49 protein-coding genes and 1 pseudogene (1 of these 50 running past the window's edge) are annotated in these 57,671 nt (G+C 62.3%); 31 read left to right on the top strand and 19 right to left on the bottom strand.

Going from position 1 to position 57,671, the window contains the following annotated elements:
- From PQQ95_RS34875 to PQQ95_RS34850, 6 genes are all read left to right on the top strand, one after another.
- Positions 1-381, top strand: partial view of a sugar ABC transporter ATP-binding protein gene (locus PQQ95_RS34875; RefSeq protein WP_408446489.1) — the 3' end only. The gene continues 1,098 nt to the left of window position 1, outside the view; 381 of the gene's 1,479 nt are visible here — the last part of the coding sequence; the start codon falls outside the window, past its left edge; it ends in the stop codon at positions 379-381.
- Between the two features lie 2 nt (positions 382-383).
- Positions 384-1,376 (top strand): ABC transporter permease, encoded by a 993-nt coding sequence (locus PQQ95_RS34870; RefSeq protein ID WP_408446487.1) that lies wholly within the window; start codon positions 384-386, stop codon positions 1,374-1,376.
- A 51-nt stretch (positions 1,377-1,427) separates the two neighbouring features.
- Complete coding sequence (locus PQQ95_RS34865) at positions 1,428-2,342, top strand: substrate-binding domain-containing protein (RefSeq protein ID WP_408446484.1); 915 nt, start codon at positions 1,428-1,430, stop codon at positions 2,340-2,342.
- A gap of 80 nt (positions 2,343-2,422) precedes the next feature.
- Entirely contained in the window at positions 2,423-2,935 is a 513-nt protein-coding gene (locus PQQ95_RS34860) for a VOC family protein (RefSeq protein WP_408446481.1), read from the top strand.
- A gap of 114 nt (positions 2,936-3,049) precedes the next feature.
- Entirely contained in the window at positions 3,050-4,063 is a 1,014-nt protein-coding gene (locus PQQ95_RS34855; protein WP_408446479.1) for a zinc-binding dehydrogenase, read from the top strand.
- Between the two features lie 166 nt (positions 4,064-4,229).
- Entirely contained in the window at positions 4,230-4,736 is a 507-nt protein-coding gene (locus PQQ95_RS34850; RefSeq protein ID WP_408446506.1) for a heme-degrading domain-containing protein, read from the top strand.
- Positions 4,737-4,852: 116 nt separating this feature from the next.
- Here the strand turns inward: PQQ95_RS34850 and hmpA are convergent, their stop codons facing one another.
- Complete coding sequence (hmpA, locus tag PQQ95_RS34845; RefSeq protein WP_408446477.1) at positions 4,853-6,034, bottom strand: NO-inducible flavohemoprotein; 1,182 nt, start codon at positions 6,032-6,034, stop codon at positions 4,853-4,855.
- Between the two features lie 111 nt (positions 6,035-6,145).
- Between hmpA and norR the strand changes: the two genes are divergently transcribed.
- Positions 6,146-7,741: a nitric oxide reductase transcriptional regulator NorR gene (gene norR, locus PQQ95_RS34840; RefSeq protein ID WP_408446475.1), complete on the top strand. Its 1,596-nt coding sequence runs from the start codon at positions 6,146-6,148 to the stop codon at positions 7,739-7,741.
- A gap of 122 nt (positions 7,742-7,863) precedes the next feature.
- Here the strand turns inward: norR and PQQ95_RS34835 are convergent, their stop codons facing one another.
- Both PQQ95_RS34835 and PQQ95_RS34830 read right to left on the bottom strand, forming a co-directional pair.
- The gene (locus PQQ95_RS34835; protein ID WP_408446472.1) at positions 7,864-8,886 is read right to left on the bottom strand and encodes a 2-dehydropantoate 2-reductase; all 1,023 of its coding nucleotides are present in this window, start codon (positions 8,884-8,886) and stop codon (positions 7,864-7,866) included.
- 135 nt (positions 8,887-9,021) lie between these two features.
- Positions 9,022-9,789: a class II aldolase/adducin family protein gene (locus PQQ95_RS34830; RefSeq protein WP_408446470.1), complete on the bottom strand. Its 768-nt coding sequence runs from the start codon at positions 9,787-9,789 to the stop codon at positions 9,022-9,024.
- Positions 9,790-9,980: 191 nt separating this feature from the next.
- On the opposite strand from PQQ95_RS34830, the gene PQQ95_RS34825 reads away from it, so the two are divergent.
- Entirely contained in the window at positions 9,981-10,685 is a 705-nt protein-coding gene (locus PQQ95_RS34825; RefSeq protein ID WP_408446467.1) for a Crp/Fnr family transcriptional regulator, read from the top strand.
- A 78-nt stretch (positions 10,686-10,763) separates the two neighbouring features.
- On the opposite strand, the gene PQQ95_RS34820 is transcribed toward PQQ95_RS34825, so the two are convergent.
- On the bottom strand, positions 10,764-11,543 hold the full coding sequence (locus tag PQQ95_RS34820) for an AraC family transcriptional regulator (RefSeq protein ID WP_408446503.1): 780 nt from the start codon (positions 11,541-11,543) through the stop codon (positions 10,764-10,766).
- 188 nt (positions 11,544-11,731) lie between these two features.
- On the opposite strand from PQQ95_RS34820, the gene PQQ95_RS34815 reads away from it, so the two are divergent.
- The 10 genes from PQQ95_RS34815 (at position 11,732) to PQQ95_RS34770 (ending at position 27,342) form a co-directional block, all read left to right on the top strand.
- The gene (locus PQQ95_RS34815; protein ID WP_408446466.1) at positions 11,732-14,032 is read left to right on the top strand and encodes a TonB-dependent siderophore receptor; all 2,301 of its coding nucleotides are present in this window, start codon (positions 11,732-11,734) and stop codon (positions 14,030-14,032) included.
- Positions 14,033-14,069: 37 nt separating this feature from the next.
- Entirely contained in the window at positions 14,070-15,029 is a 960-nt protein-coding gene (locus PQQ95_RS34810) for an iron-siderophore ABC transporter substrate-binding protein (RefSeq protein WP_408446464.1), read from the top strand.
- Positions 15,026-17,065 carry a Fe(3+)-hydroxamate ABC transporter permease FhuB gene (gene fhuB / locus PQQ95_RS34805; RefSeq protein WP_408446461.1) on the top strand — a complete coding sequence of 680 codons (2,040 nt, stop codon included), beginning with the start codon at positions 15,026-15,028 and terminating at the stop codon, positions 17,063-17,065. The genes PQQ95_RS34810 and fhuB overlap by 4 nt, the downstream gene beginning before the upstream one ends.
- A 329-nt stretch (positions 17,066-17,394) precedes the next feature.
- The gene (locus tag PQQ95_RS34800; RefSeq protein ID WP_408446460.1) at positions 17,395-20,136 is read left to right on the top strand and encodes a winged helix-turn-helix domain-containing protein; all 2,742 of its coding nucleotides are present in this window, start codon (positions 17,395-17,397) and stop codon (positions 20,134-20,136) included.
- A 153-nt stretch (positions 20,137-20,289) separates the two neighbouring features.
- Positions 20,290-21,429, top strand: coding sequence for an acyl-CoA dehydrogenase family protein (locus PQQ95_RS34795; protein ID WP_408446458.1), 1,140 nt, complete (start codon positions 20,290-20,292; stop codon positions 21,427-21,429).
- A gap of 26 nt (positions 21,430-21,455) precedes the next feature.
- The gene (locus tag PQQ95_RS34790) at positions 21,456-22,643 is read left to right on the top strand and encodes a lipid-transfer protein (protein ID WP_408446455.1); all 1,188 of its coding nucleotides are present in this window, start codon (positions 21,456-21,458) and stop codon (positions 22,641-22,643) included.
- 158 nt (positions 22,644-22,801) lie between these two features.
- Positions 22,802-23,959, top strand: a complete 1,158-nt coding sequence (locus PQQ95_RS34785) for an acyl-CoA dehydrogenase family protein (protein WP_408446453.1) — start codon at positions 22,802-22,804, stop codon at positions 23,957-23,959.
- 27 nt (positions 23,960-23,986) lie between these two features.
- The gene (locus tag PQQ95_RS34780) at positions 23,987-24,988 is read left to right on the top strand and encodes an acyl-CoA dehydrogenase family protein (protein ID WP_408446450.1); all 1,002 of its coding nucleotides are present in this window, start codon (positions 23,987-23,989) and stop codon (positions 24,986-24,988) included.
- Positions 24,989-25,075: 87 nt separating this feature from the next.
- Positions 25,076-25,870, top strand: coding sequence for a crotonase/enoyl-CoA hydratase family protein (locus PQQ95_RS34775; RefSeq protein WP_408446447.1), 795 nt, complete (start codon positions 25,076-25,078; stop codon positions 25,868-25,870).
- A 311-nt stretch (positions 25,871-26,181) separates the two neighbouring features.
- Positions 26,182-27,342 (top strand): CaiB/BaiF CoA transferase family protein, encoded by a 1,161-nt coding sequence (locus PQQ95_RS34770; protein ID WP_408446444.1) that lies wholly within the window; start codon positions 26,182-26,184, stop codon positions 27,340-27,342.
- 149 nt (positions 27,343-27,491) lie between these two features.
- Here the strand turns inward: PQQ95_RS34770 and PQQ95_RS34765 are convergent, their stop codons facing one another.
- From PQQ95_RS34765 to PQQ95_RS34730, 8 genes are all read right to left on the bottom strand, one after another.
- Positions 27,492-28,316 (bottom strand): SDR family NAD(P)-dependent oxidoreductase, encoded by an 825-nt coding sequence (locus tag PQQ95_RS34765; protein ID WP_408446441.1) that lies wholly within the window; start codon positions 28,314-28,316, stop codon positions 27,492-27,494.
- Between the two features lie 23 nt (positions 28,317-28,339).
- Positions 28,340-28,753, bottom strand: coding sequence for a MaoC family dehydratase (locus tag PQQ95_RS34760; protein WP_408446438.1), 414 nt, complete (start codon positions 28,751-28,753; stop codon positions 28,340-28,342).
- Between the two features lie 12 nt (positions 28,754-28,765).
- Positions 28,766-29,206 carry a MaoC family dehydratase N-terminal domain-containing protein gene (locus PQQ95_RS34755; RefSeq protein WP_408446435.1) on the bottom strand — a complete coding sequence of 147 codons (441 nt, stop codon included), beginning with the start codon at positions 29,204-29,206 and terminating at the stop codon, positions 28,766-28,768.
- Between the two features lie 27 nt (positions 29,207-29,233).
- Complete coding sequence (locus tag PQQ95_RS34750) at positions 29,234-30,418, bottom strand: lipid-transfer protein (RefSeq protein ID WP_408446433.1); 1,185 nt, start codon at positions 30,416-30,418, stop codon at positions 29,234-29,236.
- Positions 30,419-30,448: 30 nt separating this feature from the next.
- Complete coding sequence (locus tag PQQ95_RS34745; RefSeq protein ID WP_408446430.1) at positions 30,449-31,588, bottom strand: acyl-CoA dehydrogenase family protein; 1,140 nt, start codon at positions 31,586-31,588, stop codon at positions 30,449-30,451.
- Positions 31,589-31,633: 45 nt separating this feature from the next.
- A complete protein-coding gene (locus tag PQQ95_RS34740; RefSeq protein WP_408446427.1) occupies positions 31,634-33,514 on the bottom strand; it encodes a feruloyl-CoA synthase in 1,881 nt (626 codons plus the stop codon).
- 207 nt (positions 33,515-33,721) lie between these two features.
- Positions 33,722-36,556, bottom strand: coding sequence for a winged helix-turn-helix domain-containing protein (locus tag PQQ95_RS34735; RefSeq protein WP_408446424.1), 2,835 nt, complete (start codon positions 36,554-36,556; stop codon positions 33,722-33,724).
- A gap of 134 nt (positions 36,557-36,690) precedes the next feature.
- Entirely contained in the window at positions 36,691-37,305 is a 615-nt protein-coding gene (locus PQQ95_RS34730; RefSeq protein WP_408446421.1) for a DUF2889 domain-containing protein, read from the bottom strand.
- A gap of 327 nt (positions 37,306-37,632) precedes the next feature.
- Here PQQ95_RS34730 and PQQ95_RS34725 point away from each other — a divergent pair, with 327 nt between their 5' ends.
- Positions 37,633-38,796, top strand: a complete 1,164-nt coding sequence (locus tag PQQ95_RS34725; RefSeq protein WP_408446418.1) for a porin — start codon at positions 37,633-37,635, stop codon at positions 38,794-38,796.
- A 76-nt stretch (positions 38,797-38,872) separates the two neighbouring features.
- Here PQQ95_RS34725 and PQQ95_RS34720 read toward each other — a convergent pair whose 3' ends face one another.
- From PQQ95_RS34720 to PQQ95_RS34705, 4 genes are all read right to left on the bottom strand, one after another.
- The gene (locus PQQ95_RS34720) at positions 38,873-40,294 is read right to left on the bottom strand and encodes an aldehyde dehydrogenase family protein (protein ID WP_408446416.1); all 1,422 of its coding nucleotides are present in this window, start codon (positions 40,292-40,294) and stop codon (positions 38,873-38,875) included.
- Between the two features lie 34 nt (positions 40,295-40,328).
- Complete coding sequence (locus PQQ95_RS34715) at positions 40,329-41,246, bottom strand: TauD/TfdA dioxygenase family protein (RefSeq protein WP_408446413.1); 918 nt, start codon at positions 41,244-41,246, stop codon at positions 40,329-40,331.
- A gap of 153 nt (positions 41,247-41,399) precedes the next feature.
- The gene (locus PQQ95_RS34710; protein ID WP_408446412.1) at positions 41,400-43,088 is read right to left on the bottom strand and encodes a GMC family oxidoreductase; all 1,689 of its coding nucleotides are present in this window, start codon (positions 43,086-43,088) and stop codon (positions 41,400-41,402) included.
- Between the two features lie 79 nt (positions 43,089-43,167).
- A complete protein-coding gene (locus PQQ95_RS34705; protein WP_408446410.1) occupies positions 43,168-44,457 on the bottom strand; it encodes an MFS transporter in 1,290 nt (429 codons plus the stop codon).
- Positions 44,458-45,208: 751 nt separating this feature from the next.
- Here PQQ95_RS34705 and PQQ95_RS34700 point away from each other — a divergent pair.
- Positions 45,209-45,808 carry a 2'-5' RNA ligase family protein gene (locus tag PQQ95_RS34700; protein WP_408446407.1) on the top strand — a complete coding sequence of 200 codons (600 nt, stop codon included), beginning with the start codon at positions 45,209-45,211 and terminating at the stop codon, positions 45,806-45,808.
- A gap of 53 nt (positions 45,809-45,861) precedes the next feature.
- On the opposite strand, the gene PQQ95_RS34695 is transcribed toward PQQ95_RS34700, so the two are convergent.
- Positions 45,862-46,104, bottom strand: coding sequence for a hypothetical protein (locus PQQ95_RS34695; RefSeq protein WP_408446404.1), 243 nt, complete (start codon positions 46,102-46,104; stop codon positions 45,862-45,864).
- 241 nt (positions 46,105-46,345) lie between these two features.
- Here PQQ95_RS34695 and PQQ95_RS34690 point away from each other — a divergent pair, with 241 nt between their 5' ends.
- The 10 genes and pseudogenes from PQQ95_RS34690 (at position 46,346) to PQQ95_RS34645 (ending at position 55,667) form a co-directional block, all read left to right on the top strand.
- Complete coding sequence (locus PQQ95_RS34690) at positions 46,346-46,747, top strand: DnaJ family domain-containing protein (RefSeq protein WP_408446402.1); 402 nt, start codon at positions 46,346-46,348, stop codon at positions 46,745-46,747.
- Between the two features lie 158 nt (positions 46,748-46,905).
- Positions 46,906-47,442, top strand: a pseudogene (gene tadA, locus PQQ95_RS34685) (tRNA adenosine(34) deaminase TadA); the annotation flags it as partial.
- Positions 47,443-47,634: 192 nt separating this feature from the next.
- Positions 47,635-48,561 carry a muramoyltetrapeptide carboxypeptidase gene (gene ldcA, locus PQQ95_RS34680; protein ID WP_408446399.1) on the top strand — a complete coding sequence of 309 codons (927 nt, stop codon included), beginning with the start codon at positions 47,635-47,637 and terminating at the stop codon, positions 48,559-48,561.
- A gap of 314 nt (positions 48,562-48,875) precedes the next feature.
- On the top strand, positions 48,876-49,628 hold the full coding sequence (locus tag PQQ95_RS34675) for a GntR family transcriptional regulator (RefSeq protein WP_408446397.1): 753 nt from the start codon (positions 48,876-48,878) through the stop codon (positions 49,626-49,628).
- 335 nt (positions 49,629-49,963) lie between these two features.
- Entirely contained in the window at positions 49,964-51,445 is a 1,482-nt protein-coding gene (locus PQQ95_RS34670; protein WP_408446394.1) for an NCS1 family nucleobase:cation symporter-1, read from the top strand.
- Positions 51,446-51,469: 24 nt separating this feature from the next.
- Positions 51,470-52,336, top strand: coding sequence for an aspartate/glutamate racemase family protein (locus PQQ95_RS34665; protein WP_408446391.1), 867 nt, complete (start codon positions 51,470-51,472; stop codon positions 52,334-52,336).
- Between the two features lie 266 nt (positions 52,337-52,602).
- On the top strand, positions 52,603-53,553 hold the full coding sequence (puuE, locus tag PQQ95_RS34660) for an allantoinase PuuE (RefSeq protein ID WP_408446388.1): 951 nt from the start codon (positions 52,603-52,605) through the stop codon (positions 53,551-53,553).
- Complete coding sequence (gene uraD / locus PQQ95_RS34655) at positions 53,550-54,071, top strand: 2-oxo-4-hydroxy-4-carboxy-5-ureidoimidazoline decarboxylase (protein ID WP_408446385.1); 522 nt, start codon at positions 53,550-53,552, stop codon at positions 54,069-54,071. The genes puuE and uraD overlap by 4 nt, the downstream gene beginning before the upstream one ends.
- 73 nt (positions 54,072-54,144) lie before the next feature.
- A complete protein-coding gene (gene alc / locus PQQ95_RS34650; protein ID WP_093639817.1) occupies positions 54,145-55,158 on the top strand; it encodes an allantoicase in 1,014 nt (337 codons plus the stop codon).
- A complete protein-coding gene (locus PQQ95_RS34645) occupies positions 55,155-55,667 on the top strand; it encodes an ureidoglycolate lyase (protein WP_408446383.1) in 513 nt (170 codons plus the stop codon). Before alc ends, PQQ95_RS34645 begins: the two co-directional genes overlap by 4 nt.
- Positions 55,668-55,792: 125 nt before the next feature.
- Here the strand turns inward: PQQ95_RS34645 and PQQ95_RS34640 are convergent, their stop codons facing one another.
- Together PQQ95_RS34640 and PQQ95_RS34635 are read right to left on the bottom strand one after the other, a co-directional pair.
- Entirely contained in the window at positions 55,793-57,142 is a 1,350-nt protein-coding gene (locus PQQ95_RS34640) for a type II toxin-antitoxin system HipA family toxin (protein ID WP_408446380.1), read from the bottom strand.
- A complete protein-coding gene (locus PQQ95_RS34635; RefSeq protein WP_408446377.1) occupies positions 57,139-57,405 on the bottom strand; it encodes a helix-turn-helix domain-containing protein in 267 nt (88 codons plus the stop codon). Before PQQ95_RS34635 ends, PQQ95_RS34640 begins: the two co-directional genes overlap by 4 nt.
- An 84-nt stretch (positions 57,406-57,489) precedes the next feature.
- Between PQQ95_RS34635 and PQQ95_RS34630 the strand changes: the two genes are divergently transcribed.
- On the top strand, positions 57,490-57,671 hold a 182-nt coding region (locus PQQ95_RS34630), incomplete at its 3' end, for a hypothetical protein (protein ID WP_408446374.1).

Below are 57,671 nucleotides of genomic sequence, written 5' to 3'. Positions count from 1 at the left end.
AACCGTAAGGAACGGGCTCGGGTTGCAAAAGTCTGCAGGCAACTGGCGGTGTCGGCCTCAAGCGTGGAAGTGCCGGTCGTGACGCTTTCCGGCGGCAATCAGCAGAAGGTTGTCTTCGGCAAGTGGATGGCGCATTCCTTTTCGCTGCTGATTCTGGACGAGCCGACCCGCGGTGTCGACGTAGGCGCGAAGACGGAGTTCTACAGACTCATCGACGAAATTGCACGTTCAGGTAAAGCGGTACTCCTGATCTCTTCGGAATTGCCGGAATTGATCGGCATGGCCGACCGCATCGTCGGTGTGCGCGACGGCATGGTCACAGGTGAGGCCATCGCGCTCGGTGCAACCGAAGAGTCCGTTCTACAAATGATTGCGAGGTAATTATGGCCATTGCCGAATCACTATCGAATGTCAGTTCCAGCGAACGCTTCTCGAACAATGCATATCGGCGTATCGAACTTGTTCAGCGCTACGGCATTCTGGCGATTTTTCTGTTGCTTTGCGTGACGGCCGGTTTGTCGTCACCGTTCTTCCTGACACCTGAAAATCTGCTCAATGTAGTCAGACAGGTTTCGGTGGTTGGACTGACTGCTCTTGGTATGACGTTTGTCATTTTGACCGCCGGCATCGATCTATCGGTCGGCTCGATACTCGCGTTGACAACCCTCGCCGTTGCTGGACTGAAGCCTTATGGGCCGGTTGCATCGCTTGCCGGCGGACTCGCTGTGGCGCTTGCATGTGGCTGGCTGAACGGCTTTATCACCACGAAAGGACGCATCCAGCCGTTCATTGTCACGCTCGGCATGATGACGGCGCTAGTGGGTGTCGGCCTGGCCTATTCCGATGGGCAACCTGTGATCGGCGTGCCTGTCTCGCTTGGCTGGATTGGTCGCGGCAGGCTCGGCGGTGTCCCGGTGCAGGCCATTCTGTTCATCCTGATGGCGCTGGCCTCTATCGTGATTCTGAAGAAGACGCGCTATGGGCGTCATATCTACGCGGTCGGCGGCAATGTCGAGGCAGCCCGCCTCTCGGGCGTTGCAGTAGATCGGGTTCGGATGATTGCGTACTGCTTGTCCGGTCTTTTCGCCGGGCTCGGCGGCATCGTCATGGCGGCGCAATTGAACATCGGCGAAGCGAATCTCGGGAAAGGCCTTGAACTCGATGCTATCGCAGCTGTTGTGGTGGGAGGGACCAGTCTTGCCGGTGGCGCCGGTGGCATTGGCGGGACGATTATCGGCGTGCTGCTGATCGGCGTACTAAACAATCTGCTTAACCTTCTCAACATTCCCGCTTATACGCAATTGATCGTGAAGGGCGCCATCATCGTGATAGCAGTTCTGATCCATGCTCAGCTGAGTCGTTCCAGGGGCCGATAGGTAACCCAATACAAAGGAGATGAAATGAAACAATCAAAAATCACGCTGGCGTTGACGGCGGCGGCATTGTTGTTCGGTGGCATGGGTGCTGCGTGGGCCGCGTCGGAAACAATCGGACTCTCGCAGGAGAGTTTGGATCATCCATGGCTCGCGACTCAGCGCAAGCAGATCGAAGCGGCTTGCAACGGCGCCGGCGTCAGGCTCCTTGCCACCGATGGACAAGGAAATGTTGCGACGCAGATTGCCGGCATCGAGGACATGCAGTCGAAGGGCATCAAATTGTTGCTGGTTCAGGCAGGCAAAGCGGAAGGGTTGCGTCAGGAACTGGAGAGTCTGAAAGAGCGCGGCATTCCGTACATGTTCGTCGGCAAGCCGATTGAAAATGCCGGCGCGATCACTATGGTCTCCGGAGACAACCGCGCGTTAGGCGCCGCCGCGGGGCAATACATTGTCGACAGCCTGACGCAGAAGAACGGCAAGCCCAAAGGGAATCTCGTGGTGCTTGAGGGCATCCCGGGAGATGAGACGTCGCTGAACCGCGTCGGCGGCGTTCTGTCTGTGGTCAAGAAATATCCGGACATCAAGATCGTGGCATCGCAGCCCGGCGATTACCGCCGGCCCAAAGCCTATTCGGTCATGCAAAACATCCTTCAGGCGCACCCGCCAGGAACGATCGATACAGTGTTCGCGGCGAATGGGGAGATGGCGCTAGGCGCAATCCAGGCGATCAAGGAAAGCGGGCGTTCCAGGGAGATCAGTGTAACGGGACTCGACGGGCAGAAGGAGGAATTCGACGCAATCAGAGCAGGCGATGAAGCGGCCACGTGGCTATACCCGCCTGCCGGCACCGAAGGTATGACTGTTGCGCTAAAAATCCTGAAGGGTGAAAAGGTTCCGCCCAAGATCATCCTGCCGACGGTGCGGGTCACGAAAGACAACGTGGACTCAGTCAAGCCGGCGTTCTAGCCCGAATCAACTTCGCGACGTCTTTCATAGCAAAGCGGATTGATGATCTTCACACGGGTATCAACAAACGGAAACAAACGATGAAATTTTACGGCATGGAGCACGTGGGTTTCACGGTTCCCAACCTTGACGAAGCAGTGCGTTTCTTTGAAAAGGTGTTTGGTGCGGTCACCGTTATGGAGACGGGACCGGTTGTCGCGGACAACGCGTTCATGGTGCGGCGCCTGGGTGTGCCCGAACATTGCCGCATCGGAAATATCAAGGTGCTGCGCTGTGGAAATGGTGCAAATCTCGAACTATTCGAATACTCGGGCGAGGCGCAGCAAGGGGCGCTCAAGCGCAACAGTGAGGTGGGCGGTTTTCATCTTGCCTTTCAGGTCGACGACGCCGTTGCCGCAGCCGATAACCTGAGAGCGATGGGGGTGGACGTTCTGGAGGGACCCACCTACGTCGAGGCCGGACCGATGAAAGGCCTTACCTGGGTATATTTGCGCGCTCCCTGGGGACAGTTCCTCGAACTGGTGAGCCGAAGCGGTCCACTCGGGTATGAAGAGGCTGATGGGCCGACCCTTTGGGCGCCGCAATCCGCATAGAACAGGCTGGGGTCCCGCTTCTGATATCCCATTCGACGTGCGCTACCGGACGTCTTCGGGAACCGTCCGCGAGACCTGCATGGCGGCGCAGATTGCGCTGCTGGGAGACATCGTATGCAAGAAATGGAAATCTGCTTTCCAGAGAAGAATCAATTCATCCTGCAGCCCTGTGAACGGGTGGAGGCGTTACTTCCCAATCAGGTGCGTGGGCGCACGATTGCAACGCTCATTAGTCCCGGAACGGAATTGGCATGGGCGACCGGGGATGACTTTCCCATCAAGCCAGGCTATTCCGCCGTGTTTGAGGTCCAGGAACGTGGCGCGGACGTAACCAACGTATCTATCGGCGATCGCTTGTTCTGCATGGGCGGTCATCGGAGCTATCAGCAGGTCGACATTGACCACACAGTCGCGATACCCAGTGGGGTGAAACCCGAGATTGCGCTGCTGGCACGACTCATAGGTGTGTCGATGACTACGTTGATGACGACCAAAGCACGACCCGGAGACGCAGTAGTGATTTGTGGCGCCGGTCCGGTCGGCTATCTGGCCGCGCACATTTTCCGGCTGGGCGGTTACGAAGTCAGTGTCGTTGAGCCCGACGCTAAACGACGTGCTCAGGCACAGGACTCGGGTTTGCAATCGGTATTCGCGGCGTTTCCATTTGAGCGATCAGAGCTGGCAGGTCAAGTCGCACTGGTGGTCGATTGCTCGGGACATGAACAAGCGGTTCTGGACGGTTGTCGCATCGTGCGCCAGAACGGCGAGGTGGTGCTGGTTGGTGTTCCGTGGCGGCGCCAGACGGAGCTGTCCGCTCACGACCTGCTTAACGCAATATTCAATGGTTTTGTTGAGTTGCGCAGCGGCTGGGAATGGACTTTCCCGTTAGTCTCCCGGAATTTCAAATGGGAGGCGCTTCTGGAAGGCTACAACAACAGCTCGCACAGCATCATGGGTGGTTTCCGCAAAGCAATGAAATGGTTAGCGGAGGATCGCATTCCGTTGGAGGGGATGGTGCGGGTCGAAAGTCCTGATAGTCCGGGGAAAATATATCGGGCCTTGCTGGAGCGGATCGTCAATGAACCGTTCGTGGTTTTCGATTGGCGCCAGCTTCACGCTGGTCACTGAGTTGCGAGATCTCGCCGATCGTTTTCACTGATCCGAAACCGATTGCAGCTGTATGGTCGTCGTCTTCACGGCATGCCATGCATGCGGACTTATCCTGCCCCGATAATGTCGACCCGATTGCACATCAACTTCCATGGGACGGCGGATTCGCTCCGCCTGCTTCGATATGAACATTGGCAGAGACCTTCAGCAGATCGCACAACAGGAAAAACTGCTTGTCGCCCCTCGTTTTGATTTCGACTTTGGCTGGCAGATTGGGACGCATCTGCACGAACTCGCAAAGGCTCGCGGGCTGGCGATTGCGATCGACGTGCGTACTTTCGGGCAGTTGATCTTCTACAGTGCCCTTGCCGGGACGACGCCCGACAATGCGGACTGGGTGCGACGCAAAAGTAATACCGTTGCGCAGTTTCGCTGCAGCTCTTACGCGGTTGGTTTGCGTCTGGCGGAATCCGCATCGACGCTCACCGACAAATTTGGTTTGTCGAACGCTGACTACGCCACACACGGTGGCGGCTTTCCGCTGACCGTGCACGGCGCCGGTGTGGTTGGTTCGATCACCGTCTCTGGTTTGCCTCAGCGCGAGGATCATGGATTGATCGTCGAGGCTTTGTGCGCGCTGCTTGGCTACGACAACGCAACACTTGGGCTGGTGCGTGAGGAAGGTGAATAAGATTCTCGCGCGGCGGGATGTCTGCCTTTTATGCTGTTACGCGCTGAGGGAGTAGCCCGTCGCTACGGGCTGCTTGCCAACCCGGTGCGTTGCGCCAATCCCGTGAGGCACCGCGCTCATTCAAGCGCAGAAGCGGGCCCGAAGAATTCATAGCGGCTCTGGGACTCCGGCACGCCGACTGCCTTGAGGTGCTTCTTCACCGCCTTCATGAATCCGATTGGACCCAGGAAATAGACGTCTACATCCCGTGTCTCAGGCAACCATTTGTCGAGCAGCGCTTCGTCGAGATAGCCAATGCCCTGTACTTCCGCATCTTCCGCACGCTTTTTCTCGTAGCAGTAAAAGCGCTTCAGTTTGGGATGACGCGCAGCGAGTTCATCGATCATATTGCGAAACGCATGCACGGCGCCGTCACGGGCAGCGTGGATGAAATGGACGGGCCGATCTGTTTCGAGCGCTGCCTGCAGCATGGCCAGCGTCGGCGTGATACCGACCCCGCCGCTGATGAGGACGAGCGGTTTGGCGCTGTGTTCGAGCTTGAAATCGCCTGCCGGGGCGAAGAGGTCGATCGTATCGCCTTCCTTGAGGTTGTCATGCAGATGGTTCGACACCTTGCCGTTCGGCTCGCGTTTTACGCTGATACGGTATTCGCGGCCGTTGGGTGCAGCCGACAACGAATAGTTGCGCCGTACTTCATGGCCATCGACGTACAGCCGTATGCCGATGTATTGGCCTGGATGGAACGCGAGCAGTTCGCCGTCATCGTCAGGGCGCAGATAGAACGAGGTAATCTCGTCGCTTTCACGGACTTTGCGCGCCACCCGGAACAGCCGCGTGCCTCGCCATCCGCCGGGCGCTGCTTCCCGTTCGGCATAGATCTGTTCTTCAAGTCCGATCAGCAGGTCAGCGAGTTGTTGGTACGCGGCGGCCCATGCTTCGATCACGGCATCGGTTGCGATCTCGGCGCCGAGCACCTCGCGAATGGACCGGAGCAGGCACTGTCCAACAATCGGATAATGCTCGGGCAGAATGTTCAGCGCCACGTGCTTGTTGATGATCTGGCCCACGAGGCCCCCCAATTGTTCGAGCTCGTCGATATGCCGCGCGTACATCAGCACGCCGTTCGCCAGCGCGCGTTGCTGCGCGCCGCTTGCCTGATTCGCGAGATTGAACAGAGGTCTCACCTCCGGGTGCTCCTCGATCAGCATCTTGTAGAAGTGCCTCGTAAGCGTTTCACCCCCGCTTTCGAGAAGCGGGACGGTTGCCTTGACGATGGCGCGGTGTTCGGCAGAAAGCATGGTGCGGATTCCTTGTTGGATGAGGTTGAGCAGGAGTTGGCTGCCAACCCTCTGTATCCATGTTTCGTGCCAGGTGTAATATGCCGCTAAATCAATTGCTTAATAAATTTGATGGTCAATTCGACTCTAGTCATATCGACTGCCGGCGAGGTCGGAATGACTGCGCGAGCCGTGCTCGACGCGCTCACACCACTGGTTCAGGACCTCTCGCGCGACCTGCCTGAAGAGGAGCGCTACCGGCGCTTGCTGAGCAGCCTGCGCGCGCTTTTTCCCGGCGACGCGGCGGCATTGCTGCGTCTGGACGGCGACACGCTCGTGCCGCTCGCGGTCGATGGTCTGAGTAGCGACACGCTCGGTCGCCGCTTTCGCGTGGCCGATCACCCGCGTTTTGCACAACTTCTGTCGCGGCCCGAGCCGACGCGCTTCGCCGCCGATTCCGACCTGCCGGATCCGTATGACGGTCTGGTGCAGGACGTGAAGGGGCATCTGGAGGTTCATGACTGCCTCGGCTGTCCGCTCTTTGTCCGAGGCCGGCCTTGGGGCCTGCTCACGCTCGACGCATTGGATCCTGCGCGTTTCGATGGTCTGGATATGGCTTCGCTGCAAGCCTTCCTGAGTCTTGCCGCCGCGACTGTGAGCGTGACGGAGCGGATCACTATGCTTGCTCGCACGAGCGAGGAAGAACGGCGCCGCGCGGACGCTTACCGTCAGGCGAGCGGACAGAGCCGCCGCGAAATGATGGGCAGCAGCGCGCCCCATAAACATCTGATCGAAGAAATCGAAGTCGTGGCCAGTAGCGATCTGACGGTGCTGGTCACGGGTGAAACAGGGGTCGGCAAGGAACTCGTGGCCAATGCGATTCATTCGCTGTCGGCGCGGTCCGGCAAACCCTTGATTAGCCTCAACTGTGCGGCGCTGCCGGACACGCTCGTTGAAAGTGAGTTGTTCGGACACGTGCGGGGTGCGTTTTCGGGGGCGTCGGCGGATCGGCGCGGCAAATTCGAACTCGCGGACGGCGGCACGCTGTTCCTCGACGAAGTCGGCGAACTGCCGCTGGCGGTGCAAGCGAAATTGCTGCGCGTATTGCAGAACGGTCAGTTGCAGCGCATTGGCTCGGACCATGAACATCAGGTCGACGTGCGGCTGATTGCCGCCACCAATCGCGATCTTGCCGAGGAAGTGCGGGCCGGCCGGTTCCGTGCCGATCTCTATCATCGTCTCAGCGTGTACCCGTTGCGCGTGCCTCCCTTGCGCGAGCGGGGCCGCGACGTGTTGCTGCTCGCCGGATTCTTCCTCGAGGAAAACCGGTCGCGCCTAGGGCTTCTCAGCCTGCGTCTGGCCGCCGACGCGCAAGCGGCGCTGCTGCGTTACAAGTGGCCGGGCAATGTGCGCGAACTCGAGCACCTGATTGGACGCAGCGCGCTGAAGGCGTTGGCGGCCAATCGCGAACGGCGCCGGATTCTTACCTTGACGACGGCCGACCTGGCGTTGTCGAGCCATGACAGCGAGCAAGGCGACGCGGCAGCCGACGTCGCGGCGCCGCAAAGCGCAGATGAAGATTTTCGTACCGCGGTAACGGCGTTCGAGCGAGCGACCATTGTGGATGCGCTGGCTCGACACAACCAGAATTGGGCCGCCGCAGCCCGTGCGCTCGGGCTGGATCGCGCCAACCTCAATCGTCTGGCCAGACGTCTCGGCCTCAAGTGAATCGAGGCGTGCGACCTGCCGTGCCGTTCCCAGCATGTGCGCGAAGACTCTAGCTCAGCGCAACGGCCTTGGGGTTGGCTGCTTTCCCGGAATTGAACACCGGTTCCGGTCAGAAGCGCTTTCTACGTACGCCGTGCTGCAGCCCGCATCTCAGCGAGCAGTGCTTCGCCCGACCATGAAGGACGCACGTCGGCCTGCTCGGCTTGCCGCACGAGTTCGCATAGCCGTGCGTTGACCGGTGCGGTTTGCCCAAGGCGTTGCGCGAGGCGCACGACTTCGCCATTGATCCAGTCGATTTCCGTGGGGCGCCCCATCGCGAGGTCGTCGGACATCGACGAGCGCGCGAGCGGATCGATCGTCAGCATCGCGCGGCCCAGCCGGTCGAACAACGCATCGGGTACGCCGAGAACACGCGGTATCCAGGTGGCGGGAAGCGGCGTTACTTTGACTGGCCGTATGCCGGCCCGCTTCAGCAGCGCGAGTGCTTCTTTCTGCGCCATGGCGAGGCAGAGCCGGTAGGCGCGCTGCGAGAGCTCTTCCTTCAAAGGCCGGTTCGCCAGCGCGTTGATGGCATTGTTGAGGTTGAGCAACAGCTTCGCCCACTGTACCGGCAACATATCGGCGTGCTGGATCAGCGGCAGTCCCGCTTTTCTGAACGCGTCGACGAATGGTTGCATGGCCGGCGCATGCCGGATTTCCAGCTCACCCGCCGAGCCTTGATGAAATCCGCCAGGGCCGCGTTCGACGACATTGAACGGCACCATCCCTTCCAGCACCGTATGCTGTGGCAGTGCGGCGCGCAACACGTCCGCATTGCCTACGCCGTTCTGAAAGCTCACGACGATCGTGCCGGGGCGAAGCACGTTCGCCAGTTCGGCCGCGGCCGTGGGTGTCGCAGCCGACTTGACGGTGACGAGCACGAGATCGGCCGTGGCGGCACGGGCCGCTTCCGTCGATACGTCGATTTGCTCCGGCGGCACGTGCCAGCGACGCTCGTCGTGCCGCGACAACGTGATGCCTTGATTGCGCAACTGGTCGGCCACACGCGCGCGCCCAATGAAACTGACGTCGCTACCACCGGCAAGAAGCCGTCCGCCGACATAGCAACCAATCGACCCGGCGCCGTAGATGAAGATTTTTGCCATACAGGTTCTCACGTGACCTACCAGATTACATCTGTGATGCGTTGAATTCGCAAACGCGGCTCGTATCGCTTACTGGACGCTTAGGCTGTTCGCTCGTCACATGCCATCGGCAGTGCATGGGACGAGCGGACCGCACTAGTCAGCATAGCCGGGGTTGCGGCGGTCGAGCCGACGCAGCAGTCCGGGCCACACCAGCGCCCCTGGCGTCATGCCTCGCGTCGCCATCCGGATCTGATCCTTGATGCCGTCGAGAATCGGCTGCGCGATGGGCGTGAGCTTTCCGCCACCGGCCTGGGCGCGCACCTGAATCATGCAGGCCACTTCGAAGAAGTACATGGCGACGAAGGCGTCCGCCGGCGCGGAGCCGACCGTCAGCAGGCCGTGATTGCGCAGCATCAGATAAGTGTTGCTTCCGAGGTCCTGAACGAGGCGAGGCTTCTCCGCTTCATTGAGCGCGATACCTTCGTAATCGTGATAGCCGAGTGACGCCAGCACACCGAGCGACTGCTGGGAGAGCGGCAGCAATCCCGCCTCCTGCGCCGACACGGCAACACCGTTGACCGAGTGAGTGTGCATGACGCAAAGGGCGTCTTCGCGCGCCGCATGCACGGCGCTATGGATCGTGAAGCCGGCCGGATTGACGTCATACGGTGACTCGGTAACCTTGCGGCCATCGAGGCCGATCTTGACCAGCGAGGACGCTGTGATCTCGTCGAACATCATGCCGTACGGGTTGATCAGAAAATGGTGTTCGGGACCGGGCACGCGCGCCGAGATGTGGGTAAACACCAGATCGTCCCACCCGAACAGCGCCGTGAGACGGTACGCGGCCGCAAGATTGACCCGCGCTTCCCATTCGGCAGGTGAAACGTCGTTCTTCAGACTGACAGCATATGAGGCCACGTCGACACTCCTTATTCGATGATTCAAGCAATGGAACAACCCGGGACAACGCCTTGCGAAATCGCTCATTCGGCCCTCGCGATGCAGCCGGTGTATCGCGGGCCCAAGTCATCGCGCCGTCCGACGCGAGTCCACATGATGGCCGCGAAGCCGCCTAAAATCTGTCAGGTACCCGACAGCTCGACGCGCCAATGGAATCCAGTCTGCACCGTTACCGTTCACAACTCGAGACGACGCCATGGTTCCGGGGCCTGCCCGTCGAGTTGCGGGACTATCTGGTCAGCCATGCCAGGCTGCTCACGCTGGAAAAGGGGCAATTGCTGTATCGGCGTGGCGAACCGTCCGATGGCCTGTACGCCGTGTTGGGCGGCGCACTCGCAATCGGCACAGTCGGGCTGGATGGGAAAGAGGCCTTGCTCGCGGTGCTCGGACCGACCGCGTGGGTAGGAGAAATCTCGATGTTCGATGGACTGCCACGGCCGCACGACGCCACGGCCGTCAGCAGGACACTGTTGCTGCACGTGCCCGAGACCACGCTGCAGGGCCTGCTCGATTCCACGCCCCGTTATTGGCGAGATTTTGCGTTGTTAATGGCGCAAAGACTGCGGGTGTCGTTCGAGAACGCCGAAGCGATGACCCTGTTGCCCGCCGCACAGCGCGTGGCGAACCGCTTGTTGATGATCGCCGGCGGTTATGGCGGTCTCAACGCCTCGCAGAGCCGGATAAGGGTCTCGCAGGACAGCCTGGCTTCAATGGTGTCGCTGTCGCGACAGACCACGAATCAGTTGCTCAGGAACCTCGAAAGTCAACGCATAGTGAGCCTGAAATCCGGGGAGATCGCCATTCTCGATTTCGATCGATTGCGCGCAGCCAGTCTTGGTGATCCGGATTCGTGACTGTCACGCTGTTTCGTCGCGTTCTGGATGAGCGCGTTGCTCATGACGAATGGCTTTGGGCAGACGTGCGCCGACGGGTTAAGGCTTCAGATAGCGTTGTGGTGTCTCGCCCATCGTTCGCCTGAACATGGTGATGAACGCACTCGAGTTGGTATAGCCGAGTTGGGCGGCAATCGTCGCAACAGCCGTGCCTTGCGCAAGCAGGGAGACCGCTTCGACGAGCCGCAACTGTTGCCGCCACTGACCGAAGGTCAAACCGGTCTCGTCACGGAACAGTCGCGCGAGCGTGCGCTCGCTGGCGCCGGCACGGTCGCCCCATGTGCCTAGCGAATCGCCATTCGCGGGTTCGCTCAGCAGCGATTCGCAAATCTGCCGCAACCGGCGATCCTGCGGCAACGGCAAGCCGCCTTCTGTCGCCTCTGGCGCATCCAGCATCTCCTTCAGCAGAAGAGGCGTGATCAGCGCCGCGCGACGGTCGGGGTCGACCTTTTTATCTTCGATCATGGCGGCTACCAGTTCGCGCAGCAACGGCGAAATCGCCAGCACCTTGCATCCGGCCGATGGCCACGGGGACGCTTCCGGCTCGAAGTAGACGCTGTGCATCGAGACTTCGCCCGTTGCCCACAATTCGTGGCCGACACGCGGCGCAATCCACAAGCCGCGATGGGGCCCCAGCGTCCACATGCCGTTTGGCGTCACCACCCGCAGCACGCCGCGCACGGTGTACACGAATTGCGCCTGCTCGTGCGAATGCCATGCTTGTCTATCGCCATCTCTGTATTCATAGCAACTGGCTATGATTTCGCGCGATTGCCGCTGGTACTGGGAACCAGGGGATAAGCGCCACGTTTGTTCCACGTTCACTGCCTCTCATCGACCGACAAAAATTGTCTGTTTCACGAAGTTTGTTGGCGATACCTCGCGCTACCTCGTCAGCTATCTTATTTTGCACTTCACGACAACACGCTGGCAATGAGAATAGTAATGATTCTTAATAGCGTTCTTGTGCTTGGGGAGGCTTTCTTTTAAATGAACTGGAACACAATATGAATCGGGGAACGGAATCCACGCGCCAAACGGGATTGGCTCGTCGCGAGCAGGCGAAGCGCTTCGCCTGCTTCCGGCTGGTGCCCATTGCGGCGAGCCTGATGCTCGCCCACGCCGGGCACGCCCAGTCGCTGCCCGCTGGCGCGGCCGACGCCACGGGCGCGGCAGGCGGAGCGGGCAAGTCTGAGCCGCGCGCGCTGTCCGCTGCCGCGTCGGATACGGCACAGCTGCCCACCGTCAGCGTGAGCGACAGTCGCGCTCGCGAAACCGGCACGGGACCGGTGGCCGGCTACGTGGCGCATCAGAGCACGGCGGGGACGAAGACGGACACGCCGCTCATCAAGACGCCGCAAGCGGTGTCGGTTGTCACGCGCGACCAGATGGACATCCAGAACGTACAAAGCGTGGCGCAGGCGTTGCGTTATACGTCCGGGATCAGCCCGGAGCAGCGGGGCACCAACACGGATTCGCTGGAGTATCTATATGCGCGCGGCTTTCTCGTCGATGAATTCTGGAATGGTCTGCGCACGCCGGGCCCGGCCGGCGGCTTCGGCTACAACGTCACCAGCTTCGATCCGTATATGTTCGAACGGATCGAACTGGTGCACGGACCGGCCTCGGTGCTCTACGGCCAGGGATCGCCCGGCGGGACGGTGAATCTCGTGAGCAAACTGCCGACCGCCGAACCCCTCCACGAAATCGGCATTCAGACCGGCAGCTACGGACGCCTGCAAGGTTTCTTCGACTTCAGCGGTCCGATCGATCAGGAAGGCAAGGTGCTCTACCGCTTGACGGCCGACGGCTTCAACACGGGCACGCAAACCGACTACGTGAACCAGCAGCGTTTCGCCATTGCACCGACCATCACGTGGCGTCCGACCAAGGACACCACGTTGACGGTGTTCGCCAACTATCAGGCCGATCCTGAGGCGGGCATTTACAACTTCGTGCCGGTGGTCGGCACGATCCAGACCGGCATGGCCCAATTGCCGCGCAGCTTCTATCCGGGCGAGCCGACCTTCGACAGTTTCCGCAAGACCCAGGAGTCGATCGGGTATCAACTGGACCACCGTCTCAACGATATCTGGTCGTTCAAACAGAGCTATCGTTTCCTGCACAACAGCCAGACGGTGCAGTACGTGGCCGACGACCTCGGCTACGTGAACAACGGCACGGCGCTGGCGCGGGAAGCGTATCTGAACCGCGGCATGGTGAACTCGCATACGCTCGACAACCAGGCGACGGCGCGCTTCGGGACAGGACCGGTTTCGCATCAGGTCACGGTGGGTCTCGATTACCAGAACACGCAGTTCAACCACTATTTCTTCGGTTCCGCGGACGACAGCACACCGTCGCTCAGCATCACGAATCCGCAATACGGGGTCGCGATTCCGTATCCGACGTTCATGTTTGCGACGTCGAACGCGCAGTCGATCAAGCAACTCGGCACGTATGCGCAGGATCAATTCGACATTGGCCGCTGGTCGTTCCTGCTGGGCGTGCGCGAAGACTGGACCAACGAAGACGTGACCTCGTACAAGACCGGTGCGACAACCAGCCAGTTCAACCGCGCGTTCACGTGGCGGGCGGGTGGCGTGTATCGCTTCGATAACGGCATTGCGCCGTATGCGAGTTATTCGAAATCGTTCCAGCCGCAAGTCGGCTCGGACTTCACCGGCAAGTCGTTCGATCCGACTACCGGCGAGCAATACGAAGTCGGCGTGAAATTCCAGCCGTCCGGTTACAACAGCTTTGTCACCGTGTCGGCGTTTCACCTGACGCAGCAAAACGTCCCGACCACGGATCCGGTCCATACCGGCTTCCAGGTCCAGACCGGCGAAGTGCGCTCGCAGGGTTTCGAGGTGGAAGGACACGCGAGCCTGACCAACAACCTGCAACTGATTGCGAGCTACACCTACACCAATCTGCTCAACACGAAGAGCAACACGGCCAATCTCAACAAGGTGCCAATCGGTATTCCGCGCAATACGGCATCGCTGTGGGCGGACTATACGCTCGGGGCGGGGCCGCTTGCCGGACTGCAACTCGGCGGCGGCGTGCGCTTCATCGGCGGTTCATATGGCGATACGGCGAATACGCTGCTGACTTCGTCGGCGACGTTGATCGATCTCGCGGCGCGTTACGATCTGGGCCGCTCGTTTGCTTATCTGCGCGGCTGGACCGCGTCGCTCAACGCAAGCAATCTGCTCGACCGCCATTACGTCGCGTCCTGCAACAACGGTTCATGCAACTGGGGCGAAGGGCGGCTCGTGCTGGCAGGGTTGAAATATCAGTGGTGATCGTCCTCATGCATTCCGCGCCTGCGGGACTTAATCGATGAACCGGCGCGCATGGCTGGCCGGATTGCTGGGCGCGGTGTCGACGGCGGCTGTCGCTGGAACGGGCGGCCGTCTTGCGGCATCGCCGCCGCAGCGCATCGTCGTACTCGACTGGGCGTTGACGGAGATGCTGTTATCGATCGGCGTGGTGCCGGTCGGCGCAGCGAATACCGCAGGCTTTCTACGCAGCTTTCCTGCCAGTACTCTGCCGCGCTCCGTGGTCGATCTTGGGCTGATGTTCCAGCCGAATATGGAGTTGCTGCTGTCGTTGAAGCCGGATCTCATCGTCGTCTCGCCGGCTCATGCGGCACTGTGCACGTCGCTCGAACGGATCGCGCCGACCGTCACGTTCGGCCGCTACCGGTCGAGCGCGACGCCGTACACCGACGCGCGCGCCGAAACGCTGCAGCTCGCCCGCATGCTCGACTGCGTACCGCGCGCCGACGCATTGCTGGCGCACGCCTCGAACGTGCTCGACGAGGCACGCGCGAGGCTGGCCGCTTTGCCTCGGGTACGCGACACACCGCTTTATATGGTGCGTTTTCTCGACGAAACGCATCTGCGTGTGTATGGCTTGCACAGTCTGTTCGGTGAACTGTTTGCGACTCTCGGACTGCGGAACGCATGGCAGGGCGCGACCCGTTCGGGTGCCTATGCAACGATTGCGTTCGACGCGCTGAGGCCCGCATTCGGTACGACGCTGCTCTATCAGAAACCGTTGCCCTTATCCGTGGTGAATATGATGAACACGAGTCCGCTGTGGGCGGCCCAGCCGTTCGTGAGGAGCGGCCGACTGATCGGTATGCCGGCCGTGCCGGCTGAGGGGAGCGTGGCGTCGGCGATCTATTTCGTGCGCGTGCTGGTCGACGCGCTCGAACAGGTGACGCCGCACCACAGTCTCACCGCCACACCGTCGCTCTCCGACGCGCGCGACGGTGCGCGGGAGGGCAGGGCATGATGCGCGTCGCGACGGTACATGTCACGCCCGCGCGGCGCGCGCCGTGGCTGCCGGTTTGCCTGCTGATGGCGCTGGCCGTGCTGCTCACGCTCCATCGCCTGGAAGACCGCTTGCCGCTCACGTTGTGGTGGCAAGCCTTAATCGCCCCTGACCCCGCGGACCTGCGGCAAGTGCAGATGCATTACAGCGAATTGCCGCGCATCGCCGTCACGTGGCTATGCGGCGCGGCACTCGGCATCAGCGGTGTGGCGGCTCAGCAGGTTCTGCGCAATCCGCTCGCCGAACCGATGACGCTCGGCATTTTTCCGGGCGCCTACCTCGCACTTGCGCTCGCCAGTGTCTACGCGCCGGGCCTGCTGGGTTCGGGGCGGGACACTGTGGCGCTCGCAGGTGGCGGCGCCGCGCTGGCGACCGTTTTCCTGCTTGCCGCGCGGCGCGGCATCTCACCGCTCGCGCTGATCCTGGGCGGGATGATCGTCAACCTTTGTTGTGGCGCATTGAGTCTCGCGCTGGCCATTTCGCATTACGATCTGTTGAGCGGACTCATGATCTGGGGCGGCGGCTCGTTCTCCCAGCAGGACTGGCATATCGCGCTGGCACTGCTGGTGCGGCTCGTGCCCTGCGCGGGTTTGTTGCTGCTATGCCTGCGTCCGATGACCGTGTTCGGCGCGGGCGACGCGGTTGCCGGCAGTCTCGGCGTATCGTTGCGCGCGACGCGCGGCGCGGCGCTCTTCCTGACGCTGCTCGTGACGGCTTTCGTCGTGAGCGCGGTCGGCGTGATCGGTTTCATCGGCCTCGCCGCACCGGCGCTTGCGCGGCTGGCCGGCGCACGCCGCCTGCGCGACCGGATGCTATGGGCGCCTTTGTGCGGCGCCGCTTTGCTGTGGCTGGCGGATCAGCTCACGCAGCAGGTGTCGAGTCTGTACGGGATGACGCTGCCGACCGGCGCCGTGACCACCTTGCTGGGGGCGCCGCTGCTGCTGGTGATGTTGCGGAGCGTGAAGGGACGTCCGGACCTCACGGCCGCACCGATGCTGCAATCGGGGACCCTCTCGCCACGCGCGACGCGTGCGGCGATCGGCGGCAGCCTGTTGCTTCTGCTGCTGGTGTCCGGGCTGTCGCTCAGCGTAGGACGCGACTTGAGCGGTTGGCACCTCGGCAACGTCGGCGAAATTGCCGGCTTGCTGTTTCTGCGCCTGCCGCACGTGGTGGCCGCAGCAGGAATCGGTGTGCTGCTCGCGCTCGCGGGCGGCATCATCCAGCGCATGACCGGCAATCCGATGGCGAGTCCCGATCTGCTCGGGATTACCGCCGGCGGCGCGTTCGGCCTGATCGGCGCGCTCTTTCTCACCGCGCAGCCGGGACTGCCCACCTACCTGATGTGGTGTGCGTGCGGGTCGATAGCGACACTGGGCGTGCTGATCCTGTTCGCGCGTGGCTCAGCCTACGCGCCCGACGCGCTGGTACTGGCCGGTGTGACGATCAGCGCAGTGTTTCAGTCGGTCTCGACGATTGCCATGGCGAGCGACGACCCTCGCGTCATCGTGCTGTATAACCTGCTCGCCGGTTCCACCTACAACGTCAGTGCGACGGCCGCCGGCATCGTCGCCACGGTCGCGCTCGCGGCGCTTGTCGCCGTGCCGTTCTGCCGGCGCTGGCTGGACATCCTGCCGCTTGGCGCAGCGGTGTCGGGTGGTCTCGGCGTCGACGTCGCCACGGCCCGCTTTGCGTTGCTGATGATGAGCGCGTTGTCGACCGCGGCTGCTACGCTCGTGATTGGCCCGCTCTCGTTTATCGGCCTGATGGCGCCGCACATGACGCGTTTGCTCGGTGTGCGACGCGCTATGCCGCTGCTGTTCGTGTCGGCTGGTTTTGGCGCCACGCTCATGGTCGCGTCTGATTGGCTCGGGCGTTGGGTTCTGTTTCCGCAGGAAATGCCGGCTGGTGTAATGGCGACTTTGCTGGGTGGTGGGTATCTGATCGTCGCGATGCTCTGGCGCGGCACGCGCAATCATTCTGCGTCACAGGATCGCTAACCGTGACCGTATGCAGGTCACGGTATCCCCACGGGGCACGCTTTCTTTTCGATACGACGACCGCGCCAATGAGTGGCGAGAGGCGCTCGCGACCGGCGCCATGGTCGGGAAGCATCTCGCTTGCCATGGTTTTCCGCTTCGGATTCGACGCAGGGATCGTGAGGCCAGAGGGTACTCGCGGAGGCTACCCACCCGCATCGGGTGGGTAGCCTCCAAATTGCACCGGAGCGCGGCGTTGCACTCTTATACTCGGATCCAATGCGGTTCGTGGTGACGGCACAGATCGCCTGACTCTGCTCACGTCCTTTGTTTTCTTCAGTTTTCCCAGCATGTCCGATTCCGGTGAACATTCAGTCGACGTGCGCGTCCCGCCCAGACCTGCGTTCGAGGCGGTGACGGGCACGAGGCTGATTCCACCTCGTGGCGCGCGGCAACTCATGCCGCGCGAAGCTTTGATGGCGCGCCTGCTCGAAGCGCGGCGACAGCGTTGCGTGGTGATCCAGGGGCCGGCGGGCAGCGCCAAAACCAGCACGATGCTGGCGCTGAGGCAGGCCATGCTGACGCTGGACTACGACGTGGCCTGGCTTTCGCTCGCTCCCGAGGACGACGACCTGACCGCGTTCTTTCATGGCCTGCTCGCAAGCCTGGCGACCGTGGACCCGGCGATCGCGCGCGAAGCGGAATTGCTGGTCGGCCGCGAGAGCGACGAGACCGCGGTCGAGCACTGGGTGATCACGCTCGTTCGCGGTATCGCGTGCCGCAAACGCGAGCTGGTCCTGATGATCGACGACGTTCATTACCTCCAGAACGCCAGGATTCTCGAAGCATTGCGCTGGCTGCTCGACTACGCACCGCCGCAGCTTCACGTCGTGCTGGCTTCGCGGCGGGCGTTGCCCGTCTCGCTGGCGCGTCTGCGCTCACAAGGCCTGGCGACAGAGATCGATCGACAGGACCTGCGCTTTTCGGCCGAAGAGTCAGAGCGGTTCCTGCGCGAGCAACTCGGTGATATCGCAAAACGGGACGTGCAGGTCGTGCATGAACTGACGGACGGCTGGGCGGCGGGCCTGCAATTGTTCGCGATCGACCTGAAGACCCGGAAAGGCGCGGCCTTCGCGCCTGCGACGGTGCGTGATGCCGAAACCTTCGCGTGCTACTTCGAACGCGAGGTGCTGGTGCGCGTTGCTCCCCAGGATCTGCTTCTGCTCACTCGCGCGGCGCTATGCGAACGATTTTGCGCACGCCTCTGTGCAAGCTTGATGCGGCATCCATGCACCGTTGGCGACGTCGCCTCCCGGCTTGGCCGCCTGGAAGAGGACAACCTGTTCATCACCCGGATTGGCGTGGGACAGGACGGCGAAACGTGGTATCGCCTGCATCCTCTATTGCGGGAAGTCCTGCAGCGCCGGGTCGCCGAACGCCCGGCTGCGGAATTGCGCGAACTGCATGCGGTGGCCTGGCAGTGGCTCAGCGCGCAAGGGTATGTCGACGAAGCCGTGCGACATGCCGTCCTGGCAGACAACGCGCAGGCTGCTGCGGACCTCGTGGAAGGGTGTGCGCACGATCTGCTTGCGCGAGGCGAACTGCGGCAGCTGGCGGGTCTGGTGCGCCGGTTGCCCCCGGTGCAGATTGCGGGGCGCTTCGATCTGCGCGTGATCACGGCCTATCTGCAAATGTATGCGGGCGAAACCGGCGCGCTGACGCAGAGCATTCAACAGATCGCTGCGCGTAGCGAGCGGCCGGATCCGCGTCAGCGCTACGCACTTGCGCTGCTTCGCGGCGGCCTGGCGCTACAGCGCGACGATACGGATTCGGTCGTGGCGCTTTTGCCGGAGCTGCAGCGCGTCCCGCCAGACGCGGACGATTTCACCCGCGTGGGTCGCGGCAACATCCTCTCGTGGATGTTCATCCATCGTGGCGAGTATGAACAGGCTCGCAAGGTTCTGGAGGAGGGGACGCCGCATGGCGGCGCGCCGCGCGGCCTCCTGCTCGGCCGTTGCATGAGCGGTATGACGCATGCCGCCGAAGGGCAGGTGCTACTCGCCGAACGGGTTTTCTGCGACGTGCTGGCGGTAGCAGAGAAACAGGGATCGGCCTATGTCGGCATTGCGTGTATGGCCACGGCGTTGCTCAGTGAGGCGCTTTACGAACTGAACGATGTCGATGCGTCACGCAGACTGCTGGACGAACGCATCGACGTCCTGGAGCGTGTGTCGATTCCCGACACGGTCTTGCGGGCGCTCGTGGCGCTCGCCAGCGCGCACTGGTGCGCGGGCCGTCGGCTCGAGGCACGTGACTGCCTCGAGCGACTCGAAGACCACGCGAAGCGTCATGGTGTGGATCGTCTACTCGCCAACGCACTCTGTTTGCGCTCACGCTGGCTGCTGGAAGAAGGCAGTCTCGATGAAGCCGAGGCGGCGTTGTTGCGCTGCGAAGCGCTGGCGGCGCGTGATGCCGGCGCGGTACGCAGCACGGCCTGGGAAATCAGGGTCTGCGCCGATCTCGCGCGCATTCGCATGTGTCTGCATCTGAATGACTTCGACGGCGCGATGAGCCGGCTGAAGCCACTCAGTGCGTTGTCCGAAGCAGGCGGGCGCTGGTGCCGCGCTGCCGCGCTGCGCTTGCAGATGGCGATTGCCGAACAGGGGCGCCACAACGACAGAGCGGCGCGCGAGCATCTGGTGGAGGCTTTGCGTATAGGCCACCGGCTGGGGCTGATGCGCAGCCTGCTGGACGAACTCGGCGAGTGCCGCCAAATCCTCGAAGGGTTGCCGCTGGAAGCGGGCTTCGATCCTGTGCTGGGCTTCTACGCACAGCGACTGATCGACGCCGCGCAGGCAGCGCCAAGCCACCCCAAAATGGCTGCGGTGCACGTGCCGATCCAGTCGCTCAGCGAACGCGAAAACGAAGTGCTGGGTCTGCTCGCGCTTGCGCTGCCCAACAAGAAAATTGCCCGCGTCATGGACGTTTCGCTCGATACGGTGAAGTGGCACCTGAAGAACATCTACAGAAAGCTGGACGTGACCGGCCGTGATGGCGCCGTCGCCAGAATGCGCGACGCAGGGGCGCGCTAGCCGCTTGCTCACTCGCGTCCTTCCACCTGCCCGTCCCACTCCATAGGGGTAGGCTTGCTCCCCGCTACTGCCACGCACAATGCGTTCATGGAAGCAGCCGGCCGATGAATCCGGTCTGCGCTGTCAACGCATTCAATCGATGAGGAGCGTGCGGTGGAAGTCAAGCGTAATGTGTATCGCGAGGATCACGAGATGCTGCGTGAAACTGCGCGGCGTTTCTTCGAGCGTGAGTGTCTGCCGCGTCAGGCTCAGTGGGACGAGGCCGGCTGCGTCGATCGCGAGACCTGGCTGAAGGCCGGACGGGAAGGTCTGCTGTGTGTGACCGTGCCGGAAGAATACGGCGGTGGAGGCGGCGATTTTGGCCATTCGGCGATCGTCGCGGAAGAGTTGCATCGCGCGGGCGTCTCGGGTTTCAGCTATTCCGTGCACTCCGATATCACCGCACCCTACATCGTGCGGCTGGGCACTGAAGAGCAGAAACGCAACTGGCTGCCGCCGATCTGCCGGGGCGAGAAGATCCTCGCAATCGCGATGACCGAGCCCGGCACCGGCTCCGATCTGAAGTCGATCCGCACGACCGCGGTACGCGACGGCGACGACTACGTCATTAACGGCAGCAAGACCTTCATCTCGAACGGGCTGAACTGCGACATGGTGGTGGTGGTCTGCAAAACGGATCCGTCGGCAGGCGCCAGAGGCGTCAGTCTCATCATGGTCGAAACCGGCCGCGAGGGTTTTCGCCGTGGCCGCAAGCTGGAGAAGGTGGGCCAGGCTGCTGCCGACACCGCGGAACTCTTCTTCGACAATGTGCGCGTACCGGCGAGCAACCTGATCGGCAACGAGAATGGCGGTTTTATCCACCTGATGGAAGAGCTGCCGCAGGAGCGCCTGATCATCGCGGTGTATTGCGCTGCGAAGCTGGAGCGGCAACTCGAACTGACGTTGCAATACGTGAAGGACCGCCGCGCGTTCAATCAAACCGTGTGGGACTTCCAGAACACCAAATTCAGACTGGCCGACGTCAAGGCTCAGGCAGTCGCAGTGCGCACGCTGGTCGACTACTACATCCGCGAGCATATGGAGCGCAAGCTCACGCTGCAGGAGGCGGCCATCGCCAAGCTGTTCGCGACCGAAGCGATGTGGAAGTGCATCGATGAAATGGTCCAGTTGCATGGCGGTTACGGCTACATGCTGGAGTATCCGATTGCCCGCGCTTTCGCCGACATGCGCGTGACGCGCATCTTTGGCGGGACCAGCGAAGTGCTGCGGGATCTGATCTCGCGCAAGCTGTAAGTCGCCATATCTTTTAAGGAAGCATCATGAGCGAAAAAGTGTTGGTGGCGGGTGTCGGAATGATCCAGTTCGCCAAACCGGGCGCGAGCCAGAGCTATACGGAGATGGGCGCCGAGGCGACCCGCCGCGCGCTGGCCGACGCGGGCATTGCCTACGATCTCGTGCAGCAGGCGTTCGCAGGCTATGTCTACGGGGACTCCACGTGCGGCCAAACCGCGCTGTACGAAGTCGGCATGACGGGCATTCCGATCGTCAACGTCAATAACAATTGCTCGACGGGGTCGACCGCGCTCTATCTCGCGCGTCAGGCGATCGCCACGGGCGATGCCGACTGTGTGCTGGCCCTCGGTTTCGAACAGATGCAGGCGGGCGCGTTGAAGTCGCACTGGGACGACCGGCCGGTGACGCGCGCGCGGTTCGTGCCGATCATGCACGGCCTCACCGCGGACCTCGCGCATCTGCCGCAGGCGCTGCGCACGTTCGGCGGAGCGGGCCGCGAACACATGCAGCGCTACGGCACGCGTATGGAAACCTTTGCTGCAGTGCGCGCCAAGGCGAGCCGTCACGCGGCGAACAACCCGCTGGCGCTGTTTCGCAAACAGGTGACGATCGAAGACGTGATGAACGACACCGTGCTGATGCCCGGCGTGATGACGCGTCTGATGGCCTGTCCGCCCACGTGCGGCGGCGCGGCGGCGATCCTCGTTTCGGAGAAGTTTGCAAAGAAGCACAACCTGCGCACGGATGTGCAGATCGTCGCGCAAGCGCTGACCACCGATCCGCCCGCGTCGTTCGATCCGCCGTCGATGCTCAATTACGTCGGCACGCACATGACGCGCTCTGCTGCGAACAAGGTCTACGAAAAAGCCGGCATCGGACCGGAGGACATCGACGTGTGCGAACTGCACGATTGTTTCGCGCACAACGAAGTCATCTGTTACGAGTCGCTCGGGTTTTGTCCGGAAGGCGGCGCGGAGAAGTTCGTCAGCGACGGCGACAACACGTATGGCGGGAAAGTGGTGATCAATCCGTCGGGCGGCCTGCTTTCCAAGGGGCATCCGTTGGGTGCGACCGGTCTTGCGCAGTGTTACGAGTTGACCCATCAGTTGCGCGGCACCGCCGATCAAAGACAGGTGCCGGGTGCGAAGCTCGCGCTTCAGCACAATCTGGGTCTTGGTGGCGCGTGTGTGGTCACGTTGTACGGCAAGCATTGAATCGCATGCACCGCACGGCACACACTGAATGACGGGCACAGCGTTCCGGCGAAAACTCACGCAGCAAACTGAACCGACGATTTTCCATGCAACAGCTTGGCAAGAACGCGGATTCATAGCCCGTAGCGGTGAGGCGACTAAAAAATCTGGAGTGAGACGTGAACCACCTGTTGGATGCTTTCCACCTGACGGCGCTGCCCGCCGCAGCAGAAGCCTTCCGCGCGGAAGTGAAGCACTTTCTTGACGAACACCTGCTGCCGGCACCGGCCGACGTTCGTGCCCGTTCGTGGATGGGCTTCGACGCGGACTTCAGCCGACGTCTCGCGGCGCGCGGCTGGATCGGACTGACCTTGCCGCCCAGTTACGGCGGCGCGGGCATGGACGCGTTCCGCCGCTTCGTGCTGGTCGAGGAACTGCTGGCCGCGGGTGCGCCGGTCGCAGCGCATTGGATCGCCGACCGTCAAAGCGGTCCACTGATCTTGCGCTACGGCACCGACGCGCAGAAGGACTTCTATCTGCCGCGCATCTGTGCCGCGAGCGCATTCTTCTGCATCGGCATGAGCGAGCCTGACTCGGGTTCCGACCTCGCGAGCGTGCGCACGCGTGCGGTTCGCTGCGAAGGTGGCTGGCGTCTGACCGGCCGCAAGATCTGGACGACCAACGCGCAGCACTGCCAGTACATGATCGCGCTGGTGCGCACGTCAGGCGTGCCGGAAGATCGGCAGAAGGGCCTGTCGCAATTGATCGTCGATCTCTCTCTGCCGGGCATGACCGTGCGTCCGATCGAGGACCTCACCGGCGATGCCCACTTCTCCGAAGTGACGTTCGACGACGTCTTGCTCGCCGACGATGCATTGATTGGCGACGAGGGTGCCGGATGGCAACAGGTGACGGCGGAACTCGCTTTTGAGCGCAGCGGTCCCGAAAGACTTTACTCAAGCGTCGTGCTGCTCGACTGCTGGAGCGCGCATCTGCGACGCCACGGCGCGAACGAGGCCGAACTCGCCTTGCTCGGCAGCTTCGCGACACAATTGGCTACTTTGCGCTGCCTGTCGATCGCGGTCACGGCGAGACTTGCGCACGGCGAAAGCCCGGTCGTCGAGGCGGCGCTCGTCAAGGACATCGGCACGGAATTCGAGCAGGCCATTCCCGCGCAACTGGAGGCCGCGATCAGCGCGGATCCCGCACAAACCATCGACCCCGAGCTCTATCGCACGGTGGCCTACCTCAGCCAGATTTCGCCGACCTTCTCGCTGCGCGGCGGTACGCGCGAGGTGCTGCGCGGCATGATCGCGCGTGGTCTTGGTTTGCGCTAACCCATCCGGATCAGGAAGGAAACCTGCATGTTTACCGAAGCCATCGAAGCTATCCTGCGCGACCACGCTACATCCGAAGCAGTCTGTGCGATCGGGAAAGGCGGTGCGTCCGCGTCTATCTGGGACGCCGTGGAGGAGGCCGGATTTCTGGCGTTGCTGACACCTGAAAGCGCGGGCGGCGCTGGGCTGTCGCTGTCGGCCATCGCGCCGGTTTTCACGGCCTTTGGACGCTATGCGGTACCCGTGCCATTCGCACAGAGTATCGCGGCGCGCGCGCTACTGCGCGACACGGAGGTCGCGGCGCCTGCCGGCATGACGGCGCTCGCTGGCGCGTGCCGTCGTCGCGAGGACGGCTCGCTGGAGGCGCCTCAGGTGCCGTTCGGCATGACCTGTGATCACGTGCTGGCCAATGTCGACGGTGATCTGCTGTTGCTTGATGCAGCGCGAGCCGAGCGCAAGGCAAGCGGTGTGCACGGCAGTGTTAGCGGCACGCTCGACTGGCGCCGTGACGCCGTTCCGTTACCGTTTGGCTCGAATGGGGAAGAGGTGTTGCTTTTCAGCGCGGCGATTCATGCGACTGCTATTGCCGGCGCGATGGATCGCGTGTTCGCAATGACCTTGCAGTACTGCAACGATCGCTCGCAATTCGGCAAGTCGATAGGCAAATTCCAGGCCGTGCAGCATCAGTTGAGCGTGATGGCCCAACAGGTGGCGTCGGCGAGTATGGCGTCCGAATTGGCGTTCTCCGGCGCAGGCGCCGCGCCCGAAAGACTCGCGACGGCGATCGCCAAAGCGCGCACGAGCATGGCGGTGCCGCTGGTGGCGTCGACGGCGCATGCGTTGCATGGCGCGATCGGCGTCACCGCCGAATATGATCTCCAACGCTATACGCGCAGGCTGCACGAATGGCGCATGGCGGATGGCTCGGAGGCGTTCTGGAATCGCATGGTGGGGAAGGCGATTCTTACGCAGACGCAAGCGACGATCGTGGACTTCGCGCGAACCGCGCCGTACGGCATCGCTGTCTGAGCGAGCGAACAGGCAACGGCTGGTCTGTCTGCGCCTCACGAACGCAGAGGGAAAACCTTCACAGCAGCATAGACGCTGAGATATCCAATGAACGAATTTCTGAACTACGAGCAGGACGAACACGTCGTCACGCTGACGATGAACGAACCGGAACGGCGCAATCCGCTCACCGGCAACACGGCCGTGCAGGAGTTTCTGAGGGCGATTGCACGCATCGAAGCCGACCGCTCCGTGCGGGCCGTGATCCTGACGGGCGCGGGTACGGCGTTCTCATCGGGCGGCAATATCCACGACATGGAGCGGCATGCGTCGGGCAGCGTGTCCGGTATGGAGATTCGCCAGGACTACCGGTGCGGCATTCAGCAACTGCCGCTGGCGCTGTTCAATCTGGAGGTGCCGGTGATCGCCGCGGTGAACGGCGCGGCGATCGGCGCGGGGCTCGATCTCGCCTGCATGTGCGACATCCGCATTGCGTCCGAGCTTGCAAAGTTCGCGGAGAGCTTCGTCAAGCTGGGCATCATTCCCGGCGACGGCGGCGCGTGGTTGTTGCCGCGCATCATTGGTTTGTCGCGCGCTGCGGAGTTGACCTTCACCGGCCAGATGATCGATGCGCAACAGGCGCTCGAATGGAATCTGGTTTCCCATGTCGTGCCGCACGATGCGCTGCTCGCAACCGCGCAGGGTCTCGCGCGCTCGATCGCTGCCAATCCACCGCACGCCGTGCGGCTCGCCAAGCGATTGCTGCGCGAAGGCATGCATTGCCGTCTGGATACGTTGCTCGAAATGTCGGCCGCGTATCAAGCGCTTTCGCATCAGACGGCCGATCATCGTGAAGCCGTCGCCGCGTTCATTGAGAAACGATCGCCGTCGTTCAAGGGATAGTGCGGGCGTGGATCGTGCACAGCACGATACCGCAGCCTGTGCGATAGCGTCGCAAGACGGGCGGCGAGGTTGAGGCAAACCTCGCGTTGCCCGGCTTTGCCCGGATGATTGCGACACCCGCGTTCTGACCGCCAACAACCACTTCGTCAATACCGCGCGGTCAATAGACCCATTCGCCACCCGGCCAGGGTGGTTCGCTCCTGCAACTGTTCTGGTTTACTTCCACTTGGGCAATCCCGGTTTAAAGGCCGGTGCCGACTCATAGCGGTGTGTTCGCACGCCGTCATGCAAAAAAAGACAGTGGAGGAACGATGGGTGTTTTGAGCGGTATTCGCGTGCTGGAATTCGAGGCCATCGGCCCGGGGCCGTTTGGCGCCATGTTGCTCGCCGACATGGGCGCAGATGTTTTGCGTATCGACCGGCCACTTCCACCCCAGGACCTGGGACCGAAGACCAATGGCCAACGCGCGGACGTCACGGGGCGTGGTCGACGCTCGGTCACGCTCGATCTGAAACAACCGCAGGCCGTCGAGGCGGCACTGGATCTGATATCGCGCGCCGATGTCGTGATCGAGGGTTTTCGCCCCGGCACGATGGAGCGTCTCGGCCTTGGACCGCAAGCCGCTTTGGCTCGCAATCCACGGCTCGTGTATGGGCGCATGACAGGTTGGGGCCAAACGGGGCCGCTCGCGGAGCGGGCCGGCCACGATCTCAACTACATCGCGCTGTCCGGCGTCCTGTCGGGCATCGGCCGCGCCGACGGGCCGCCCGTCCCGCCGTTGAACCTCGTGGGCGACTATGGCGGTGGCGGCATGCTGCTGGCGTTGGGTGTGGTGGCAGCACTGTTCAACGTCCAGCGCGGCGGTGAGGGGCAGGTCGTGGATGCCGCGATGATCGAAGGCGCCGCGCAGTTGGGTTCGGTGATCTGGGGGCTGCTCGCTTCGGGTAACTGGCGGGAAGAACGCGCCAGCAATCTGCTCGATGGCGGGACGCCCTGGTACGACAGCTATCGTACGAAAGATGGCGGGTACATGGCGGTCGGCGCCGTCGAATCGCGCTTTTACGCGGAGCTGCTGTCGAAGCTCGGTCTCACTGAGGCGGGCTTGCCGGCGCAACACGATCGCAGCGGCTGGCCGGTGTTGCGCGAGCGATTCGCCGCGGCGTTTCTCACGCGTACGCGCGACGAATGGTGCGCGGTGTTCGACGGCAGCGACGCGTGTGTCGCGCCGGTGCTGAGCTTCTCCGAAGCGCCCGCGCATCCCCAGCATCGCGCCCGCGGCAGCTTTGTCGAGGTGGGCGGTGTGGTCCAGCCTGCGCCTGCGCCGCGTTTTTCCGCGACGCCGTCGACGATTGCGAAACCGGCGCCGCAGCGCGGCGAACATGGCCTTGCCGCCTTGCGCGACTGGGGTTTCGACCCGGCCGCTGTCGAACGCATGCGTGAACACGGCTTGGGCTACCAGCCCGAAGCGTAAGTGTCGTCAGAAGAGAAACTTGGGTTTGGCAACCAGCTTGCATCGTGATGGAGCGAGCGGATAGCCGCTAAAAAAGAACCGGCATGTGTCGAATGTTTCGACGCATGCCGGTGGCAAAAAAGTCCGGCGGCCTGGCCGGACTCCTTGGATTACTGCAGATTGCCCGCAACCGCGATGGTCTGGCCGGTGATGTAGTTCGACTCGGGCGAGCAGAACAGGTAGACACCGCCTGCGGCTTCTTCCGGCGTGCCGCCGCGGCCGAGCGGATTGCGCTGCGCATGCGTCTTCAGCGCCTCGGGATTGACGCCCACCCGGATATCACGCCCTTCGATCTGGACGGTCGCGCCAGCGTGGGCGTCGGCCCTCGTCATGCGCGTGTGGATCAGACCGAACGCCACGCAATTTACGTTGACGTTGAAGCGTCCCCATTCGCGGGAGAGCGCGCGGGTCATGCCGATCACACCGGCCTTGGCCGACGAGTAGTTCATCTGTCCGGCATTACCGTTGAGCGCGGACGTCGACGAGATGTTGACGATCTTGCGATACACGTCACGGCCGGCTTCCTTGTCGGCGGCATGCAGCGCCTTGATGTGCGGGTAAGCCGCACGCAGGATGCGAAACGGCGCCGTCATATGGCAGTCGATGATCGCGTACCACTGCTCGTCGGTCATCTTCTGGACCACGTCGTCCCACGTATAGCCGGCATTGTTGACGAGGATGTCGATACCGTTATACGTGCTCATTGCCGTGTTGATGAATCGCTCGGCGAAATCCGGTGCGCTCACGTTGCCTGGGCACGCCACAGCTTCCACGCCCATCTTTTTCAATACTTCGACCGTTTCGTGCGCCGGGTCGGCGTCGAGGTCGTTGATCACGAGGCGTGCGCCTTCGCTTGCCAGTTTCTCGGCGATCGCGCGGCCGATGCCGCGACCCGAGCCGGTGACGAGCGCCACCTTGCCGTCAAGTTTTCCCATGTTTTCGTCTCCTTGGTTGATGGTTACAGGGCGATCACGGCGTCGCCGAGGACGCGCGATTCGCCGTACTGATTGGCCGTTTGAATCTCCACTTTCACGCGGCGTTCGCCGTCGGCCTCGAACTTGCCGACTACCCGGCCACTGCACGTGATGCGGTGGCCGAGATGCGTGATGCCGACGAAGCGCACGCTGAATTGCCGTAGTTGCCGCTGGTCCGCCCAGCAGGTCAGCAGGCGTCCCAGGTACGCCATCGACAGCATGCCGTGAGCGAATACGTCAGGCATGCCAGCGCGGCGCGCAAAATCGAGGTCGATATGGACCGCGTTGTGATCGCCCGAGGCGCCGGCAAAGAGCGCCAGCGTCGTGCGGTCGATGGGGGCGAGCGTCAGCGGCGGCAGCGTATCGCCAACCTTGACGGCATCGAACAATGTGCTCATTCGTGTTTCTCCTCAGCCGTTGCGGTGGACCAGTACGCTGCGCAGATCGGCCACATGCTCGCCATTCTGGTTGCTCACGCGCGTCTCGCGCACCACGAAATCGAGTGCGCCGCCTTTCTTGTCGTAGATGTCGGCGATGCGGCATTCGAACAGCAGCACGTCGCCGGCATAGGCCATCCGGTGATAGGTGAACGACTGCTCACCGTGCAGAATGCGCGCGACCTGGATGCCGATCTCGTCACGCCAGCGCTTGTCCGGCTGTTCCAGTTCCAGCGAAAACAGGAAGGTAGGGGGCAGCGGCAGGGTGGGGTGGCCCGCGTCGCGCGCGGCCGATTCGTCGACGTAAACCGGATTGGTTTCGCCGGTCGACTTGGCGAAGAAACGCAACCGGCCTGCTTCGGCCACGGTGCGAAACGCGGGAATAACCTTGCCGATGTGCTTTTTATCGATCATGTCGAACACTCCGTCAGAAGCAGCGCATCACGCGGCCTTGTACACGGTCGTGACGCAGGCGCCGCCGAGACCCAGGTTGTGCGCGAGCGCGACCTTCGCGTCTTCCACTTGACGCTGCCCGGCCGTACCTCGCAGTTGATGCGTCAGTTCATAGCACTGCGCGAGACCGGTCGCGCCGAGCGGGTGCCCCTTCGACAGCAGGCCGCCCGACGGGTTGACCACCCACTTGCCGCCATAGGTGTTGTCGCCGTCGTTGACGAGCTTTTCAGCCTCGCCTTCGCCGCACAAACCAAGGCCTTCGTAGGTCAGCAGTTCGTTCTGCGCGAAGCAGTCATGCAGTTCGATCACGTCGATGTCTTCGGGGCCGACGCCGGCCTGCTCATACGCGAGCTTTGCGCCGGCGCGCGTCATGTCGAATCCGACCACGCGGATCATGTCGCGCGTGTCGTACGTGCTCGGCTGGTCGGTAGTCAGGGATTGGCCGGCGATCAGCACGTCGGTGCGCAGGCCGCGTTTGCGGGCGAATTCCTCCGACACCACGATGGCCGCAGCCGCGCCGCAGGTCGGCGGACAGGCCATCAGACGCGTGAGCACACCTTCCCAGATCATTGGCGAGGCCAGCACTTCTTCCGGCGTCACGACGGTGCGGAACACGGCCAGCGGATTACGCGACGCGTGCTGGCTCGCCTTTGCGCGAATCTTCGCGAACGTTTCGAGCTTCGTGCCGTACTTTTCCATGTGGGCCCGGCCGGCGCCGCTGAACTGACGAATCGCGCCCGGCAGATCGGTGCGATCGACCAGTTCATTGACCAGACTGAGCGCACGTTCGAGCGCCGGCGCACGGTCGTTCCACTTCGACGACAGCGCGCCCGGCTGCATGAATTCGAAACCCACCGCGAGCGCGCAGTCGACCGCGCCGCTTTGCACAGCCTGCCGCGCCAGGAACAGCGCGGACGATCCCGTCGCACAGTTGTTGTTGACATTGATGACGGGAATGCCGGTCATGCCGACGTGGTAAAGCGCTTTCTGACCGCAGGTCGAATCTCCGTACACATAGCCGGCGTAGGCCTGCTGCACGTCCGCGTAATCGATTCCGGCATCGGCCAGCGCCTCGCGCACGGCGCCTGCGCCCATCACGTCGTAGGGATCGCTGGTGCCCGGCTTCCTGAACGGAATCATGCCGACGCCGGCGACGAAGACATTACGAGTCATATCATTGCTCCTTGGTATGGGAATTACGGATTACAGCTTGCGGGAGATGAGGTCGCGCATGACCTCGCTCGTGCCGCCATAAATACGGTTGACGCGCGCATCGGCGAACGCCCGGGCCACCGGGTACTCCAGCATGTAGCCGTAGCCGCCGTGCAGTTGCACCATGTCGTCGAGCGCCTTGCCGAGCGATTCAGTGGCAAACAGCTTGGCGATAGCGGCTTCTTCCAGCGTGAGACGCCGGCGCACGTGCTCGGCGAGGTAGTAATCGACCAGCACACGCACGGCGGTTGTCTGTGCCTTGATGTCGGCCAGCTTGAACTTTGTGTTCTGGAAGTCCCATACGGTCTGATTGAAAGCCCTGCGGTCCTTGACGTAGTTGATCGTGTGCTCGAGACAGGCTTCGAGCCTTGCGGCCGCGCCGACGGCGATCGAGAGCCGCTCCTGGGGCAGTTCGCCCATCAGATAAGCGAAGCCCTTACCCTCTTCACCCAGACGGTTGCTCACGGGCACGCGCACGTTGTCGAAGAACAGCTCGGCCGTGTCCTGCGAATGCATGCCGACTTTTTCGAGCTTGCGGCCCCGGCGGAATCCCTCGCGGGTTGCTTCGACGACGATCAGGCTGACGCCTTTGGAGCCCGCACTGGGATCGGTCTTGCAGACCAGGATGATCAGGTCGGCGTTCAAACCGTTGCTGATGAAGGTCTTGCTGCCATTGATGACATACTCGTCGCCGTCGCGCACGGCGGTGGTCCGGATCGCCTTCAAATCGCTGCCGGTGCCGGGTTCGGTCATGCCGATTGCGAGGATCGACTCGCCGGTACACGTCTTTGGCAGCCATTTCTGCTTCTGTTCTTCATTGCCAATGCGAGCGATGTACGGGGCGATGATGTCCGAGTGCACACCAAAACCGAGACCGCTCAAGCCGGCACGGTTGACTTCCTCGTTGAGGATCGCCGCGTGGCCGAAGTCGCCGCCGCCGCCGCCGTATTCTGTCGGCAACGTGAGGCACAGCAGACCTTCGCGGCCTGCCTTCAGCCATGTTTCGCGGTCGACCCGGCCGGCCTTGTCCCACTCGGCCTGCCTGGGCGTGCACTCCCGCTCCAGGAAGCGGCGCACTGTGGTGCGCAGCATTTCATGATCATCACGAAAAACGGTGCGGGTAATTTGCATGACTAAATTCCTGAGAATGAGTGCGGCGTGAGTTCGTGGATGGCGTTATCGCGCGCAGGCGATATGCGCCGCAGGTTCGGTCTGGTAAAGCTGCTCGATCAGATGCGCGCGGCGCGCGCGGGTTACGGCCTGGTTCACGTAACCTTTTTCGGCGATCTCATTGGCGTCGATCGAAGGCGGCTCGGCCATCAGCATAAGGCGCTCGATGGTCCGGCTGGCGCCACCGCCCGTGTGGCTGGCGAGACGTTCGCGCAGCGCGGCGACGACCAGCGGATGCCCGACCAGCGCAGCCGCGTCGAGTTCGGCGAGCTCAGGCGCAAGGCGCCGGCAGGCGGCCACATTCGGCCACGCGAGCGCAGCGAGAAATTCGTGGTCGTGGCCGCAGATCACGGCGTCGGAGACGAGAGGTGCGCATAGGTCGAGCAAGCCGAGCCGCACAGCGCCGGTTCGCACCCAGGTGCCGTTTGTCAGCTTGAAGTCCTCGACCACCCGCCCGGCGAAGAGCAGGCCCTGGCCCGGATCCTCCGGATTCGCGAGGCGCACGGCATCGCCCAGCCGGAAATAACCTTCGTCATCAAAAGCGGCGGCGGTGAGCGCGGCATTGCCGATGTAGCCGGCAAATACATTCGCGCCGCGCATGCGAATTTCGTAGCGGCCATCGCCGCCTTCGAGCGGTAACAGTTTCACTTCCGAGCCCGGCACGGGTCCGCCAATGTTGCCGAGATCAGCAGTGGGCCAACCGCAATAGGTACCCATGCCACTTGTCTCGGTGCAGGCAAGACCCGTCGAGAAGACGATGCGCTTGCCGATCGTCTCAACGGCGACGCGCTGGATACGATGCCACACGTCCGTCGGCAGGCTTGCTCCGCCGTAGCCGAAATACTGCACGTTGGCGAACAGGCTGCGGGCAAGCACGGGGTCGCGCTCGAGTTCGCCCGCCAGCACGGTCCATGCGGAGGGGACGCTGGTGAAGATCGTCGGCGAAATTTCGCGCAGGTTGCGCACGGTGCGCTCGACGAGGCCGGGCAGTGGGCGGCCGTCGTCGATGTAGTGAGTCGCGCCGAACTGTATAGAGCGCCCAATGTTCAGAACGCCACCGAGGCCGTGGTGCCATGGCAGCCAGTCGAGAAACACCGGCGGCGATTCCCGCAGCCAGCCGAGATTGTCGGCGTAATAGGCGGCAACCGCCTTGAAGTTGCGGTAGGCGAGCGGCACGCCTTTCGGCGTTCCGGTCGAGCCCGACGTGAAGAGGATACGGACGGTATCGTCCTTGCGAATGGCCGTGCGCGCTGCGGCAACGGCGGCGACTCGCGCCGGCGTCATGTCGCCGACAAGCAGATCGGCCCATGCGTGTTGTGAGGATTGGACGTTCCGTACGGCGATGACCGGTGTTGCCGCGAATTCGGCAATCGTGAGCGCGCGTGCGAATTGCGCTGCGTCCTGCACGAACACGGCCGCGGGCGGCACCAGTTCGAGCACGCCCTTCAGGCGGGCGAAGTTATTGCTGAGCGTGGAATAGGCAGGTGACACCGGTGCCGCAGGAATCCCCACGTACTCGGCCGCAAGAAGTAGCACAGCCTGTTCGATCGAATTGCCCGAAAGCAGGACCAGCGGTCGCTGCTGACCCAGGCCCATTTCGAGCAGGCAGGCCGCGACCGTTTGCAGCTGACGCCATAATTCGCGCCAGCTAATCGAGCGCCACGCACCGTTTTCATCGCGTTCGCAGAATGCCGGGCTGTCGCCGCGGCGCTCGGCCCACTCGGGTATGAAATCGGCGAAACCATTCTGTGCAATGTCGGGAGGCGGGCTGGCCGAACTCAGCATCAGCGTGCCGTCAGGGCGGCGTTCGACCAGCGGACGCCGTTCCGGAAACCGGACGGGACGGTAAGGGGCTGCTGTGTATTCACTAGCCGTGACCGTAGTCATTACGCTTGTCTCCTGAGCTTCAGCGCGCGCGATAGCGCGCACCGGCGTTTGTTTTATGAGGTGCGCCTGCCGTCAACGGTTGCGCGCGACCCCTTGAGCTATAGGATAGTGGCTTGTGGCCGGGAGCGAACCACCCGAGGTGGGTGGCGGCAAGGGGGCGCAGAACGGCGAAGTCGACGCCCGGTGAAGCGCGAAGACGTGGGCGCGTCAGCCGGCCTCTTCGCCGGAAACGGGCGGAGAGCCCAGTTCGAGGTCGCGCACGCGTGCTACCGCTTCGTCACGGCTGGTTACGCCGAGCTTGCCGTAGATGTTCTTCAGATGCCACTTGACGGTTTCTGGTGATATGCCGAGCGTGCGGGCGATTTTCTTGTTCGGCAACGCCTGCGCGAGCAGGCCGACTACCCGGGTCTCGCGCTCGCTTAGCGTCTCGATGCCGGGGGACGGCGTGCTTCGGCTGCCGGGTCTGACGGCGGGCGCCGCGCCGCTGGGCACGGTGGCCTTCTGCGCAGCCTGTAGCCGGCCCACATAGAAGGATAAAACCGGATCGTGCGCCTCGCCTTGTATCACTGCCGTAATGAGATCCAGCGCGCCGGGATCGGCGTCGAGCAGGCTGCGCACGAGACCCAGCCGGTGACCCCGGCGTAACGCGGCGAGCACGGCTTCGCGCGCGGCGTCGGCGCGGCCGCGCCGAGCATCGACCACGGCAGCCTGCATCTGGAAGTGTGCAATGTGCCGTTGCCAGCCACGTGCCTCGCAAAATGGAATCAGCGCCTGAAGACGAATCGCCGCGCCCTCGAAATCCCCATGGGCGATACACCAGTTGACGTGCGCGCTCCCGGTCATGACGTGGATTTCCGCGGTGGTCCCCGCCGGGGTGGCGACAACTCGTGCCGCGATCATGTCGAGCCGGGCGAGGCCGGCTTCCGCAGCATCGAACTGATCGCTTAGCAGATGGCGATGAACCTGCTCGGCCATGCTATGGGCGACGAGCCGCTGCAAGCCGTATTGCGTCGCGTATTCTTCGAGGCGCTCGAGATAGGCGAAGGCATCGAGGCGATGTCCCGCTACCCAATGGGCCGCCGACAGCACGGTCAGTACACGTAGTACGGAGTCCGGAATGGATACGCGTTCGAGCACGTCGACGCGGTCCTCCAGAAGCTTGCGGGCCGCATCCAGTTCGTTGAATTCGTACAGCACTTCGCCGAGCAGCGCGGCCGCAAAACATGCCGCTTCAGCGGCGGCGCTGCCGCGTTGATCGGCCTCGAACAGAACGTCGCGGCTGATGCGCTCGACCTGGACGAACCGGCCTTCCAGCGCGTAGCTGAATCCTGCCATGCAGCGGCCGTTCAGCGCGCCTGACGACGTGCCCATGAGCGGCGCGCCATCCACGAGGAGTTGCGGCGCCTCGCTTTGCACGCGCCGCGCCGCATCGTACTCGCCGCGGCGCATGTAAATCCACGACACCAGGTTATTGCGGCCGCCAACGGCGAGACTGTCGGCGTGGGCAGGGATCTGCTGCAATTGCGGCAACATCGACATTGCTTCATCGGTGTCGTCGCGCTGGACGGCGAGCGCCGCCCGCAACAGGATGAGGCGGTATCGCGAATGCGCATCGCTGGCGGGGATGTCGGTTTGCAGGCGCGCGATGGCTGCGGCGCAAGCATCGAACTCGCGCGCATAGAGCTGCAGATGCACCATCCACAGGCGCAGGCCGATGCGGCCTTGCACTTCTGCGAGCGGCAGCAGGCGTATCAGCCCGACCAGCTTGCGCAAATCGCCCTTGATCTGCATGGTTCGGCCGACGTGCAACACGAGATCGGCTGCCGCTGCCTGCTCGCCCGCGAGTAATGCGTGCCGCACGGCGTCATCGGGTTGCTCGTGGTCGCGAAACCAGATCCATGCGGCCAGATGCACCTCGCGTTGGTGCAGTTCGCTTCGCGCACGAAAGCGCTCAAGCAACGTTTCGCGAAAGAGCGGGTTGAGCCGGTACCACGTCTCGTTGCCTGAACTTTCGATCGGAGCGATGAACAGGTTGTCGTTTTCCAGTCTTGTCAGCAGCGCACGCACTTCGGCAGGCGACTGTTCGTCGCCGATCAGTGCGATGCACAGCGGCGTGCAGACCCGCGTGCAGCTCGCCATCCGCACCAGTAGTTCCACCTCGGAAGGCGCGAGGCGCGACAGTACTTCGCGTTCGAAATAGGCCGCGAACCCGCGGGCGTCCAGAAGTTGGGCGTTCGCGAGCGGGTCGGCCGATGCGAAATCCGTTGTGCTTTGCTTCTTGCGTTTCAGATGGATTGCGAAGAGTTGCAGTCCCGCTACCCAGCCGTCCGTCAGCTCGTGCATGTGACGCGCTTCGCGTTGGCCGATCTCGCCTAACTGCGCCTTCAGGAAGGCCTCGGATTCCGCAGCCGTGAAGCGCAGGTCGCGTATGTCGAGTTCCAGGACCAGGCCTTGGTCGCGCGGGCGCCCCAGCGAGAGCGGCACCGTGCCGCGCGAGACGAGCACGAGATGGAGATTTGCCGGCGCGTAGTCGAGTAGCCATTGCAATGCTTCGTGATTGCGCGCATTGGTCATGTGATGCAGGTCGTCCAGCACCAGCACGACGTCGTTCGAATGGGTGGCGATACCGCGCACGAGGGCGATGATCGTGCGTTCGACCGCTTCGTCGTCGATGCCGCGACCGCCTAGCAGGGCCGCTTCATGGCACATCGCCGGATCGACGTGGGCGAGGCTGGCGACGAGGTAGTCGAGGAAGTGCGTGAGTTCGTTGTCGTCCGGCGCGAGTGTCAGCCAGGCAATATCGAAGCCGAGTGAAAGCAATGCCTCGCGCCAGGCGATCAGCAGGCTCGTCTTGCCGCAACCGGCGGGACCCTGGAGCACGACGCAGCGGTTGCGCCGTGCGTCGAGCAACTGGGCGAGCAGACGTTCGCGCGCGACGATGCGGATGGTGCTGCGTGGCGGAATCAAGCGGGGATCAGCTCGGGATTCCGCGGCGCCGTCTTGTGAGCGGCGTGGATCCACGGGAGGGGAGTTCTGCGGCATCGTGACCTGCGCCTTGCGTGCTCCGGCGTCGCGCCTTGTCGGCGTGGGCCAAAGGGCGAAATGATAATCGGCACATTGTAGCGCAGCACAGGTAGCGCTTTCACGCTCGCATGGGGTGGTGTCTTCCCGGATTATCACTCGTGCGGCAGGCGGCTTGCATCGGCGGTACGCGCTTCTTCTGGCGGCATCCCTTGTTTGCGCCGCGATACGAATTGCACGACGTCGCCGCCCGCGCGCCACGCGTGGCAAGTGTCGATCATGGGATGAGGCTGAACGCCGCTTGCCTCGCCGGCAGACTCGCCCTCGGCGGGAAAGCCCTTGCGCAAACCCATCAACGTCTGAATAGCGGTCGTGGCGATGGGGCCGAGCAATTCGGTCAGATGCGTGCAGCCCTCCGGACCAGCAAGGCGTCGTTTGACCTCCTTCATGAAGCCCGCGCCGATGGTCACGCCTTCGAGGCTGGCATAGGCGTCGTTGATTTCCGTGCAGAAGCGGCTAGGCGCCGAGTCGGTATGGGCCTCGATACGATGAATCAGAAGCTTCGAATCGATCGTGACCACGATACGCATGTCGTGAATCGGTGAACCGGCCGGTACGGTCTTGAAGAGCAGATCTGAATCGTCGGTCTTCGTGTCCCGGATGCGACCTTCGATGTCGAACAGGCCGTCGTTGCGTTCGAAGCCCATGCACTCAACACGGCGGGTATGCACGAGTCGCCGCGCGGAAAGATTCGATGGGATGGCTGACATAGATATCTCGCTTGGTGTGGACTATTAGCGGCCCGGCGTCGCATGTCGGCCCTTGAGTGATCGATATTGCTGAGCCTATTTGAGCATCGAACGCCGGCCGCCCCCTGCGTCGGGGGGGCGGCGTTCGATGCGTATCGCTGCCTGTTTGATCGCTCGGGGTATTCCCGTGCCCCCTCCGTTTGGGTAGGTCGTCAATCTGAACAGCCCTGCACTATGGGCTCGCCATGGCCAGCCGGGTCATGGCCGGCCGTCGTCCCGACGGACATCTGCATGAGATTGATTGACCCGTGTCCGTCGGGCGCGGCAAACACAAAAGAGGAGACATGCATGCGTTTCATGAGTCAGGGTATTTGCGGGGCTACGTTGATTCTTGCCGCCGGAGGAGCGGTGGCTCAGTCGAGCGTGACGCTGTACGGGGTAGCCGACGTGTTCGTCCAGTTTCTGGATAACGGCGGGAATCATTCGTTTTCCGAACGAAGCGGCGGCTCCACCGGTTCGCTGTTCGGTCTGAAGGGGACCGAAGACCTTGGTAACGGGCTGAAGGCGGTGTTCGACGTCGAGAACGGCTACAACATCAACAACGGATCGTTTTTTGCCGACAGTACCGCGATGTTCTACCGGCAGTCGTGGGTGGGACTGAAACACGACACTTATGGCTCACTCACCTTCGGCCGTCAGTATCAGCCGAGCTTCTGGGCCGTTTACTTCACCGACCCGTTCCGCGGCAACGAAGTCATGTCGCCGCTGGCAGCGGCCGACCTGGCCGGCGCAACCGACCGGTCCACGCTAGCGACGCAATACGTGTCCGGACGAACCAGCAATTCGATCGTCTACACGTCGCCGGACATGAGGGGAGTACACGTCTACGCGATGTATGGGATGCCTTCCACGGTGACGCAACCGGTGCCGGTTCGGTCAGGTTCGATGATCGACGTGGCGGCGAACTATTCGGGCTATGGTTTTTACGCGGGTGTCGGCTATCAATATCAGCATGGATCGCAGGAGAGCGCGCCGCTGGTGCCCACCGCTCCGACGCTGCTGACCACGTTCGACCTGATGGGCATGGAGCACTTTAGCGGTGCGCTGGCCTACCGGCTGGGCATCGTGAATTTCCAGTTCAACTATTCGTATAACCGTCCGAAAGATGCACCTGCGGGCGCGCTGGTCATCATCACGCCTGCAGTCAAGTTGCCGCTTGCTTCGCTAGTTCACGCGTACAGCATTGTTGAACTGGGTGCAACGATCCAGGCTACGCCGGCAGACGTGATCGAAATCGCCGGTATCGAACGGGATGTGCGTGGTGTTCACGACAATACGCCGGGTATCGAGGTCGGTGTCGACCACAGTCTGTCCAAGCGTACGAGTCTTTACATGCGGGCGGGGTACCTGAAGAACAACGGCACTGCAAACATGAGTTGGCCCGGCGTCACCGGCGTTGCCAGCGGTTCGAAGCAGGTTCTTGCGGTGCTCGGCATGACACATCGTTTCTGACAAGCGCATTTCAGGCGTTCTTGCAATTGCATCAGGGCCTGCTCATGGTTTGTGAGCAGGCCCTTTGTCCGGAGCCTCAGCCCGTGACCGATTTGCACTCGAGGAACTCAGCCAGACCTTCGCGACCGTACTCACGCCCATTGCCGGACGTCTTGTAGCCGCCGAAGGGAACCGTAATGTCCAGCATCGCGCCGTTGATTCGCACCGATCCCACGCGCAGGCGCGCGGCTATGCGGCGCGCGCGTTCAGGATTGCTGGTGGCGATATAACCGGCCAAACCGTATGCGGTGTCGTTGGCCATTGCAATGGCGTGTTCCTCGCCGTCATACGGAATCATCACCAGCACCGGACCGAAAATTTCCTCGCGCGCGATTTTCATGTCGTTGTGGACATCCGCGAAGACAGTGGGGCGTGCGTAGAAGCCCTGACCAAGTCCTTCGGGCCTGCCGGGACCGCCGGCAATCAAGCGGGCGCCTTCCTCGATACCGTTGCGGATCATGTGCTGCACCTTCTCGTATTGCGCGCGGTTCGAGATCGGCCCCATTCTGGTGGCCGGGTCCGCTGGATCGCCGACAACGATTCCGTTGGCGGCCGCCGTTGCGATCACAATGGCATCGTCGTATCGCTCGCGCGGCACCAGCATGCGGGTCGGTGCGACGCAGGTCTGTCCGGAATTGACCATGCATTGCGCCACGCCGCTCGTTACCGCTGCCTGCAAGTCGGCGTCGTCGAGAATCAGCAGGGGCGACTTGCCACCGAGTTCCTGCGCCACGCGCTTGACCGTGGGCGCGGCGCTCATGGCCACTTCGACGCCGGCGCGCGTCGACCCGGTGATCGATACCATGTCCACGTCGGGATGCGACGACAATCGCGTGCCGACTACACGTCCCTCGCCGAAGATCATGTTGAAGACGCCGGGCGGCGTGCCGGCTTCGTGCATGATTTCTGCAAAGATGATCGCGTCCAGCGGAGCGATTTCGGATGGCTTCAGCACGACGGTGCAACCCGCTGCCAGGGCCGGAGCGACCTTGGCGGCGATCTGGTTCAGCGGCCAGTTCCATGGCGTAATCAGTGCAGCGACGCCAACGGCTTCGCGGCGCACGTAGCTCTTGTCGTGATGCGTTTCGAACTCGAAATGGCGTAGCGTCTCCAAGGCGGCCTGAAGCTGCGCGAGACCGATCGCGGCCTGCAGATGCTTGCACAACGTGATGGGCGCGCCGATCTCGAGGCGGACCGCGTCGGCGATGTCGTCGAGCCGTGCGCGATAGCATTCGATGATCCGTTCGAGCAGTGCGATCCGTTCGGCACGGCTCGATTCCGACCAGACCGGGAAGGCGGCCCGCGCTGCGGCGACGGCACGATCCACATCTTCCGCCGTGCCCATCGTCAGCCGTCCGGTCAGTGTTTCGGTGGCCGGATTGACGATGTCCGTTTGCGTGCTGCCGGCGGACGGCTCGACCCATTGGCCCTTGATGTAGAACGTATTCAGCGTTTTCATTTCGTTTCCTCTGCTTCTTCGTGATGCGACGAACTCAGGCCGCGACCGGGCGATCGCCGATTACCGTCGCACGCATCATGTGACGCGGCGCCGGGAAGTAGTCCTGCACTGCGTAGTGCTGGCACGAGCGGTTGTCCCAGAACGCGATCGTGTTCGGGCGCCACTTGAGGCGGACCTGATATTCAGGCGCCTGGGCCTGGCGGAACAGGTACTGCAGCAAATCCATTTCGGCGAGCTTGTAGTCGAAGCCGACGCGATATTCCCTGGCGGTCAGATGGCCGTAATTCGACAGATGGGTCGTGAACGCTTCGTTGACGTAGAGGATCTTTTCGCCGGTTTCCGGGTGAACTCGCACCACCGGATGCTCGACGGGCGGAAATTTTTCGCGCATCGCCGCGTGTTGTGCTTCGGGAACCGCGATGCCGAAGAGCGGGAGGAAGTCATGGACAGCCTTGAGGCCGGAGATTCGCGCCTTCACATCGTCGGGAAGATTGTCGTAGGCTGCGACCATGTTGATCCACAGGGTGTCGCCGCCGACCTCGGGGCATTGCACGCATCGCAACATGGAGCCCATCGACGGAATTTCGCGCCACGACACGTCGGAGTGGTACAGATTTTCTCGACCGCGTTTGGTATCGTTGCGGCCGAGTATCACCAGTTCCGGATGCTCGGGATGATGAGGGAAGGCGGGATGAATCTCCAGTTCACCGAACTGCTTTGCCACGGCGACGTGCTGCGCCGGCGTGATATCCTGGTCGCGAAAGAACAGAACCTTGTACTTCAAGAGTGCGCGGCGCAGTGCGGCGTACGTCGGGGCATCGAGCGGATCGCGCAGATCGACACCGCGAATCTCGGCGCCGATTGTCGGTGTGTAGCGCTCGACGGTGAATGGCCAGGCATCGGAATCCGGCTGCGCCACGGTCGAATCGGACGCGATCTCTGTTGCTTGCATGTCATGTCTCCAGTTGTTTGGGCCCACGGATGCCGCCGCGCGTGAGGCGCGCGGCGCATAGGGCGGTTCCACGGCCGGACGCAGTTAGCGTATGCCGGATTCCTCTTTCACGCGTCGCCATGCACTGACCGGTTTGGCGGGCAGGGCGACGGTCTATCGGATGTCGGCGCGGATCAGATCGGCGGCTTTCTCGCCGATCATGATGGCGGGCGCGTTGGTGTTGCCGCCGATCAGCGTCGGCATGATCGACGCGTCGGCCACGCGCAAACCTTCAATGCCGCGCACACGCAGGCTTGGGTCAACCACGGCCATCGCGTCGATCCCCATCTTGCACGTACCGACGGGGTGATAGACGCTGTCGGCCTGGCTGCGCACGAACGCGCGGATCGCGTCCTCATTCGAATCGTCCGGTCCGAAATCGTCCGTCAGCAATTCCTTTCCGCCTGCTTCGGCCAGCGCCGGTTGCGCGAAGATGCGGCGGACGATCCTGACACCGGCAACCAGTGCGTCCATGTCTGCTTCTGCCGACAGGAAGCGCGGGTCGATCGACGGTGCGTCGCGCACGTCCGCGCTACGCAGACGCACATGACCGCGGCTCCGTGGACGCAAGATGTAGGCGTGACAGGAGTAGCCATGCCCAAGCTTGCTACGTTTCGCCATGTTGCGATTGCCGAGCAGAGCGAGAACGAAGGCGAGTTGTACGTCCGGGATGGCCAGTTCGGGACGGCTCTTCACAAAGGCACCCGCCTCCGCGAAGTTGGAACTGACCATGCCGCTGCGGTCGCGTCTGTAACGCAATATGCTGGACGCCAACCGCAGAAAGCCGCCGGCTGAATAGCCGTAGAGGTCGTTGGACTTGACCTGTTTGTTGACGATGATGTCGAGGTGGTCCTGCAGATTCTCACCGACTCCGCACAGATCCTGTACGACCTCGATACCGTGGCTGCGCAGATGCCCGGCCGGACCGATGCCCGACGCCATCAGCAACTGCGGTGAATTGAACGCGCCGCAGCTGAGTACGACTTCGTGGCGGGCGTGCAACGTTTGCGCAACGCCTGCACGCACGATGTTGACGCCGCGCGCACGTTTGTCCTCGATGACAAGCCGTAATACCTGCGTGTCGGTGAGGACATCAAGGTTCGGGCGGCCGCCGTTCAGATCTGGATCTTTTGTATTGCCGTTGTGCAGGTAGGCACGCGCGGCATTCCAGCGTTCACCGTTGAATTGCGTGACCTGATAAAGGCCGGCGCCTTCCTGCTCCGCGCCATTGAAGTCCGTGTTCAGCGGCAAGCCGGCTTGCAGGGCGGCTTTCACGAAGCGATGAGAGAAGGGGTTGGGCGTACGCAGGTCGCTGACGTGCAGCGGGCCGTCGCCACCATGCCATGGGTCGTCAGTACGTCCGGCGTGGCGTTGATTGCATTCGCTGCGGCGGAAATAGGGCAGCACGTCGTCATAGCCCCAACCGGTACAACCCAGGGCCGCCCATTCGTCGTAATCGTTGCGATGTCCGCGAATGTAGACCATGCCGTTGATCGACGAACTGCCTCCCAGTCCGCGTCCGCGCGGTTGATAGGAGGGGCGTCCGTCAAGGCCGGCCTGGCATTCTGTGTGGTACGCGTAATTGCGCGGCCCGGCTTTTTGCACGGTCGATGCCAGACCGATCGGCACCCACACGCTCATGTGGTGGTCATGCGGACCCGCTTCGAGCAGAGCCACCGTGACCGTACGGTCCTCCGCCAGTCTGGCAGCCACCGCGCAGCCTGCCGAGCCTGCGCCCACGACGATATAGTCGTACTCTGCTGTGATCATTGTGCTGCGAGTGTTGTTAACAGATCCGGTCATGGCGCCTCTGTTCATGGGAAGGGGTTTGCGCACGCGCAGCGGCAGTCATCCTGTTAGCGCTGTATTGGCCGGCTGCGCATCAAGCCGCGGCTTGCGTGGCGAAGCGATTAAGTGTTTTGTGCGAGCGATCTGGATGAAGCCAGCGCAGCGCGGCGAGCGAGGCTGCGATCAACAGTACGGCGCTGACCGTGAAGCCGAGTTCGTATGCATGGTTGTTACCGCCGCCGTAGACCTGAACGATCCGACCCATCACAGCCGGCGCAAATGCGGCGCCGAGACTGGCAAGCGCCGTGTGGATCGCGACGAGCGATCCACGCTGGCAGTCCGGAACCATTTCGGCGAGTAGCGCGGGAGCGAGCGTGAAGCTCAAAGTCGGCAGTGCGCCGGCGATCGCGAGTAGCGCCACTTTCTGCAACGGCGGCATGTGAAGCAGCATGAGCGCGATGTATAGCAGAGCCCCGGCGGCGGCCGACAGGCAGATCAGATGGACACGCGCCTTGCGTGTGGACACGCCGCGTCCAAGCATGCGCTGGGATAACCAGCTCAGGCCTACGTTGACCGGTGTAGCAGTCGCGACCACAACGGCGAAGCAACGACCCGCTTCGACGCCGTTGAATCCGAGTCCTTTTTCGAGGTACGTGGGTATCCACGTGAGGCTCAGGCCCAGCGTCCAGTAAGCCGTGAATCCGAGCGCGAACACGGAGAGAACCGAACGATCCATGAGGATTCTTCGATAGGGCAGCCGGGATGGGCGGATGCGCGCTATCGGCGCAGCTTGCTGCTTGCCAAGTCCTCCCTCGCGCCCAAAGCATGCCCACAGCGCGCTCCACATTGCGCCGATCGCCCCGAGCAGCAGGAAGTTCATGCGCCATCCCCACTGTCTCGTGACGAGCGGAATCAGCAGGCCCGCGAGCAGCATGCCGAATGCCGCGCCCTGGTTGATGAAGGCGACTGGCAGATTGCGTTTCCGGTCGGGGAACCATTTGTACAATGCATGCACGGAGACCGGAAACGCCGGCCCCTCGGCGGTGCCAAGGATCACGCGACAGATGAGAAGCCCCGCCGCGCTTGTCGCCATCGCCTGCGGCAGTTGGAGTGCGGCCCAGCTCAGACCCATCGCCAGTAGTAGCCAGCGAGTCGGAAAACGGTTCGAAAGAAATCCCACCAGGACAGTCGAAATGGAAAAGAGCCAGAAGAAACTGCCGGCGATAAGTCCGAATTTTTCCGGCGACAGATGCAGTTCCATCGTCAATGGCACGGCCACCAGACCGAGCACGATCTTGTCCAGGAAATTGATGAGGGCGAGCCCCGTCAGCAGGAGGGTCATTGTCCATGCGGACTTTGCCTGAAAATCGGGGGAAGCGGTCATAGGTTGTCTCCTGTCGTCCTTTTTCCGTTGGGTCTCGCTGTCCCGAGCGGAATGCGGACTTTATGGCGCCACGGTAAAGGGTGTGGGAGGGCGGGCCACCACCCGGAACAGGTAGGCTAGGGAAAACCTTGTTCTCCGGGATGCCGGCGCGGAGTTCGCAGCCGGGCAGGCTGGCGGTCAGTCGGATGAACTCGCGGCTTATCCGGAGAGCTTCGAGGCTTCCTGGCTGCACACCGGATGGCATCGTGTGCGTAATTTCAAGCGGGGGTGAGCAGGGGGCTGTACCTCGGCACGCTGATGTGCCTGCGGCTTTTCATGCTGCTTGGTAAAAGAGCTTAAAGGAGCGGTGCGAACGGCCGGTATGGCGTCTCGAGTCCGCAAGTGCGAAGGGGCGGAAAAGGCCCTCGCGGAGCGTCGGCGAACGAAACACTTGTTGGCCGATGCCTGTAACCCGTCAGGCGGGCGCGATTGACGTAAGTAACCAGGCGACTTTGGCGGAACTCTCCAATCGGTCGGATAATTTTCCCATGCAGTACCACGTTGCCATTAATACTGTATAAATGTACAGTATTGTGCGTGGACGGCTGGCGAGCGCAAGTTCATTGGATTTGACCGGACGCTTTGAAACGGGGCGAAAGCGGCGCGCTGAACCTCGCCCCGGCGCGTGGTGAAAATTTTCAGATGCGCGGGCGAGCCCGCATCGATGAGAGGAGCTTCTTCGAAATGTCTGCGTCATTCATTCAGGCGCGCCATGCCTGAACAACTCTGGCTGCCCGGACTCGAGGCGCCACCTGTGCCGACAGACGGCCTGTTCTTTGCGGTCTTTCCAGATACGCACACGGCGGCGAACATCTCGAAGCTGGCGCAACAGCTTTGCGGGGAGACGCGCTCGAAGAGCAAGCCGCTTGCGGCCAGCCGTCTGCACGTCACATTGCTTCACCTCGGGAATTTCGCGGGCGGTTTGCCGCCGGCCCGGGTGGATGCGGCCATGAACGCGGCCGCGTCGATCAGAATGGCGCCTTTTAGCGTCGATTTCGACAGCGCCTTGAGTTTTGCGCTGAAGCCACGGCCGGGACCGCTGGTGTTGAGTGGAAGCGAGGGCGTCGTTGGACTCCACGCGCTTCACGATGCGCTTGGACCGGCATTGCAAAACGCTGGATTTGGGGATCGCGCCGTCTCGGCCGGTGCGTCGTACACCCCGCACGTGACGCTCGCTTACGGCATGCCCTGGATCGCAAAACGCCCTGTGGAAGCCGTCAGTTGGAATGTGCGGGAGTTTGCATTAGTGCACAGCCTGCTAGGGCGTACCCGGCACGTCGTTCTGGCACGTTGGCCATTGGTGGCCGGCTGACTGTCCCGGTTCGCGTCGGCCGTCGTAAAACCAAGGCGTTGAGATGTAGCGGACTAGAACCGCATGCCGGTTGCGCAACCACCGGCAAAGCCGCCGCCGCTTCCGCCGGCGCCGCCGCAGAATACGCCGCAGCCCGATAACGCAATGGACATCGTGACGGCCGCTAATGTCGCGCGCAGGTATCGTTTGAAGGCGGGTTTTTGGATCAATGCAGTCAATGTGGTCAGGCACGGATCGAAATCTGCGGCTGAGGTTGGGAGTGCAGTGTCGAAGTGATCGGTGATTCCGGATTGCATAACGTAAGGGGACTCCGTGAGTTGGATCGGTGTGGCGGCCGTTTTCGCGGTGCTCGACGAAAGATATTCGTAAGCTTTTGCAGGTGCGAAGCGGCGGTGCCGGAAATCCTCTAACCTAATCTCCGTCGTGCCTCCCTCAAATACGCAGAATCTGAAAACCAGAGGGATTCGTCGATCGGACGGTCCGAACCATCGAGCGCTCCCTGATAGAATGCTTGGGCCGCAACGTAGTGGACTGCAGATGAAATTGCTTGATGCGTTAGTCGAACAGCGTATTGCCGCCGCAGCCGCGCGCGGTGAGTTCGATGATTTGCCGGGCGCGGGCGCGCCACTGCCCCTGGAGGACGATGCACTGGTCCCGGAGGAAGTGCGCGTCGCCAACCGGATTTTGAAAAATGCGGGCTTTGTGCCGCCGGCTGTCGAGCAACTGCGCGCCTTGCGCGACCTGCAGGCAGATCTGAATGCCGTGAGTGACCAGAGCACCCGCTGCCGCCTCCAGGCGCGCATGCTGGCGCTCGATATGGCGCTTGAATCGTTGCGCGGCGGCCCGCTGGTCCTGCCGCGCGAATACTGCCGCCGCATTGCCGAGCGGCTATCGGAGCGCGCCGGCAACCTCAATACGGCCGACGCGGGTTTGCAGTGAGCGAGCCGCTTGCCCGCTCCGCCGCGCCAGGTCTGGAGTCCGTCGCGTCTGGCGAGTCGGCTCAGGCTGCGACCTTGCCGGCTGCCCGGACCGGATCAGTAGCCCCTCACGTGTCGGTATCCGCGGCGAGTGATCCAGCGCCTACAGCGGCCGCCACGATGCTGATCGATATTCCCCCGCCTGACGAATCGCCCGCACCGCCTGTGTCGGAGCGTGATCTGCGCTTCATGGCGCTCGCCCAGGCCGCCGCCGAAGAGGCTCGCGCAGCCGGCGAAGTACCGGTTGGCGCGGTGCTCGTGCGGGGCGATGAAGTCATCGCCAGAGGGTTCAACCATCCGATCGGTGCTCACGACCCATCGGCACATGCGGAAATGATCGCACTGCGCGCAGCCGCACAAGCTGTCGAAAACTATCGCCTGCCAGGCTGCGAGTTGTATGTGACGCTGGAACCCTGCCTGATGTGCGCCGGTGCCATCATGCACGCGCGCATTGCACGCGTTGTGTTCGGGGCGCGCGATCCGAAAACTGGAGCGTGCGGAAGTGTTGTCGACGCGTTCGCGAATCCGCAGTTGAATCACCACACCACGGTGACCGGCGGCGTGCTCGAAAACGAATGCGGCGCCGCGCTCAAATCTTTTTTTGCCGAACGGCGGCGCGCAAGCCGTGAAGCACGTGCCGCGGCGCGGAGAGACTCGCACGTCGAAGCAGACGGCGAGGCGCACCCCGAACCGCACGTCGCAGCGCACCCAGCGGCACGCAGCGAAGCGCTCGCCACAGCACGCGGCGCAGCAGATGCTGAAGTCCGTTCCGACGCTTGCGTCGACACGCACTGCGAACCGGGGCCGACTGAGCCGCTCTAAAACAACAACCTCCAACAGGTCTTGCCAATGACCGTTCATCGCACCATTGAATTGATCGCGCCGTCCGGGTATCCGCATGATTCCGAGGTATTGCATCGTGCGTTGCATCGCTTGCATGCGCAGGGGCATCGCGTCGAAGGTGTGGAGGCGACAAGGCGCCGTTACCAGCGCTTCGCTGGCACCGACGGCGAGCGTGCAGCCGATCTGAACCGGCTGGCGGACCCCTCGCGTGCGTTGCCCGATATCGTGCTGGCCGTGCGTGGTGGCTATGGCGCGGTGCGCGTTCTGCACGGGCTTGACTACGAAGGGCTGCAACGGCGGCTGACCGATCAGCCGGTCGCGCTGGTGGGGCATAGCGATTTCACCGCGGTGCAGCTGGCTTTGCTGGCGCGCGCCGGCGTGAAAACTTTCGGCGGCCCGATGTTGATGAGCGATTTTGGCGCGGAGAATCTGAGCGAATTTACGATGCAGCACTTCTGGTCCGCGCTGACCCAGCCGGCCATGACGGTGACGAGCAACGTGCCGCAGATGCAAACTGCCGACGTGACGGGCATGTTGTGGGGCGGCAATCTGGCGGTGGTGACATCGCTGATTGGAACGCCGTACATGCCGCCGGTGCAAGGCGGCATTCTGTTCCTCGAAGACGTCAACGAGCAGCCGTTCCGACTCGAACGGATGATTTACCAGTTGCACCTGTCGGGCATCCTCGCGCAGCAGCAGGCGCTGGTGCTCGGCGATTTTTCCGGCGGCAAGCCTTACGAGTATGACAATGGCTACGATCTGCACGCGATGATCGAGCAGGTGAGGTCGGTGGTCGGGATTCCGGTCATTACCGGTCTGCAATTCGGCCATATTCCCAACATGCTGACGCTACCGGTCGGCGCGGACGCGCATCTCGTCGCCAATGCGCACGGGTTCAAACTGACGTTGTCGGGCTATCCGACCCTCGCCTGACAGGTGTGGGGTAGGGAGGCGGGCGCTTGCCTGCCTTCTTTTTGAGTCAATAACGCAACTAACGGTCTGGTTTTCAAAGCGACTCCCAACAGAACAGCCCTCATATGGGTCGCTTACTTTGTTGACAAAAATAGTCTTCAATAGACGGCTATCCCTTACGTTAATTAAACTGGTATTGAAGCAGGACAAGGCCCGTGCGGGTTGCGCACCATCTCGCCGCATAGCCCACCACCAAGATTGTCGAAATAAAAAGGAAAAATTGTTGACAATTTTAATGTCCATCCTATGATGACCAACATACCGAGACGCACATCATGTCCGACACAGATTCCGCCGCCACGAATGGTCCGAAACCCGAAGCGATCGCCGAGCGCATCCGCGCCGCGATCCTCGAGCATCGGCTAGCGCCTGGCGCCAAGCTGACAGAAGCACAGTTATGCGAAGTATTCGGCGTGAAGCGCGGCCCGATCCGGCAGGCGCTCGCGCAACTGGCAACCGACCATCTCGTCGACCTCGAACCCAATCGCGGTGCGTTTGTTGCCAGTCCATCGCTGCAGGAAGTGCATGAAGTGTTCGAAATGCGCCGGATCATCGAACTGGCCGTGGTTGAAAAGATTTGCGGCGGACACGGCATGCGCCGTTTGAAAAGCATTGGCAGCATGATTGGTCGTGAGCGAAAAGCGTTCGAAACACGTGATTTTCCGGCGTGGATTCGTCTATCAGGCGAGTTTCATACCGAGTTGGCCGGGCTCACCGGCAACGCCGTGCTGTGCGATTGCCTGAACGGACTGGTGGCGCGCTCCACGCTGATTTCGGCACTGTACGAATCACTCGGACGCAGCCCTTGCTCGTTCGAAGACCATGAAGCAATTCTCGCCGCGCTCGACGCCGGCGACGCAAAAGAGGCCGCGGCACTGATGTCGCGCCATTTGCAAAGCGTCGAGTTGAAGATGCTGGACCGTCCCGCACGTGGCGCGGCCGATCTGCACGAAGTGTTCGGCGCACTCAATGGCGCACCGAAGGACGCATCCAGGGAAGCACCGAAGATCAAGTCCGCGCCAGGCTGAGGCCGGCGGCCGGCGCGCGCTCGTTGCTGGTGCGCGTCGCACTGAATTGAACTGAACCGAATCAGGCGTTGCAAGGCGGCTCGGCGTGAGCGCTGCCGGCTTGCGCACGCGTGGCCGTCACGGGATGACGGCCTGGAGTAGTGACGCATCGTCGGAAATCCGCGGCGACAGGCGGTGCGATAACCACAAGTACAGCAAGTACAGAGACACCCGCGGCACGGTCAGTCAGTCGACTCGAACCTCCTCTTTTCCGATCGTGGAGAGGAAGGCGACTGGCATGGTCGATGCAACGTCCTTCGATTTGCTATCGAGGGTCCCTATCCCAAGGAGGAATCATGGCTCAGTTCAGTGCAGCGCCCGGCAGTCCCGCAATTCCCACCTACGCAGACGGCGGCGCGCCCAGCGATCCGTCGCTGCCCGCAGGCTACAGCGAAAGGCTGTACAACGAAGATCTGGCGCCGCTGCGCCATCAAACCTGGGGCGCTTACAACATCTTCGCGTTCTGGATGTCGGACGTGCACAGCGTCGGCGGCTATGTGTTCGCGGGCAGTCTGTTCGCGCTTGGACTGACGAGCTGGCAGGTGCTGATCGCGCTGCTGGTCGGCATTGTGATCGTCAACGTGCTCTGCAACCTGATCGCGAAGCCGAGTCAGGCGAACGGCGTCCCTTATCCAGTAGCCTGCCGCGCGACGTTCGGCGTGCTCGGCGCGAATATTCCGGCCGTGATTCGCGGCTTGATCGCGGTAGCATGGTACGGAATCCAAACTTATCTGGCTTCGAGCGCGCTGGTGATCGTGGTGCTGAAGTTCGTCCCGCAACTGTTGCCGTACGCGGACGTTCATCACCATGGTTTCATGGGCCTCTCGACGCTGGGCTGGGCCGGTTTCATGCTGCTGTGGGTCCTGCAGGCGCTGGTGTTCTGGCACGGCATGGAGACCATCAAGAAGTTCATCGACTTCGCCGGTCCGGCGGTCTATGTGGTGATGTTCATTCTTGCGGGCTACATGGTGTATCGCGCAGGATGGCGAAACATCGGCATCAACCTGGGCGGCGTCAAATATCACGGCATGGAAGTGGTGCCGGTGATGATCACGGCAACCTCACTGGTGGTCTCGTACTTCTCTGGACCGATGCTGAATTTCGGCGATTTTTCCCGCTACGGCAAGAGCTTTCGCAGCGTGCAACGCGGTAACTTCTGGGGTTTGCCGGTCAACTTCCTCGCCTTCTCGCTGGTGACGGTAGTCACGACCGCGGCGACGCTTCCGGTGTTCGGCCAGCTGATTACCGACCCGGTCGAAACGGTAGGCCGTATCGACTATCCGACTGCAGTGATTCTCGGTGCATTGACTTTCACGATTGCAACGATCGGCATCAACATCGTCGCTAACTTCGTGTCACCGGCTTTCGACTTCTCGAATGTCGCGCCGCGTCTGATCAGCTGGCGCGCGGGCGGCATGCTCGCGGCGGTGGCGTCGATCTTCATCACGCCGTGGAATCTGTTCAACAATCCGGCGGTGATTCACTACACGCTCGACGTACTCGGCAGTTTTATTGGGCCCTTGTATGGTGTCCTGATCGTCGACTACTTCCTCGTGAAGCGTCAAAAGATCGTGCTCGATGACCTCTACTCGGTTTCTCCGAGCGGCTCGTACTGGTACAGAAACGGTGTCAACTACCGTGCAGTGGCCGCACTGTTGCCGGCTGCGGTCATCGCGGTGATCTGCGTGATGGTGCCGGCGCTCGATGGACTGGCCAATTTCTCGTGGTTTATCGGCGCTGCCTTGGGTGCAGTGTTTTACCGCGTACTCGCTCGCTGAGCCAGTGCTGCATTAGGAGTGGATATGCGCATCAAACTGATCAATCCGAATACGACGCAACGCATGACCGACGCGATGGGCCGCTGCGCGCGCGAAGTCGCCGCGCCCGGCACCGAAGTGATCGCGGTGAATCCGACGATGGGGCCGCCGTCGATTGAAGGCTATTACGACGAAGCGCTCGCGACGCCCGGTTTGCTGGCCGAGGTTATCGCAGGCGAGCGTGAAGGCTGCGACGGGTACGTGATCGCCTGCTTCGGCGACCCGGGGTTATACGCGGCGCGGGAGCTGGCGCGCGGTCCGGTGATCGGCATCGCCGAGGCGGCGATGCACGCCGCCAGCGTGCTGGCCCCCGGGTTTTCGGTGGTCACCACGCTGGCGCGCACTTGCGGCATGGCATGGCACCTCGCCGAACGTTATGGCATGAAGCGTTTTTGCCGCAATGTGCGCGCGACCGACGTCGCCGTGCTCGATCTCGACAAGCCCGGTTCGGCGGCGCGCCGCATCATCCTCGACGAATGCCGGCGCGCGCTGGAGGAGGACGGCTCGGACGCGATCGTGCTCGGTTGCGCCGGCATGGCCGAGTTGTGCGCAGAGATCGAGGATGCGCTGGGCGCGCCGGTGATCGAGGGTGTGACGGCGGCGGTCAAATGGACCGAGGCGCTGGTCGCACTGCGGCTGTCGACAGCCAAGCGGGGCGACTACGCGCGACCGCTGGCCAAGCGCTACGACGGCGCACTGGAAGCCTTCAGTCCGGCGGATGCGGACCTCAATCCACAGCCGCCGCGCGGCTCGGCCGCGAGCGCCGTGGAAAGTGCGAATTCGACCGGTTTGCTGCGGGTAAACACCACGGAACGCCCGGCGGGCCCGGCTTCGCACATACATCCAGTCTGACACGCACTATCTGCCCGGGTGTATGGGCGCACCCGGGCGTTTTCGCTACACTGGTCCCACTCGGCGCTGGTACCCGAAGGCTATTTTGCTGTTGCTTCCGGTACCGCTTTTTCAGGGCTGATTCCGCCCGCGTCGGCCTGCTTGCAAGGCAAATGCAGGCAATCGCAGGTAAACGCACACGCATGCAGAACGCACGCAAACTCCACGTGCCTGTCACGTGAGTTCCGCGCGAATTTTACGGTCCGTCACCACGCTTTCGTCAAACCATGCCACTCGACTCGAACTACCCACGTGATCTGATCGGCTACGGCCGCCACCCGGTGCAGGCGAACTGGCCGGGCCGGGCGCGCGTGGCGGTGCAATTCGTCCTGAATTACGAAGAAGGCGGTGAAAACTGCGTGCTGCACGGCGATCCGGGATCGGAGCAGTTTCTGTCGGAAATCGTTGGCGCGGCGGCGTATCCGGCGCGTCACATGAGTATGGAGTCGATCTACGAATACGGCTCGCGGGCAGGCGTGTGGCGCATTCTGCGCGAATTCGAAAAACGCGGGCTGCCGCTCACGGTGTTCGGCGTCGGCATGGCGATCGAACGGCATCCCGACTTGGGGCGCGCCTTCGTCGAACTCGGTCATGAGATTGCTTGCCACGGCTATCGCTGGATTCACTACCAGGACGTGACGCCGGAAAAAGAGGCGGAGCACATGCGCCTCGGCATGGAAGCGATCGAGCGAATCACGGGCGAGCGCCCGCTCGGCTGGTACACCGGCCGCGACAGTCCGAACACGCATCGTCTGGTGGCCGAGTACGGCGGCTTCCTGTACGACTCGGATTACTACGGCGACGATCTGCCATTCTGGATGGATGTCGAAGTGACGGGCGGGGCAACGAGCCCGCAACTGATCCTGCCGTACACGCTCGACACCAACGATATGCGCTTTGCAAGCCCGCAAGGCTTCAACACCGCAGACCATTTCTTCACGTATCTGCGCGACGCATTCGACGTGCTGTACGAAGAAGGCGACGAAGCACCGAAGATGCTGTCGGTCGGCATGCACTGCCGTCTGCTCGGCCGTCCGGGACGCTTCCGCGCGCTGCAACGTTTTCTCGACCATATCGAACAGCACGATCGCGTGTGGGTGACGCGGCGCGTCGATATCGCGCGTCACTGGCGCGAACATCACCCTTACCAACAAAACAACCGCGGGGCAGCGGCATGAAGGCGATGCAATACACTCTGAATCAACTCAACAGCACCTCGACCGACGCGTTTGTCGCAGCGCTGTCGGGCATTTTCGAGCACTCGCCGTGGGTCGCGGAAATTGCTGCGCGACAACGGCCGTTCGCCAGCATCGACGAACTGCATAGCAAGATGTCGAACATCGTCGAGACGGCCGGCGAAGAGAAGCAACTGGCGTTGATCAATGCCCACCCGGAGCTCGCCGGCAAAGCTGCGGTACGCGGCGAATTGACGGCTGAATCCACGCGTGAGCAGAGCGGCGCGGGCCTTGCCCAGTGCACGCAGGAGGAATTCGACAGGCTGCTGGCGTTGAACAGCGCCTATCGTGAGAAGTTCGGTTTTCCGTTCATCCTCGCGGTGCGCGGTTACGACCGTCACGGCATCATCGCGAACTTCGAGGCGCGCGTGAACAACAGCCGCGCGGACGAATTGCGCGCGAGCCTCGATCAGATCTACCGTATCGCACGTTTCCGGCTCGACGACCTGATCGACGCGTAAGGCTTTAACTACGCGTCGCGGACCTCGAGCCGAAACGTTTTTTCAGTACTGACAAACACTAAGGAAGACAAAGATGGCACTCCCGATTCTCGACCCCAACGCACCGGAATTCACGCGCCGCTATGTGAACCTGGCGGACCCGCGTCTGGGCGCGCAGGCGCTCGAGGCCAGCGACGATTTCTTCGCACCGAAGGAACGCATGCTGAATCCGGAGCCGGCCGTCTTCATTCCGGGCAAGTACGACGACAACGGCAAGTGGATGGACGGCTGGGAAACGCGCCGCAAGCGCGCCAACGGCTACGACTGGTGCGTCGTGAAACTCGCGCGTCCGGGCGTGATCAAGGGCCTCGACCTCGACACGAGCCACTTCACGGGCAACTTCCCGCCGGCGGCTTCGGTCGAGGCTGCGCGCGTTGTGGACGGCGTGCCGAACCAGTCCACGCAATGGACCGAAATCGTCCCGTCGACCACGCTGCAAGGCAACAGCCACCACTATCACGAAGTTAGCGACGCAAATGCCTACACGCACTTGCGCGTGAACATTTACCCGGACGGCGGTATTGCGCGTCTGCGCGTGTATGGCCAGCCGCAAGTCGACTGGGCGGGCGCAAGCCGCACGGAGCAGTTCGATCTGGCCGCGATGGAAAACGGCGCGTATCTGGTCGCGGCGAACAACCAGCACTTCGGCGCTGCGTCGACGATTCTGATGCCGGGCCGTGGCGTGAACATGGGCGACGGCTGGGAAACGCGCCGTCGCCGCGAACCGGGCAATGACTGGGCGATCGTCGCGCTGGCGCAACCGGGCGTGATCAAGAAGATCGAAGTCGATACCGCTCACTTCAAAGGAAACTATCCGGACCGTTGCTCGATCCAGGCCGCGTATGTAACGGGCGGCACGGACAGCTCGCTGATCACGCAAGCCATGTTCTGGCCGGTGCTGCTGGGCGAACAGAAGCTGAAGATGGACAATCAGCACTATTTCGAAAGCGAAATCGCGGCCTTGGGTCCGGTTACGCACGTGCGCTTCAACATCATTCCGGACGGCGGCGTGTCGCGTCTGCGTCTCTGGGGTACGCTCGCATCATGAAAACGCTGGCTATCGAACCGTTGACGAAGGAAGCGTTCGCCGCATTCGGCGACGTGGTCGAACTCGAGGGCGCGAAGCAGATTCCGATCAACCTCGGCACCACCATCCGCTATCACGACCTCGCGAAAGTGGACGTGACTGACGAAAACGGCCGCGCGCTGGTGAACCTGTTTCGCGGTCAGCCGCGCACGTTGCCGTTCGAGGTGAAGATGCTCGAACGTCATCCGCTGGGCAGTCAGGCTTTCGTGCCGCTGAACGACAAGCCGTATCTGGTCGTCGTGGCGCCCGCAGGCGAGCTGGATCCGAAGCAGATTCGTGCGTTTGTGACGAGCGGCTGGCAAGGTGTGAACTATGCGAAGGGCGTTTGGCACCATCCGCTGATCGCATTGGGCGACGTGAGCGACTTTATCGTCGTCGATCGTGGTGGCGATGGGTTGAACCTGAACGAACACGATCTGGCCGAGTCGCTTTGGCTCACTGAAGATGCGTTGAGTGCGGTGACCGTTTGAGGTCGTTGCGTTAGCTAGCCTTAGCGTAGTACGTTGAGCAGGCAGGTTATAAAAAAGCCCACAGCGCACGCTGTGGGCTTTTTTTTATTTACGGACCACCACGCCGTGGGGTGCGACCTCGCTGATCAATTGCGTTTGCCGAGAAGCGGTGAACGCCCGATGACTTCACGCGCATGTTCAGCCGGCTCCGGTGCGGAAAATCCCGCCGCTTCGATTGCCGGTTTGAGCCCTTTGAACTGCAAGATCTTCTTCGGCGAGCGCAACGACGCCATGCCGTCGTCCCACGCATGCAGCATCTGCTTGGCGACGTTGTGCCACTGCGGTTCATTGCGCGCTGCTTCAATCAACTCGTGACCGACGGCGACCGCCGAGTCGCATAACGTTTCGACCATCTGTGCGTATTGCCGCGGCGCGATTCCGATGCGCGTATTGAAAAAACGTTCGAGCGTTTTGCCGGCCGCCCAGGTTTTACGTCCGTCGATCGGCAGGCCCGGCGGATTGGCCGCAAAACGCGGATAAGCCTGCGTCGTGACGATGTCGTAGACGGGCGTAAACGCGACGTCGTCCACCGACGTGTAAAACAGGGCGACATTCTTCGTATGGCAGTCTGCGTTGCGCACGACGTAGTTCGTCAGCAAGTGCCAGCCGAGATGCTCGAGTTGCTGCCGCATGCTGTTGCGATCGAGCAGGTAGGCGCGTGCGGCATTGAGCATCTTTTCGCTGGTCGAATTGTATTTTTCGTGCGGTGGCAAGCCCAATAAACCGCACATGTCCTCCACGCCGTACGCGGGTAGTCCATGCGTATCCACGTCGAAACGTTCGACGATCAACGCGCGCCCATCGTCCGACATCTGCGTGCGCGCGACCGGCGCTACGCCGAGCCGTTCGAGCACGCGCATCGAATAGAACTCGTTAAAGCCGAGAAACGGCGTGTTGTTGTCGGAGCCTTTGACGATGTGGCGGCTCGTTCGGATTGTTGGTTTGCCGAGCGGCATCGGCGCGGACGCGCCGGATGCTTCCGCCTGCGGCGCGATGAATTTCGGCACGGCGCCGGAGATGGCCGCGCGCGCGTACTCGCGGACCAGTGAAGCAAAATGTTCGGCCGTGTTGTCACCATGCAGTATGTCCTGCACGTCTAGCGCTTGCAGTTCGGTGCCCGGCACGACGCCCTCCGGCGTCACGGTAACGCGGCCAATCCCCATGGCGCCGACTACGGCAAGCAGCGACAGATCGGTGCCGTCGAGCAGGGGGCCGAATTGCTCGCGGATCAGATTCAGCAGGTAGCCTTCCGGCAGGTTTTGCCGGAAAAACGGATGCAGGTCGCGTGGCCAGCGCCAGGCTTCTTCGCGTACCGGCATAGTCAGACTGACGAAGTCGGCCGCCGTCGCATCACGGTTGTATTTGAGGACGTAGTCGTCGCGCTCGCGAAACAGCGTAGCGACGTGCTTGTCCAGTACCTGAACGTCGAGCCTCATGCGTCCGCGTCCGGCATGCGTTGTTCAGCCAGGATATCTTCGAGCGTCCGCCCGTGACCGTGCGCGACGAACTTGAGGTCGTAGCCGGCCGCTTCGAGCAGGCGTACCAGCACCGACACGCTCATATCGTTTTTGGCCAGTGTTTCCATACGCGCGACGGTGGTACGAGCGACGCCTGCGCGACGCGCCAATTCCTCCTGAGACAGGTGGCTTTCGCGCCGAGCGGTCTTCAGCATGTCCGATACGTCAGCGAGGGTGGTCATTTGTAGCCCCAAGGCATCAAATTTTCAGATATTAGTCATATTGTAGCTCATAAGGCACAATTTTCTCTTATGATTTTGTACCTCATGGGCTACATTTTTCTGAATTTCGATGAATTTGTGTCTTTGGGGCTACAATTTGTCTTGTCATCCTGGCAGGCCCTGCAGACCGAATTGATCGACAAAAAAGCGGGCTTCCCGCTCACGCGAAAAGCCCGCTTCATGCTCTGCAAAGCCGGGCGCAACACCCGGCCAACGCATTACTTCAT

Origin of the sequence: Paraburkholderia caffeinilytica, from assembly GCF_046030355.1 — a bacterium.
GTDB classification, from domain to species: Bacteria; Pseudomonadota; Gammaproteobacteria; order Burkholderiales; family Burkholderiaceae; genus Paraburkholderia; species Paraburkholderia caffeinilytica_B.
Note: the sequence above shows the minus strand (reverse complement) of the source record. Positions and strands in the feature narration are given on the sequence as shown.

What these genes read in the sequence shown, in the direction of transcription:
- PQQ95_RS34720 (WP_408446416.1), bottom strand. Translation starts at nt 40,294, where the DNA reads ATGAAAACGCTGAATACGTTCTACATCAAGGGCCAATGGGTCGAGCCG.
- puuE (WP_408446388.1), top strand. Translation starts at nt 52,603, where the DNA reads ATGCCACTCGACTCGAACTACCCACGTGATCTGATCGGCTACGGCCGC.
- PQQ95_RS34735 (WP_408446424.1), bottom strand. Translation starts at nt 36,556, where the DNA reads ATGCCGCAGAACTCCCCTCCCGTGGATCCACGCCGCTCACAAGACGGC.
- PQQ95_RS34730 (WP_408446421.1), bottom strand. Translation starts at nt 37,305, where the DNA reads ATGTCAGCCATCCCATCGAATCTTTCCGCGCGGCGACTCGTGCATACC.
- hmpA (WP_408446477.1), bottom strand. Translation starts at nt 6,034, where the DNA reads ATGCTTTCTGCCGAACACCGCGCCATCGTCAAGGCAACCGTCCCGCTT.
- PQQ95_RS34790 (WP_408446455.1), top strand. Translation starts at nt 21,456, where the DNA reads ATGAGCGAAAAAGTGTTGGTGGCGGGTGTCGGAATGATCCAGTTCGCC.
- PQQ95_RS34710 (WP_408446412.1), bottom strand. Translation starts at nt 43,088, where the DNA reads ATGACCGGATCTGTTAACAACACTCGCAGCACAATGATCACAGCAGAG.
- norR (WP_408446475.1), top strand. Translation starts at nt 6,146, where the DNA reads ATGGTCAATTCGACTCTAGTCATATCGACTGCCGGCGAGGTCGGAATG.
- PQQ95_RS34640 (WP_408446380.1), bottom strand. Translation starts at nt 57,142, where the DNA reads ATGAGGCTCGACGTTCAGGTACTGGACAAGCACGTCGCTACGCTGTTT.
- PQQ95_RS34810 (WP_408446464.1), top strand. Translation starts at nt 14,070, where the DNA reads ATGAACCGGCGCGCATGGCTGGCCGGATTGCTGGGCGCGGTGTCGACG.
- uraD (WP_408446385.1), top strand. Translation starts at nt 53,550, where the DNA reads ATGAAGGCGATGCAATACACTCTGAATCAACTCAACAGCACCTCGACC.
- PQQ95_RS34740 (WP_408446427.1), bottom strand. Translation starts at nt 33,514, where the DNA reads ATGACTACGGTCACGGCTAGTGAATACACAGCAGCCCCTTACCGTCCC.
- PQQ95_RS34755 (WP_408446435.1), bottom strand. Translation starts at nt 29,206, where the DNA reads ATGATCGATAAAAAGCACATCGGCAAGGTTATTCCCGCGTTTCGCACC.
- PQQ95_RS34760 (WP_408446438.1), bottom strand. Translation starts at nt 28,753, where the DNA reads ATGAGCACATTGTTCGATGCCGTCAAGGTTGGCGATACGCTGCCGCCG.
- PQQ95_RS34695 (WP_408446404.1), bottom strand. Translation starts at nt 46,104, where the DNA reads ATGCAATCCGGAATCACCGATCACTTCGACACTGCACTCCCAACCTCA.
- fhuB (WP_408446461.1), top strand. Translation starts at nt 15,026, where the DNA reads ATGATGCGCGTCGCGACGGTACATGTCACGCCCGCGCGGCGCGCGCCG.
- PQQ95_RS34835 (WP_408446472.1), bottom strand. Translation starts at nt 8,886, where the DNA reads ATGGCAAAAATCTTCATCTACGGCGCCGGGTCGATTGGTTGCTATGTC.
- PQQ95_RS34690 (WP_408446402.1), top strand. Translation starts at nt 46,346, where the DNA reads ATGAAATTGCTTGATGCGTTAGTCGAACAGCGTATTGCCGCCGCAGCC.
- PQQ95_RS34715 (WP_408446413.1), bottom strand. Translation starts at nt 41,246, where the DNA reads ATGCAAGCAACAGAGATCGCGTCCGATTCGACCGTGGCGCAGCCGGAT.
- PQQ95_RS34670 (WP_408446394.1), top strand. Translation starts at nt 49,964, where the DNA reads ATGGCTCAGTTCAGTGCAGCGCCCGGCAGTCCCGCAATTCCCACCTAC.
- PQQ95_RS34675 (WP_408446397.1), top strand. Translation starts at nt 48,876, where the DNA reads ATGTCCGACACAGATTCCGCCGCCACGAATGGTCCGAAACCCGAAGCG.
- PQQ95_RS34645 (WP_408446383.1), top strand. Translation starts at nt 55,155, where the DNA reads ATGAAAACGCTGGCTATCGAACCGTTGACGAAGGAAGCGTTCGCCGCA.
- alc (WP_093639817.1), top strand. Translation starts at nt 54,145, where the DNA reads ATGGCACTCCCGATTCTCGACCCCAACGCACCGGAATTCACGCGCCGC.
- PQQ95_RS34780 (WP_408446450.1), top strand. Translation starts at nt 23,987, where the DNA reads ATGTTTACCGAAGCCATCGAAGCTATCCTGCGCGACCACGCTACATCC.
- PQQ95_RS34855 (WP_408446479.1), top strand. Translation starts at nt 3,050, where the DNA reads ATGCAAGAAATGGAAATCTGCTTTCCAGAGAAGAATCAATTCATCCTG.
- PQQ95_RS34635 (WP_408446377.1), bottom strand. Translation starts at nt 57,405, where the DNA reads ATGACCACCCTCGCTGACGTATCGGACATGCTGAAGACCGCTCGGCGC.
- PQQ95_RS34770 (WP_408446444.1), top strand. Translation starts at nt 26,182, where the DNA reads ATGGGTGTTTTGAGCGGTATTCGCGTGCTGGAATTCGAGGCCATCGGC.
- PQQ95_RS34765 (WP_408446441.1), bottom strand. Translation starts at nt 28,316, where the DNA reads ATGGGAAAACTTGACGGCAAGGTGGCGCTCGTCACCGGCTCGGGTCGC.
- PQQ95_RS34860 (WP_408446481.1), top strand. Translation starts at nt 2,423, where the DNA reads ATGAAATTTTACGGCATGGAGCACGTGGGTTTCACGGTTCCCAACCTT.
- PQQ95_RS34750 (WP_408446433.1), bottom strand. Translation starts at nt 30,418, where the DNA reads ATGACTCGTAATGTCTTCGTCGCCGGCGTCGGCATGATTCCGTTCAGG.
- PQQ95_RS34800 (WP_408446460.1), top strand. Translation starts at nt 17,395, where the DNA reads ATGTCCGATTCCGGTGAACATTCAGTCGACGTGCGCGTCCCGCCCAGA.
- PQQ95_RS34815 (WP_408446466.1), top strand. Translation starts at nt 11,732, where the DNA reads ATGAATCGGGGAACGGAATCCACGCGCCAAACGGGATTGGCTCGTCGC.
- PQQ95_RS34775 (WP_408446447.1), top strand. Translation starts at nt 25,076, where the DNA reads ATGAACGAATTTCTGAACTACGAGCAGGACGAACACGTCGTCACGCTG.
- PQQ95_RS34870 (WP_408446487.1), top strand. Translation starts at nt 384, where the DNA reads ATGGCCATTGCCGAATCACTATCGAATGTCAGTTCCAGCGAACGCTTC.
- PQQ95_RS34700 (WP_408446407.1), top strand. Translation starts at nt 45,209, where the DNA reads ATGCCTGAACAACTCTGGCTGCCCGGACTCGAGGCGCCACCTGTGCCG.
- PQQ95_RS34825 (WP_408446467.1), top strand. Translation starts at nt 9,981, where the DNA reads ATGGAATCCAGTCTGCACCGTTACCGTTCACAACTCGAGACGACGCCA.
- PQQ95_RS34745 (WP_408446430.1), bottom strand. Translation starts at nt 31,588, where the DNA reads ATGCAAATTACCCGCACCGTTTTTCGTGATGATCATGAAATGCTGCGC.
- PQQ95_RS34850 (WP_408446506.1), top strand. Translation starts at nt 4,230, where the DNA reads ATGAACATTGGCAGAGACCTTCAGCAGATCGCACAACAGGAAAAACTG.
- PQQ95_RS34725 (WP_408446418.1), top strand. Translation starts at nt 37,633, where the DNA reads ATGCGTTTCATGAGTCAGGGTATTTGCGGGGCTACGTTGATTCTTGCC.
- ldcA (WP_408446399.1), top strand. Translation starts at nt 47,635, where the DNA reads ATGACCGTTCATCGCACCATTGAATTGATCGCGCCGTCCGGGTATCCG.
- PQQ95_RS34665 (WP_408446391.1), top strand. Translation starts at nt 51,470, where the DNA reads ATGCGCATCAAACTGATCAATCCGAATACGACGCAACGCATGACCGAC.
- PQQ95_RS34705 (WP_408446410.1), bottom strand. Translation starts at nt 44,457, where the DNA reads ATGACCGCTTCCCCCGATTTTCAGGCAAAGTCCGCATGGACAATGACC.